Consider the following 57,671-nt stretch of genomic DNA (forward strand, 5'->3'; position numbering starts at 1 on the left):
CCTGACTAATTCGTAGCACTAGTCAAAGGATTACGTAAAAATAGAGACCGTCAATTTCCCTCGGTAATTAAGCGAATGACAAAGTCGCTTGGTAGTTACGATACGACAGAATCGCTTGGTGATCACAGGATTCTTGGGGTAAGGCTAACTCAGAATTGCCCCATTGTCAGTTAGTGTAAAAACTCATACATATCCTGTTGATGTGTATTTGCATTACCTATAGTTATCTATAAGAAGCTGCCTAGAGTGCTTCATTACATTTATAGTTACTAACTTTCTTAATTTACTTTTATATCCTTTGCTTACGGAAGAACAATTAAAAAGAGGCTCTACATGTAGAGCCTCTTTTCATATCAGTAATATATTGATCGTTATACTCGCTTTGGCTGAAGATCTTTTTCTTCAACTTCTTTTATGTCGAAGCGTTGCTTCAACTCTTTCTCGATGCTTTCTAAACTACGATTTGCCGTTTCAGGAAGAATTTTTACCGCAAACCAAATCTGACCAAGAAGGATAATCGCGAACATGATGAACAATGCCGATGTTCCAAATGATTCTCTAAAAGCTGGTGTAAATGAGTTCAAGATAACACCTTGAATCCAGATTGCTGCCGTTGTTATTGAGACCGCACGGCCACGGACTGAAGTTGGTAAAATCTCAGCTGAAATCGTGAACTTCAGAGGACCTAAACCTAGTGCTGTGAAGGCAACAAAGAACGCCATTAATCCAACAATCAACATCGGTGGAGTATCCGGTCTGTCGAAGAATATCGCTAGGCCGATAAGACAAACGAAACAACCAAGCGCAGAAGTTATCAGCATTTTTCTGCGGCCTACTTTATCAATGAATACCATTGAAAGTGAGGTGAAGATGACACTTACTAGACAAATCCAACCAAATCCGCCAAGTGCTGACCCCTGACTTCCCATAATTTCTTCTAGCATGACTGGACCGTAGTACATAACAACAGTCACACCAGACCATTCAGACCAGATTGCCAGTAGTACACCCGTCATCAAGCCAAAGCGCATTACAGGATTTTTGACTAATTGTTTGTACGATCCTGCTTTTTCAGAGCGAATTACCTGTCGACATTCAATGATAGCTTCTTCCGCTTCGCCTTTAGTTAGGAGCTTTTTAAGAATGTTAGCTGCTTCTCTCTCTCTCGATTTAGATATCAACCAACGAGGGGACTCTGGAAAAAATACGACCAAAGCAAGGAAGATGACTGCCGGCAGAAACTCAACAGAGAACATGCCACGCCAGTTTTCAGTAATAAAGAAGTGATCAAGGTAATGACCTGTGACAACGGCAGATTGGCTGTAATTAACAATGAGTGTGTTGGTAACAACCGAACACGTTAAACCGATAACGATGGCAACTTGAAATAGGTTGCTTAGTTTTCCTCTATGTCTTGCTGGAGAAACTTCTGCAATGTACATCGGGCAAACTACAGTTGCGATACCAATACCAAAGCCACCGATGATACGAGCCCAGATCAGTAAGTTGAATGAGTCTGCGTACATACAACCAAGCACCGATACGATAGCTAATAAAGCACCTAGCATCAGAGGTTTTTTACGCCCAGCATAGTCCGCAATAGGGCCAGCAATTATACTACCAAATAGGCAGCCAACGAGCGCTGAAGATACATACCAGCCCTGTTGTAAGGACGATAACTCGAACTGTTGTGTGATTTGTGTAATCGTACCGCCAATAACTATAGTGTCCATTCCAAATAGGAATCCACCAATCGTTGCCGCGGCGCAAATGAATGTCAAAAAGAACATTTTCTTATTACTTTCACTAAGAATCATTTGATCTCTCCATGAGAATTGTAGGGTACATGGGACGCTGTTCTAGTGCGTCTGGATTACGTAGTCTGCGTTTGATTCGTATTGTTTTATTTTTAACGCATTGACTAGATCCACGCGCTCGGTTTTATCGAGCGCCTCTTGTTTCGACTTTCCACCAGCCAGATGTCTTGATATTAATCGCTCTCTGAGTACTTCTTCACTTGCTGTGAGAAAGATCTTCAAGTCAATTAAATCACTGACTGGTCGCCAGTCTTCGTCGGTTGAGTAGATGTAATTGCCTTCGAGTAAAATAATTTGAGTGTCTGGCTCAATTAAAAAACCTTCAACAATTGGATCGTGTAACTCACGACAGTATTTCGGCCAGAAGAATGCGTCAGTGTTTGGCGTCACCGCTTTGGAAAGCAAATGTGCCAATGAGGTTACATCAAATGTTTCGATGCTACCTTTGACTGACGTCAGTCCTTTCTCTTTCAGTACCGAGTTGGGGTAGTGAAAGCCGTCCATTGGACACAGTTGGGCTTTAAACCCTAACTGTGACAGTCCAGATAGTAGGGATTCAGACAACGTTGATTTACCCGTCGCTGGTGCACCAGAGATACCGATGACAAGAATCTGTTTCCCAGACTCTTGGTAGGTGTTGGCGACCAGTTGAGGAACGCTTGCAATGTCATCACCCGTTAGCGAATATGTTTTAGCCATGATCTGGTTCCTAATTCGGTACATGATAATGCCGCTATGTGACTGGCTTTCTTTAGAGAGTCACGGAAATCTTGACTCTCTGAGTAGTAGTGACAAAAAGCTCCATGGAAAATATCCCCGGCACCTAGCGTATCGATAGCGTCAACTTTAGGTGCAGGGATTACCCCGCTACCTGACTCATCACTATAAAAAACACCTTTGTCGCCCAGCGTCATTGCCCACTTTTTGATCCCGTATTGGTCGCAAAGTGCCTGCATTTTATCTTTGTCACCATTGGTGAATTCCTCTGAAACAATAGGAATAGTACAGAGAGATAAAAACTGTTCGCTGTGCGATTTCCAAGTACCAGCGTCTAACACAATATCCCCAGTAAACTCAGCCAAAGCTTGCACGTTTGCGCTAACAAACGGATGCTCATATTGATCAAGTAATACGAGCTTTGCATTATCTAGCCACTTAGGGTCTAAACTCATCACCTTTTCGCAATCAGGCTGACTGGCGTTAACGATGAGCCTAGATGCAGTTTGCTTTGCAGAGATAATGTTCGATAGTGGTAGCTGGTATTCATCGTCTAAACTTAAATCCACAACCGAAATTTCGTGTTCATTAAGCTCTGCTGTCACTATCGATTTATAGAGGTGCTCTTTACCTAAACATGTCCAAAGGTGTACATCAGAGCCTAATGAGTTGCATGCAATGGCAGCATTGAGTGCAGACCCACCACCACCAATAAAATCAGCAATCGCATTCACCTTTTGATCAGGATCAGGCATCACTTCAACAAAGCTCATCAAATCAATCGTGCTTCTGCCTATAAATACACAATTTCCCATACGTAGAACTCCTTTGAATTACAGCTCACCGCTGGCGTAGCGTGCAGCCATATCATCCATAGAAATTGGTGTAATCTTGTCACCGTGACCAGCACAACCAAATCGTTCAAATCGGTTTAAACAAAGTGTCGTTAGTTCATCCATTCCTGCTAATAGGAACTTACGAGGATCAAACTCTTGCGGATTTTTCATCGCTAATTCTCGGAAGCGACCAGACATCGCCATACGGCAATCAGTATCGATATTTACCTTGCGAACACCATGTTTGATACCGCGCTCAATTTCTTCGATTGGCACACCATATGTTTGAGGCATTTCACCGCCATTCTCATTGATCATATCTTGAAGGTATTGAGGAACCGATGAAGCACCATGCATAACTAGGTGAGTCGTTGGGAGCTTCGAGTGAATTTCTTCGATTACGTTCATCGCTAAGATATCGCCATCAGGTTTGCGAGTGAACTTGTAAGCACCATGGCTTGTGCCACAAGCGATCGCTAATGCGTCAACCTTTGTTCTTTTAACAAAATCAACGGCTTGATCTGGGTCTGTTAGCAGCTGGCTCTTTTCAAGGATACCAACAGCACCAACGCCATCTTCAGCTTCAGCTTCACCGGTTTCTAAAGAGCCAATACAACCTAACTCACCTTCAACTGAAGCACCAACCCAGTGCGCTGATTGAGCGATACGAGAAGTAATATCTACATTGTAGTCGTAGCTGCTTGGTGTTGATGCATCACGCTCCAATGAGCCATCCATCATGACCGATGTAAAGCCGTGGCGAATTGCTGACAGACATGTTTCTTCGCTATTGCCATGATCTTGATGAAGAACGATTGGTGTTTTCGGGAACATTTCAGCAAGTGCACAAACCATCTTGTAAAGCATCACATCACCTGCGTAGCTTTTACGAGCATTGATACTCGCCTGTAGGATGACACCTGAATTACATTTTGCTGCAGCGCGAACAATGGCAAGTCCTTGCTCCATGTTGCTGATGTTGAAAGCTGGAACTGCATAACCATTTTCTGCTGCGTGATCCAGTAGTTGTCTTAGTGTAACGATAGCCATTTTCTTCTCCAATTGAGGTTTAATTGTTTCTTGCAATTAAATCTATTTCATTTAATTGCAGCTGGCAATTAAATGAAATGTAGAATGTGAAAAGGATCGTGTTTTTGTTTTGAGGATCGTTATTTGAGTTGGATAAAAAGGACTTTTTTTCATGGAATACTTTTTGAGGAACAAAAAAGCCCAGCAATAAGCTGGGCTAAAAAGAAGAAGGGGGAAGCTGAATCAGTTATTCGGCAACACTTTTCATACCGAATGTTTTTAGTGTCTCAATTCTAGCATTGCCGTTCTTAGCGTATACATAGAGACCTGCACTGTCTTCATCAGAGAAGATGTTATTGGTCATCACAGTACGACCTCCATCGGTAAAGACTTCCACAGAAATACTGTCCATAAAGATACGGATGTTTGCTCGATCTTTACTCGCACACTCTAGTGGGCATGTTCTACGTAAGGCTGAACGACTGCCCGATTGAGTACGATCAAAGGCCAGTTCGCCTTTCTTTAAATCCAACTCAATCAGTGTTTTCTGCTCACCTTTACTGCGAATTTCAAATACAATGCTATCACAGTCGCTTGCGGCTAGATCGATGTCAGCAATGATTTCACAGTGAACATTATCACCTGCTTCAAATGCGAATTTTTCACCATCGTTTAACTTGAGTTCAGTATGCCTTTTTGGTGAATGACGCAATTTTTCAACTTCTTGTACAGGTGTGAATTTCAGTTTTCCGTCATGACATAAAGATACTTCACGAGCCAGAGAGATGCTCCCATACCAACCAAGTTCACTGGTGTCGTAAGTTCCATCACACCATGGCATGAACGGCCATGAACCAATCCATGCTTGGATTAGAGTACGCCCATTTTCATCATCGAATACTTGTGGTGCATAGTAGTCAAAGCCCCAATCTAATGAGCCCATTGTTGACCAATGGAATTTGCCTGTTTGGTAATCAAGGTCACCAACAAGGTAGACCACCTGACGTTGCTGCATACCCATAGGTGAATACATGAGTACGTGCTTGTCACCCAATTTGAAAATATTTGGACACTCAAGCATTGTGCCTAATTCACCCATACTCTCTACACAGTACCCTACGAATTCCCAATCGGTTAAGTTTTCCGAGCGGTGTAGACATACTTTACCGAAACCGTTGGTCTCGTAGTTTGATGGGTTAATTAGATCGCTCACGCCATCTGTAACACCCGTCACCATGTACCATGACCCATCGTGTTTCCAAACCTTTGGATCGCGGAAGTCATGCAGGTTAATTCCCTCTGGCGGATCAGATAAGATTGGATTACCGTCGTACTTGTCAAAGTTAATGCCATCAGTCGATGTTGCCATGCATTGAACTTGGCGAGCTTGAGCACACCCAGTGTAGAAAAGTGTCATCACACCATCATTGTTCACAGCACTACCAGTAAAAATACCTCCGCCATCCCAGCCGTCATATTCTTCACTTGGTGCTAAAGCTTCTGGCAGTGTTTCCCAGTGAATGAGATCTTCGCTGACTGCGTGTCCCCAGTGCATGGTTCCCCACTTGCCAGTGAAAGGATGGTGTTGATAGAAAAGGTGATATTTACCCTGATATTGAATCAATCCATGCGGGTCATTAATCCAGCCTACCGGTGCTTGGTAATGGTAATGCTCACGCCAATGGTGCTGCTTAACCGTATCTTTATGCTCAGCGATGTATTCTTCAACTTGATCAATAATTGCCTGATGCTTCTTCTTATCGAATACCACAAGGACCTCCAATGTTATCGAAATATATTTAATTGCAACCTGCAATCAAATATATTTCATTTAATTGCAGCTAACAAATATAGTATGATGAACTTGAGATTGCGCTCACATAAGTAAAGTAGGCTCAATTTCTAACTATATGATTTTATTGAATCTTAACTTTTTCTATATATTGTGTAGATCCATTGGAACGTTATTGCAGATCAAATTGGTCGGGAGAACTATGAATAAGCCTATGAGAAGCGGACTGGGCGTTTCGTTAGATGATGTACAAAATCATAATAAGCGCGTCATTCTCAATGCACTTCACAATAGTGGTAGTTGCTCCAGAAAAGAGATCAGCCAATTGGTTGGACTTGACCAAGCGACGGTGACGAGAGCGATAAAACCTTTAATAGAACAAGGGCTTATTGTTGAAACGGGTGTGCGAAAAGCGGCACGTGGTCGAAGCTCTATCTATCTGGGGTTCAATACCCAACATCTACGAATTGTGTCCGTTCGAATACAGCGTACTAACTTCTCAATTGATACCTACGATCTCAATGGTGTTTCGCTAACCAACGTAGTCAAACCCATTAATACTGATAATAGCCCAGAAGAGCTGATCGAGTATTTGACTAAGCAAGTGAGTGATGTTTTAAAAGAGCAGGAATGTGATATTTTGGGGGTTGCAGTGGCGATGCCTGGTCCATTCTTAGAGCAAGATAATAAAATAATGCTGATGACTGACGCTAAAAATTGGCAAGATATTGATTTCATTTCCCACATGCGAAAACAATTTCCAGACTATCCAATTTATGCTGGCCATGATGCAAAACTGGCAGCACTCGCGGTTTGGCGCCAGCTACAAAGCACTTATGAAGCAAGCGTTTTACTGTATGTCTCTCTTGGGCAGGGTGTAGGTTCGGGCTTAGTGATTGAAGGGCAGGTTTATCACGGCAGTTTAGGTACTGCCGGGGAGATTGGCCACACATCGATCAATTTTCAAGGGCCGCAATGTAAGTGTGGCAATCTAGGTTGCCTTGAGCTGTATACCTCGACGACGGCTTTAGTGGAACACTACAAGCAAGAGGCGTCATTAGTATCCGCGGACTTTGAAATGGTAGTTAATGCATTTCATGACAGAGAATCTACTGCGATAAACGCAGTTGATTACTTAGCTAAGTGCTTGGCATATGGCTTAGTGAATAACATTAACCAATTAAACCCTGATTTAGTGGTGATTGGTGATGAAATGACGCAATTAGGGGCTGATTTCTTAAGTCGTGTAAAGGAATACACATTTCGTTTATTACTTCCGGATCTAGCAAGCAATATCGAACTGGTTCTTGATGAGAGTGATGAAGATTTGGTTCATAAAGGTAACTATCACAACGTGATGTCAAATGAGCTACTTCTGCCTTTGGCACACTTAGGAATAAAGGCGTCTAAGAGCTGTTAATATGCAGTTATATATTAAGACTTTGCCATACGTTACATAATTCATTAGTTACTAAATTAGCAATGGCGCTAACTCACTTTTGTCCAGAAACGTTTTTAAAATTGATCAAACTCTATTGTCCTCCGACAATAATAGCTAGATATAGAGCGAGCATAGGGTCAGATAGAGTTTAAAAGTAGGTAGTGGTTAGGGGGGAATTGGTGATCTTAATTACACATCCCTGTGTAACGTATTCTGAATGTCAGCTGGCTTTAAAGCGCTTCATAAATTGACTAAAGCGAGGAATCAGGTTTTGCACAGTCGGCGCATCGGGAATCTCATTTACAAAAATCATAAAGCGCTGTGCTTTACTTTTATCTCCTTGAGCAGTCCCTGCTAGTATTGCTTGAGCTAAAATTACATGCTCAGCGGTAACGTCCTTATTCGAAAATTCGTGAATCAACATAGAAAATCCTAATAAGTATAAATACGAATGTAATAATACAATATGTTGATATTTATATCGATAGCTTATGGCATTCATCAATGTCAGATTTGTGTAAAAGCAAGACAATGATGTGCACCATCAATACTGGACAGTGAGCTTAGTGACTTTCCATACTTATGCTAATTCGTGATTTGCTAATACTTGGTTCTCCGATACTCATTTCTGTCCAAATCCCATTTAGACACCCAAACAAAAAAGGGATTGGTATCTCTACCAATCCCTTTCAGAATTTATTTATAAAATAACGGCTCTTACTCTCTACAAGCTTTCAATTGCCTTTTGAACCGCTGGGCCAATCTGACGCTTGCGAGAAGTGACACCTTCTAGGGTCAGCATATCGCTTGTTGGTTCAGCGTTGAAAGCCGATTTAATGACTTGATAGTCGCTTTCATCCACCCACAGTAGATTCGCTTCTTTGTTCTTCGTGTCTGTGATTGAGAAGAACAGATGATCTAAGCCGTTCTCTTCTTTATAAGACTTCATCGCTGCCAAAAGCTCATATTTACGGTCAATCAGTTGTTGAGCGGTTAGTGTTTCAGCAACGCCGATGCTCACTTGTTTGCCACCGTACTTAAAGTTCTTGTAGTCCAGTGTCAGGATGGTTTCAGATGAAAGGTGGCTAAGGTCTGATTTAGCAATCAACATCTGTTGACCGAAGTCTTCGATGTCTGAAATGCCTGCAACCTTTGCCAGTTTCTCTGCGTATTCACGATCGTGTTCAGTGGTGGTTGATGATTGGAACACCACGGTATCAGAAAGAATCGCGCCTAAGCCGACACAAGCAAGGTGCTTAGGTAAAGTCACATCAAGCTTTTCAGCGTTGTCAGCCAGAATAGTTGCAGCCGACCCCCAGCCTCGAATATCCATCTCAACAATTTGTGGCGTATTAATCGGTGAGCCACCAATCGCATGGTGATCGACCACAGCAACAATAGATGCTTGGTCGATGGTTGGCGCTAGTTGAGTCACTTGGTTGAAGTCCACCAGCCCTACTCTATATGGAGAGTAATCTGTCTCTACTCGTGGCGATTCTGCATTACAGTAGTTCAAGATAAACGTCGATTCAGGGTTGATAGGCTCAGGCACTGTCGCCGTACCACCATAAATATGAGCCGCGAGCATCGCAGACATTACCGTGTCGCTGTCTGGGCTAAGGTGCCCCGTCCATACGAGATCTTCACTGTTTTCGTTGGCAGATTGCTGCAAGCTGAAAGCAAAACTTGCTGAACTGAAAGACATAATTACGGCAGCAACGACAGGTGTTAGCTTCACGGGTATTTCCTTTTCTGGATTCGTTTTAGAACCCAATAAGCTAGCTATTAAAAATTTCAAAACCATGTCAGCGATGTTTCAGATTTACTTCAGTAAGTAACGAAATGTAATTTGGATCTCGTTAGGTTTGCCCAAAAAAACAAAAAAGGATCGGTATCTCTACCAATCCTTTGAGTTTCACAAACCAATACAGGTTTAGAGACAATTAGTGTTTGTACCTAAAGGTATTGCTGTCATCAACAATCTCGATTTTGACAGGTACGGTGCCTTGCTTAACATTGCCGATTCTTGCAAACGCCTTGTGCGAAAGATCGATAACGCGGCCTTTTACATAAGGGCCTCGATCGTTAATTTTCACATCGACAGACTTATTATTGTTTGTATTGGTCACTCTCACGATAGTGCCGAATGGCAAGGTTTTATGAGCCGCAGTATTCGCATTCATATTATACGTCTCACCACTTGCTGTTAGCCTTCCATGGAATTTATCGCCATACCAAGAAGCTTTACCAACAAGAGCATGTGACTTGGCGTAATCCTTTGTTTTTGACCCGCCGACAGCCGACGTTGAGGTGCATCCGGCTAGTATCATAAGAATAAGAGCGGTAAAGATAATATGTAATTTTTTCATGTAATTTGGTTGCGCTAATCTCTGCATGTTTCTCTGTTTTCGTTATTGTTGGTTCAGCCGTATGTTTCTGAGTATAGTCGCTACTCAGTCAAGGCTGCCATTCGGTATGATTTACCAATGTTTTCATGAACGATGATTTCTTCCGTCATATTCCTGAAAGGTTTTATCGTCAAAACGTCAACTTTAACAACGCCTTAAATTTTGTTACTTATTGACCACACAGTGCAGATAACCCCAACTCAAACAGCAATCGAAGACAAGATCATTTGTGTCCCACTTCGAATGAAGTGCCGTCCTCCTCTCCCCCAAAAAATGCAAAAAAGGATTGGTATCTCTACCAATCCTTTTTAGAAGCTGTTTCAGCTTTCTAATTTGTTGCAGATAGCACAACGCCATCCAAACCTATTACTATTAATCTACTAATCTATTAATCTATTAATCTATTAATCTACTGTTAATGCATCTTGTTGTTGACGGTTATTAGCGAGCCACTTAGATAGGTTTTACTCGGTTGAGTCAGCTCAATCATTAACTCTGCCAAATCGGCTGGATCTACCCATGTAGAGTGGTCAGCCTCAGGAAGTGCTTGTCGATTCACTTCAGTATCAACAATGGTCGGCAATACCGCATTCACTTGAACATTGGATGAAGATCCCTCTGCCGCTAGGCTCTCTACCAACGCGTTTAATGCCATTTTAGACGCCATGTAAGGGCCAAATCCTGCGGGTATATTCCGCGCGGTATCACGGGCAGAAACAAACATCAGTGAACCACCTCCCTGCGACTCCATTAATTTGAATATTTCTCTTCCGAAGACAAACGCCGTCATAAAGTTCGCATTCCACAAGTCAGACATTTTACTCACTTCCACGTCAGTCCAATAGCTCCAGGTATAGATGCCAGAACAATGAAAGTGAGCATCTATATGGCCTAAGATTTCAGATGCCTTGGCAGCAAGTTCTTGGCTTTGCTTTTCATCAGTAAGATCTCCCAGTAACACGGTTAGATGACCCGAGTATTTTTCTTCTAGGATTTTTGCTCTTGCTTCATCGCCGATGCGCCCACAGGCCACGACTCGGGTTCCGCTCGTAATGAGCTTTTCAATCAGGTGTTGGGCTGTTACCGAAAAGCAGGCTGCAATAGTGGCTGTTCTAATTGTATTCATGGTTATTGCTCGTTGTTAGTGATGATGTGGGGAATCATAGAGACAACAACCAGAGGTTTGAATCTGCCGAAAGGCAATTCAGTTTTGCTTTAAAAGCAATTAATCTATAATTAAAGAACAGCAAAGACATCAATATCACTTTCACTTCGGGCATGAACTGGACTCATCAGAAAGCTCCGCTTTGGAAGAATCGAAACCATCGTTTAATGAGTAATGCACATGAGCCTTTTCAATCGTCTTGCCTATTTCAACTGCGTGGTTGAACAGGGCAGTATCTCCAAAGCCAGTCGGATATTTGATATTCAGCCTTCTTCTATTTCAAGGCAGCTCTCTGCACTGGAAGAAGAACTCAATGTACGGCTGTTAGAGCGTTCGACGCGCAACGTGGGAGTCACTGAAGCAGGTCAATTGTTCTATCAATATTCCAAGCGCATTACAGGCGAATTTGATGAAGCGAAACGAGCCGTCAGCGCATTGCACCACTCGCCAAGAGGAAGCCTCAAGATAAGCACGACCGTCGCGTTTGGGGAGAGCAAAATCTTGCCCCTTCTTCCTATCTTTCGGGCTGCTTTTCCTGAGGTAAACGTTGAAATTGAAATAACAGAAAGAGTGGTCGATTTAATCGAGGAAAATGTGGATATCGCTATCCGCAGTGGCCGATTGCCTGATTCTAATTTGATCGCTAAGAAGCTCGTCCAAAACAACTTTGCGCTTTGCGCCAGCCCTGACTATTTAAGACGAAACAAGGTTCCTCAACACGTTGAAGATTTGGCAAAACACGACTGCTTGGTTTATGGCTATAAGGGTTGGCACGATTGGTTTGTATTGGATAGTAAACCGCAAAAAATTGGTATCTCTTATTACATGGAAGTCGATTCTGTGAACGGGCAAAAGCAATTGATACTGAACGGTGGTGGTATTGCTCTGCTCCCACAATGGGCGATTGAACAAGAACTTAATACAGGGAAATTGGTGCAATTACTTCCCGAGTTTACTTTTAGCCCGTGTAACTATGAAACCAGCACATACGCGATTTATCAAAATCGCCAGCTAGTGCCAAGCAAGGTTCGAGTATTTTTGGATTTTCTTGCGGAGCATTTCGGACAAGCTGTTTAGCTCGTGTATTTCGGCCATCAATTCAAGTGGTAAGTAGCTCTAATGTGAACACACAAGATACTGCTATTTAAAGACTAAACTACGAATTTAACGACTTAACCACGCTCCAAGCGTCGCTAAGTCGTTATTAGTTATTAGTTATTAGTGTGAATGGTATCGATTGGACGTTAATTCAGAGCTTTAATGAGCGTGATTTCACGTTTGATCTGTTTACCTTCTTGCTCTGTAGCTTGCGCCAGTTTGTTTTCACGTGTGGTTATGGCTGCTTGTTTGGCTTCGTCGGTTTCGAACATCAGGCCTTGTACATTGATAGAAGCAATATTAGTGTAACGACCATCAGCGCTTGTTGGGATTGATATGGTTTCTTCATTAATCAATGACTTTACGATATCGCGTTGTTCGCTGTAACAACTATCTAAACCAGAAAGAGTCCAACGTTGCTGAGGCTTGCCTTCATATTGGCCATTCCTTTCTTCTGTTAGGTATTTGATGGTCATGTTACGGATTGTACCCGCTTCCTCTCCATACGCTTCTTCTGTATCAAATAACACAGGGAATGATTCGCCTTCTAGAACGCCACCTTTTTTAGTGAGGTGGCCCATTCGATAGCTATTCATCCCAATTCGAATTTCTGTTTTATCGGTAACAGGAGTACCGTCAGCAAATTCAAGTTTGGTGATACGTTCACCTGCAGGCTGAGTTAGGTCAATTGTGTAAGTGACGCCCGCAAAGAAATCATTAGTCGAGTATTTAGATGCTCTACGAATTGGATTAAAGCTGTAGGTGACATCACCGGGTTGTACGGAATTGAAGTAACCAGCAGACCATTCCATGTAGGTTTTGAGCTCTTTGCCTGTCATGTCGTAGACAGTGATTTCGCCACCTGCATATTGGTAGTTGTAAGCGATGTCTTTCGCTTTGATTGGGCCAACATCCAGCTCTGCATTGTCATTATCAATTTGGAGTGCGATAACATTGGCTTTGGGTGCATAGAAAAAGCTCGCTTCTTGGTACAACGCACTAATACCGGTATCTTGAATGTGAACTTGAGGTATGCCGCGGATTTCATTTTCAGGGACTAAATCAACGCCAGTTAGCTCAGCAACAGGTCGATTCGCCATTTCTCGGAGTTGTTTGTGATATGGCTGATACAGTGCGTCCATATCCTCATCAGAATCTACGCCTTTAATCTTGTAGGTGAAGCTGTCTTTATTGACGAGAGTAAACTTGCCATCGCGCTCTTCAAATTGAAGATCGATACGAGATAGAGCTCGGCCATATTTGTCAGGTTCCGTAATAATAACACCATTCACAACGGCCTTATCGATACGAGTGTGCATGTGACCAGCAACGATAGCATCAAGCTCTGGGTTTGCATTGGCAATGTCGGTAACACCTGTATTGGCAATGTCATTCTCGTTTTCAATACCCATATGGGCAACCAATACGATGGCATCTACCTTGTCATCAATTTCTTTAATTATTTTCTTCACTTCCAATGTTGGATTAGTGAAAGTGACGCCCTCTAAACGGTTGGTACCTTGTGCAAAGACTTCTGTCATTGGGGTATCCATACCTATCACACCGATCTTAACTCCACCGCGTTCTAGAATGGTGTAACCGGGTAAGAATGGGTTCCCACTTTTGTGCTTGATGTTACCGCCTAAAGACTGACCTTTAAATTGAGTAACGGCTCTGTTGAGCGTTTTGAGACCAAAATCGAACTCATGGTTACCTAAAACCCACACATCATATTTCATGTGGTTAAAGCCAAGCATCATTGGATCAACAGGCTCATCTTTGAATGTTTCTACGAAGTTACCTTGGATGGTATCGCCAGCGTCTACGAGGATAATATTCGATTGCTCTTTGCGGATATCCCCCACTTTAGTCGCTATTTGGCTTAAGCTGCCACGAGTGTTGAGTTTATCTGACGCGTAATCCCACGCCATAAAATGGCCGTGGATATCTGAAGTTCCAAGTATAGTGACATCATGAATGTCGCCATCAGCAGCAAAGAGTGGAGAAGTGAGGGAGAGTAGGATTGCGCTTGATAATATATGTCTTTTCATCGGTATGTTCACATAGGGTTTAAGGTATGACGCCACCATATATAATTGACGCGTCCTCATGGGTGACTAATGTCATACTTTTAATGATACAAGGTTTTGATGTTTCAAATAAATGTGATTAATAACAACCTTAAAACAGCTTAAGTGACTATGTGATTCACACCAACAAGTGAATAATCAGAGCCACATATCAAGTCATGTGGCTCTGATTAAGCTTCTCAACATCAGCTCTATTAAATCAGTTACGCTTTACTGGTTTGTACCGAGTTCGTCATCGGCTTGGTTTTGTTTTCTGGAACCAGAGACATCAGCCCCGTAATCACAAGTGCGGCAATACCCGACATCGTCACTGGCGAGCCAAATATGCTTTGCACTAACTTAGGTGCTTCTTTCAATAAATCCGGTACTAGCATTACCCCAAGCCCTAAACCTAGTGAGATAGCAATCGTCATGATTCTGCGGCGATCTAGCTTTTCACTAGCGATAATCTTAATGCCCGCCGCTGCAACCGTACCAAACATCACCAGTGTCGCTCCGCCTAATACTGGCTTTGGAATCGTCATTAGTACCGCACCTAAGATGGGGAATAACCCCAATAGAAAAAGAATCGCAGCGATAAAATAACCGATGTAGCGACTCGCTATCCCCGTAAAATGAATCACACCATTGTTCTGGCTGAAAGTCGTGTTCGGAAAAGTGTTGAATACCGCGGCGATCAACGAGTTCACGCCGTCACCTAGTACTCCAGCCTTGAGTCGATTGATGTATTTTGGCCCCTTAACTGGCTGCCCTGAGAACATGCTGTTAGCGGTAAGGTCGCCCGTCGTTTCAATAACGGTAATCAGGTAAATAAAAGCAATAGGCAGAAACGCTTGCCAATCAAAAGCAAAGCCATATTTAAATGGGATTGGAATACTCAATAGCGGTTGAGACGCAAAAGAAATCATTGACGCTTTGCCCATCAAAATGGCAACGCCCCACCCGACAACCAACCCGACTAAAATTGATGAAAGCCTAACCATGGTGTTATTGCTAAGATTAAGCGCCACTATGGTTCCGAGAACAATCGCACCTAACATCAAGTTACTCGCAGAGCCAAAGTCTTCGGCGCCAACACCACCAGCAATATCAGTGACACCGACTTTAATCAAAGAGACACCAATCGTCGTGATAACGATTCCGGTTACAACAGGAGTGATAACCACTTTGAGTTTTTCGATAAAGCGCGATAGCAGGATTTCGACAAACGCACCAAAGAAACAAACACCAAAGATGGTTGCAAGCATTTCATCTGGGCCACCTCCGTTCGCTTTTACTAGAAAGCCCGCCCCAAGAACAGATCCTAAGAATGCAAAGCTGGTCCCTTGTACACAAATCATTCCAGCGCCAACAGGCCCTATTTTTTTAGCTTGTATGAACGTACCTACGCCAGACACCATCAGTGCCATGCTGATCAAATAAGGGATGTGCTCCCCCAACCCTAAGACACCGCCAATAATGAGCGTGGGTGTGATAATGCCAACAAAGCTTGCTAAAACATGTTGCAGCGCTGCGTAACTGGCTGCTTTGGCTGATGGTCGGTCATCCAATCCGTAAATCAATTCACTGTTATGTTCCATGTGACTTCCTTAATGTATTTTTTATTGTATACAATTTACATAAAGGTAACTTAGCAACATGTGTGCCAATGCTTTATACCTTAATTATCAACCGGTTAAATTCTATATTCACAATGTGTTGCACTATCGCTTAACATCATCGGTTTGTATTGGTGCAAGAGTTGAACAAACAAACCGATCATTTCCTCTTGGTTCGCTCGTGAGATTTAAATGAAAAGAGAGTCGGTATTCTATTACTCCCCTTTTCCACTATCGAAACAGATTGAAGCTGTAAATTAACGAGAGTTTAAGAGGAGGGTTTTAGTTTAGGCAAACGTGGATTTGTCACATTATGAGTTTCAACTTAGCGTTGCTCGACGCACAAAAGCAATATTTGACCTACATTTGATCATGTCATTAATGATCAAGATGGCGTTGCTTTTATTAACACGCCCCATCAAGTCGATCCCAAATAAATCGAACACTCCACGAGCTAAGATGATCCAAATATGAAATCAACTATTTACCTACTCAGTTGTCTGTTTGCAACCAATGTACTCGCACAATCAAATATTAAATTTGACGCACCAGAAGTGAATGAAAATACCGTGCAATTTGCCATTATTGGTGACTTAACCGGCGGAGAGCGTACTGGCGTATATTCTGATGCAGTTAATGCACTCACACTGATGCAGCCAGATTTTATTCTTTCCGTAGGAGATTTAATTGAGGGTGGTACGGAAAAGGTAGTGACCATGAACTCAGAATGGAAAGTGTTTGCTGATATAACCAAGCGTAGTGAGATTCCGTTCTACCCTGTGGTGGGCAACCATGACATCTCCAACACAAAGATGCGTGACTGGTGGGAGTCAACCATCGGCCCCCGTTACTATCATTTCCGTCACCGAGATCTATTATTTTTAATGCTTGATTCCGAAGACTTTACCGCCAAGCGTTTCAATGAAATCAAAACGTTGCGTAATGAGGCGGTTGAGCTCTATAAAACAGAAGGGAAAGAAGCCTTCGCAGCCACCGAATACGCACGACTAAAAGAACGTAAGTATGGCCAAATAAGTGATGAGCAACTCGAATACTTCTTAGACGCACTTGAAGAGAACAAAGATGTGAAATGGGTATTTGTTCTAATGCACAAGCCATTATGGAGTGATACATCATCAGGTTTCGTGAGGTTAGAGCATGCACTGCAAGATTTCTCATACACCGTAATGAACGGTCACGAACATACCTATTATTATGAAGAGAAAAAAGGTCGGGATTACATTCAACTAGCGACAACAGGAGGCGCATTGACACCTTCTAGTCGAGGATTTCATATGGACCATATCATGTGGATATCCATTGACGATAAAGAACCAAAAATTATTAATCTAAAGCTAGAGGGATTAATGGATAAATATGGTAAGCCGATTTTAACCACTATAGCGGATGAATGAGCTTGAGGGGTTCAGTGAGTTCAGTGTGCTTAGCCACTAAAATCGAGGTTTGGCAACATTCTAGCGAATCCCCTAAATGCTAATTGAGTAAAGCCGCGAACATTCTTCTGTCCAACGTCAATTCAGACATACCCTAAACAAAAAAGGATTGGTATCTCTACCAATCCTTTTTAAGATATTTTTGTTCGGCTTAACGTGGGTTTGCCCCTTTCCTATCACATCAACTGTGGTGACTAATAACAAACCAGTATAAATACCACATAGACAACAAGGGTATTACGTTGTTATCTTATAGTACGGTATATTTCCATACTTAGAATAACCATATAATTCTACTTACTAATAAAGAACTACAAAGCCGTTAACAATCTAATTTAGGCTTTCATGTTAAACCGTTAATACAGGTGTTGTAGTATGAAAAAAATTGGGTGGATGGGCGAATTTATTGACCCTGTAATGGAACTCACCTTCCGAAAAAGTGAATGGAATGGGTTCCGTAAAAGAATGATATTTGCCAGTTTAGTAGGAGGAACGGCCTATTTTTTAGCTATAATTGGCGATTTTCTAACGATTACCTCTGAACCGATGTTTAGAAACCTATTGATTATGCGATCATCGGTGCTGTTAATCGCTTTAGCGGTATCTTTATTAGGAATTTTACATAAGAAGCATACGAGAGCATTAAATATAGGAGTTTGTGTACTTCTATTTTCCGTTCTATTTGGCGAATCAGGTGAATTGGCGATCAAAGGTGAAATAATGGATTATGTTGGCATCCCGGCCATGCCAGTCCTTATTTTATTGTTCTACCTGAGCTTTCCACCGCGCTTTATATGGATCTTGGCGGTTTGTTTAATAGGTTGCGCGACTTTCTCGATAACTAGCATTTTGCTTGGCCATGCGTCTCCCGAGTATATATATACCACCTTGCTATATTTTATTGTTGTCAATGTTTTTGGTGCGTATGTGTACCTTCAGTTCTCTATCATGCGTCGACGTGAATACAGCTCCCTTGAAGAACTAAAAAGAAACGCAGAAATTGATGGACTGACTCAGATATACAATCGCCGCAAAGTACTCGCACTCGGTGATGACGACATCGATAATGCGAATAATTGTGGTCACGAGTACTCGATAATTATGATTGATGTAGATAACTTCAAAAGTGTGAATGATACCTACGGTCATGCTGTTGGTGATGAGGTATTACTGGATGTTGCAAGACGTTGTCGTAACGCTTTGCGGGATGACGATATCTTAGGACGATTTGGCGGAGAAGAGTTTGTCGTTTTTTTACCGAAGACAAATTTAAATGATGCCTTTATTATTGGCGAACGTCTGCGTTCCGAAATTTCAGACACCCCTTTTAAAACAACGAAGACTTCATTGCTTATTACAATAAGCCTTGGAGTCGCAGCGTTAACGAAAGCGAAAGAAACACCAAGGAAACTATTAGAAATGGCTGACCAAGCTTTGTATACAGCAAAGGAAACGGGGAAAAACAAAATAGTGAATAACCGTCCTTTAGTTAGGCCATATTGCTAACAACAAAAGGAGTGGCTGTAATACATAAAACTTGGCTCTTTAGAAGAAATAAGGGCGGTTATTTATCCCTATTTCAATCAAAGTAACACTGAGGCTGCGTTATCATTGTTCGCAGTAGATGACAGAATATGATTCTCAAATATTTAAACTAATCCATATATTTCTGAATGGGCAATTGCTCTGACTCACTGCTGTCCAACTTCAAGTTACCTCCCCAAAGCGACCAAAAGAGAATTGATATCTCTACCAATCCTCTTCAGGGGTGTTTCGGTTTCTACCTTATGACAGGCAGGTAACGCTATTACTCGTAATCAGTCGCGTACGTATCTTCGTATGTGTGCGAGTAAAATTCGAATAGGTTGCCAAACGGGTCTTCTAGGTAAACCATTTGTGCTTGTTTTAGTTCGTCTTCTGGGTGGTAACGCATGATGTCCATACGAACCTTTCCGCCATACTCTTCAACGCGCTTAATAGCTGAATGAAACTGCTCTTTTGGAAGTTGCAAACAGAAATGGAAAATGCCTAAGCGAGAGAAATCAACGTCGTGACGCTCTTGGCGCTCTTTCATTTCGAACAGCTCAACACCGATGCCATCAGATGTTACTAAGTGTGCAATGTTGAAGCCTTTGAAGCCTTCGCCAAATACTGCAATACACATACGGCCGATTGCTGATTCGCGCTCTTCCATCACTTTGGTGTTGTTCATTACGATTCTTAGACCTAAAGCTTTCGTGTAAAACTCAACTGCTTTGTCCATATCGCCAACCATGATGCCTACGTGATTCATTTTCATAACTTGCTCCAAATTCGTTTTTAGCTTTGTGCCTTAAGCGCTTTTAGCTTTGTGCTTTAAGATCGCTAGCTTCGGTCTTTCGTTTCGATGGAGAGAGTATAGGGAGACACGTTAATTAAATGAAATTATCATAATTTATATTAATGATAATTTTTAGTTATTTACAATTTTTGTTATCTAAAGGGTTTAGGGCAGGACATAAGCTTACAAGCAAACACCAAGGTTAACTGAATTCGATATTAATAATCCCAGTTCACTCTATTAAAAAAACCAGCCCACCCTCTTAAAAAACCACCCTTAATGGTTATACGATATATTGATGAAAATTAACTCAAATCAAAGATAGGTAAGTTAGTTCATTAATCGTCAGACATACTCTTACATGCAATCTATAGTGCCATTCTGCAATTAAACGGTGGCTATATGACTTTTATCGAATCTTTTACCTTAATGCTTGCATTGATTTATAGCATTTGTGTTCTCTACACTAGCGGTAAAAAGCTCGGTAGCATGATAACTTCCTGCATTATCATTATTGCTGTATTGAGCGCAGCCTACTGGCCTCTACTCATTGCTCTGTCATTAGCGATGATTGTTATCTCTTCCGTTTTTTACTTTAAACCGACCATCATTACGGCTTCATCTAAGACAAATGTTTTGCGTCAAGTCAGCCAACACGCGATGGCACTTTCATTTTTTTTAGTGGCGATCCAATACACCCTTCACACATGGCTTCTTGTTCATCAAATATCTCCAAGCTTCATGCGACCGGATGTTACAGATGCTTTCTTGCCTATTGCTGCAGCCATTCAACTTAAAGCGATCTTCTCTATTGGATTTTGGGATCAAACCCATCCTGCAGGTGCCGTTATGCTCGTGACTGTATTAGTGACTGGTATTGCTTGCAAACGTGCATTTTGTGGTTGGATTTGTCCGTTAGGTCTCGCTGGGGAGTATCTGTATAAATTACGCTTAAAGTTCGTGAAGAAAGCGTATTTACCACCGGTTTGGCTCGACTGGCCATTACGTATGATGAAGTACTTATTGTTAGCTTTCTTTACCTTTATTTCAGTCGGAATGCCTGTCGCGAGCCTGACTTATTACCTTAATGGCAATTATCATAAAATCGCTGATGTAAAAACCGCTTGGGTATTCGTTGAACCAGGAATGATCACTCTTGGTGTTTTAGCAGTCATTCTATTAATGTCGGCATGGCGACAACGTGCTTTTTGTCGTTACTTTTGTCCTTATGGCGCACTACTCGGGATAACAAGCCTATTCAGCCCATTTAAAATTCGTCGAGACACTAAACATTGTTTAAATGAAAAAGATAATCTGAATTGCAGCAAATGCACTCGTGCATGTCCTTCTAATATTATTATTCACACCACTAAACAAATTCGAACGGATGAATGCCAAGCTTGTTTACGTTGTGTTGCAGCTTGTCCAAATAAACAAGCTCTTGGACTAAAAACGCGTAATGGTTGGCAACTGTCATCTAAGCACCTCCTCGTTTTAGTGCTAATAATTATGTTCGGCATCCCTTTATTGTCTTTTGCATTGGGTTATTGGCACAGTCAAACAAGCAATGAGATCCGCATACAATTAATTCAAATGATGGATTACCTCAGCTATTGATCTTAGCTCTTTGAATCTCATAATGTGTCCAAATCCAAGTTACCTTCCCCCAAGCAAAAAAAGGATTGGTATCTCTACCAATCCTCTTCAGGGGGTGTTTCAGTATTTCTACCTGATGACAGGTAGGTAACGCTATTACTCGTAATCAGTCGCGTACGTATCTTCATATGTGTGCGAGTAGAATTCGAATAGGTTACCAAACGGGTCTTCTAGGTAAACCATTTGTGCTTGTTTTAGTTCGTCTTCTGGGTGGTAACGCATGATGTCCATACGAACCTTTCCGCCATACTCTTCAACGCGCTTAATAGCTGAATGAAACTGCTCTTTTGGAAGTTGCAAACAGAAATGGAAAATGCCTAAGCGAGAGAAATCAACGTCGTGACGCTCTTGGCGCTCTTTCATTTCGAACAGCTCAACACCGATGCCATCAGATGTTACTAAGTGTGCAATGTTGAAGCCTTTGAAGCCTTCGCCAAATACTGCAATACACATACGGCCGATTGCTGATTCGCGCTCTTCCATCACTTTAGTGTTGTTCATTACGATTCTTAGACCTAAAGCTTTCGTGTAAAACTCAACTGCTTTGTCCATATCGCCAACCATTAGGCCTACGTGATTCATTTTCATAACTTGCTCCAAATTCGTTTTTAATTCTGTGTGCTTCGAAGACTGGCTTCGATGTTTCGTTTCGATGAAGAGAGTATAGGGAGAGACAGTGATTAACTGAAATTATCATAAATTATATTAATGATAATATTTCGTTATTTACCAATTAGCATGAAACCTCCTCTCACTTAAAGAAGCCATGCCTACATAGATGTTTACGTGAATAGAGGTAAGCCTAAATAGATAACAACCTAAAGAGCATAGCTACCCAAATAGAGCCCTGCCCACTTTGATAGCTTTTGGTGATAAGTTCTGTTGATAATTCTTGTTGATAGCTTTTATCGATAGTCTTGTTCTTTCAAAGATAGGATTTACCTATTGAATCTATAGAAATGTCCGATTTCACTAATTTCCGGTGCGAATGCAATATATCTCCATCGACGCGGGATAGCGTTAAACACTACAAATTAGAAAGAGAGTCGAATCATGATCAACACAGAAATCAAACCATTCAACGCAACAGCATTCAAAAGCGGCGAGTTCGTAGAAATCACTGAGCAAGACGTTAAAGGCAAGTGGGCTGTATTCTTCTTCTACCCAGCAGACTTCACGTTTGTATGTCCAACTGAGCTAGTTGACCTACAAGACAAATACGCAGAGCTTCAATCTCGCGGCGTAGAAGTTTTCTCAGTATCAACTGACACTCACTTCTCTCACAAAGCATGGCACGATACTTCTGACAAAATCGGCACTATCGAATATTTCATGGTAGGCGACCAAACAGGCAACATCACAAACAACTTCAACGTTATGCGTGAGGGTCAAGGCCTTGCAGACCGTGCTACTTTCCTAATCGACCCTGAAGGCGTTATCCAAGCAATGGAAATCACGGCTGAAGGTATTGGCCGTGACGCTGAAGACTTACTACGCAAGGTTAAAGCAGCACAATACGTCGCCGCTCACCCAGGTGAAGTTTGCCCAGCTAAATGGAAAGAAGGCGAAGAGACTCTAGCGCCATCTCTAGATCTAGTAGGCAAGATTTAATCAAAGCCGAGTTCAAACAAGAACTGCTAAGAAAGAACAAGTAAAACAGAACAGTTAAACGGTTCTACAGGCGCGCTTCGGCCTCCCTCCTAAAGGGCAGTTGCGCGCCACCCTTTCAAACCATCAACACCACAATATTTGCCGACTTGCGCCCCCTTTTTATTTTTCCTTTTTCAGCAAGAAGGTATTGGTCAATACCAAGACACAGAATTTAAGAGCAGGCACGATTATGTTAGATCAAGCAATGAAGCAGCAGCTAAAAGCATACTTAGAAAACCTAAAAACCAATGTTCAGTTAGTGCTGAGCCTTGATAGCAGCGATACCGCGAACAAACTTCAAGATCTGGCGAACGATATCGCCTCTCTCACCGGCAAAATTGAAGTAATTCGAGATGATAACGCAAGCACTCGCCGCCCTATCATGCAGGTAGTGAACCAAGAGAAAGGCACTGCGATCGGTTTCGCGGGTTTGCCAATGGGTCACGAGTTCACGTCACTGGTACTCGCACTGCTCCATAGTGGTGGTCACCCTATTAAGCTTGAAGCTGACGTAATTGAGCAAATTAAAGAATTAGATCAAGAACTTAATGTAGAAATCTTTATCTCACTCTCATGCCAAAACTGTCCAGAAGTAGTTCAGGCGTTCAACATGATGTCGGCGATTAACCCTCTAGTTAAGACAACCATGATCGACGGCGCCGCATTCCAAGACGAAGTGAAGTCTCGCGACATTATGGCGGTACCGAGCGTATTCATTAACGGTGAGCTATTTGGTCAAGGCCGTATGTCACTGGCTGAAATCCTCAACAAAGTCGATTCAGGCGCAGCAGAAAAGAAAGCGGCAAACCTAAACGAACAAGCACCGTTTGATGTATTGGTTGTAGGCGGTGGCCCTGCAGGTTCTTCAGCGGCAATTTATGCGGCACGTAAAGGCATTCGCACAGGTGTGGTTGCTGATCGATTCGGCGGTCAGGTAATGGATACCATGGCGATTGAAAACTTTATCTCAGTAAAAGCAACCACCGGCCCTAAGCTAGTAGCTAGCCTAGAGGAACACGTAAAAGAGTACGGTGTAGAAGTAATGACTGAGCAGCGCGCGGCTAACATCATCGCTGCAGAAGACACAAAAGACGGCTACATCCACGTTGAACTAGAGAGCGGCGCAACATTACGATCTCGCACGGTAATCACCAGTACCGGTGCACGCTGGCGTGAAATGAACGTTCCGGGTGAGCAAGAGTACCGCAATAAAGGTGTCGCTTACTGCCCACACTGTGACGGCCCACTGTTCAAAGGTAAGAAAACAGCGGTTATCGGTGGCGGTAACTCCGGTATCGAAGCGGCGATTGATTTAGCGGGTATCGTTGAACACGTAACCGTACTTGAATTTGCAGACACACTACGTGCAGACCAAGTGCTGATCGACAAAGCGAATGCAACACCAAACATCGAAATCATCAAGATGGCGCAAACAACGCGAGTGATTGGTGATGGCAACCGCGTAACGGCTTTGGAATATAAAGATCGTAACACCGATGAGCTGAAGCAAGTCGACATTGCCGGCATCTTTGTTCAAATCGGCCTGATGCCAAACAGCGAATGGTTGAAGGGTTCGAAAGTTGAGCTTTCACCACGCGGTGAAATTGAAATTAACGCTCATGGCGCAACGTCAATGAAAGGTGTGTTTGCGGCGGGTGACGTAACAACAGTACCTTACAAACAGATCATCATTGCGATGGGTGAAGGTGCTAAAGCAAGTTTAGGTGCATTTGACCACCTAATCCGTAACTCAGCTCCGGTTAAAGAAGCTGAAACCGCTTAATCTTTTAAGCAAACATTCCTTAAAACGTTCTTGTTAACTTGCGAGTTATTAGTAACTTACTAATTATTGTTAACCACTTAGTCGATTTTTAGACACCACTCCTATGGATTTAGGAGTGGTTTTTTTATTTGTAGAGAGGCTTTATGCTGGTTGATAAAGCATAAAGGCAACCACCATCGCTAAGCTTCCGCCCAAGCAACGGTTCACAAACATCATCTGTTTTGGTGATTGCAGTAACTTTTTAAGCATGGTGCCGCAATACGCCCACACCAACATGCACGGCACACCGGTAATAACCATACCCGCGATAATGGTCACGACTTGAATCAGGTAGTCTGCGTTTGGAGTGATGAACTGTGAGAATACAGTTAATGACGCAATCCAACCTTTAGGGTTTAACACCTGCACCAATACGCCAGACATAAAGCCCGAGCGATTATCAGTGGTGCTTTCTTCGATTTGCATGTTAGCAATCGACCACGCCATAAACAGCAAATAAGCCGCGCCCGCGTATTTCAAAATATTGTACAGCTCTGGATAAAGGGTAAATAGGCTCACCAAACCGACACTGGAACCCGCCAGTACGATGATGATGCCAACAGCGTTCCCAGAGATAAAAGGTAAAGTCGCAGCAAACCCATAACGACTTGAAATCCCAAGTAATGCGATATTGCCTGCCCCAGGTGTAATTGCGATAGATATTGAAAACAGCAAGAACGCCAGCATTAACTGAGAGCTCATTTCCTCTCACTCCTAATAAGTAAAGTATTTATACGGAGAGAGTTTACAGATTCGACTAGGAATTAAATTGCTATATAGGCTAATATTAATCCAAATTTGAGCAAGACTTTTCTAAAAAAGCCATGAAACAGAAAGAATCCACCAAAGAAGTGTTAGATGACACTGATATCGCCATCTTAGAACATATCCAACAAGACGGACGCATGAGCAACAGTAAGCTTGCTGAAAAGGTTAACCTCAGCGAAACCCCATGTTGGCGTCGTTGGAAACGCATGGAAGAGACCGGCTATATCGATGGTTATGCCGCCAAACTCAACCGCAAGAAGTTAGGTTTGCACGTAGCAGGCTTTACCTTAGTTACGTTGGGCAACCATGAAGTTGAAAATACCGAACCGTTCGAAGAATTTGTTGCTGTAACCGATTGGATTCCGATGTGCCACTGCATTGCAGGCGGTGCCGACTACATGGTGCAAGTGTTGGCTAAAGATTTGGAAGAGTACTTTGAGCGTATTAGCTCAATCAGGCGAGTCAAAGGCGTGAGCGCGCTTCAATCCAACATCTCGGTTAAGGAACTGAAGAACAGCTATCTGCTTCCTCTTGGAGACTAGTTCACTTCGCCATACGGCCCTTTTCTTTAAGCGGAAAACAAAAGCCCAGCTATCTAAGGTATCTAAAATCTAGATGCGCCGGGCTTTGTTATTTTGAAACGGATATCGTTTATTTACGCTTTCTATTCACAAGGGTGAGCTAAATGAATCAGAGCCAGGCCACCGAGTGAGGTTTCACGATATTTCTTGTTCATGTCCTTACCCGTTTGATACATAGTCGCGATCACTTTATCTAATGAAATCAGACTTTTGCTATTACGCTTAAGTGCCATTCGTGAAGCATTAATCGCTTTCATGGAACCCATCGCATTTCGTTCAATACATGGCACTTGTACTAAGCCACCAATTGGGTCACATGTCATACCCAATGAGTGTTCCATCGCAATTTCGGCTGCAATGCAGATCTGCTCATTGCTGCCACCACGTAACGCTGTTAAACCCGCTGCCGCCATAGAAGACGACACGCCCACTTCACCTTGGCACCCTACTTCCGCACCAGAAATAGAAGCATTGGTTTTGTATAAAATACCAATCGCACCCGATACTGCCAAAAAGTCTTTCAGTTGCTTAGTGTCGAGTTCTTTAATGAAGCGATGGTAATACATCAACACCGCAGGGATAACGCCCGCTGCACCATTAGTGGGTGATGTCACCACTTGGCCGCCCGCTGCATTTTCCTCACTCACCGCAAAAGCAAACAAGTTAATCCAGTCCATGATTTCCATTGGGTCGTTTTCAACGGCCGCATTTGCTTCCAGCTTTTTCAGCAGGTTCGGCGCACGACGTGTCACGTTCAAACCGCCATCAAGAATGCCTTCTGTTTCAAAGCCGCGTTCCATACAACGAGTCATCACTCGCCAGATTTGATCGGCCTTTTCTGAGATAACATCAGCGCCTTGGAAAGCCGCTTCATTTTTCAGAATCATGCCACCCAAGCTCATGCCGCTGTCTTCTGCTTTTTTCAGCATTTCATCGGCATTCTTAAAAGGATAAGGGACTTCTACGGCTTGGGTTTGAGTGCCATTTTCCAGTTCATCCGCTGTAGCAATAAAACCACCACCAATCGAGTAATAGGTTTCATCTACAATCACATTTCCACTTTGGTCGAACGCGGTAATCATCATGCCATTTTCATGTAAAGGCAGATTATCTTCGTGAAATAGCATGTCTGTTTGGTAATTAAAGCCAATGGTGTGATGGCCACTCAGCTGCATTTCACCACTGTCGATAGCAAGGCGCATCGCTTCATTCGCGCTAGTGATTTTAATCGTATCAGGCTTATTGCCAAGCAAACCCAAGATGGTTGCTCTGTCGGTATGGTGCCCTATTCCGGTTAACGATAACGAACCATAAAGATCGACCTGAACACGAACCACTTCCGTGATTTTATCCGCGACTAATTGAGTGAAATGGAAACCCGCAATCATTGGGCCGTTAGTGTGTGAGCTTGATGGCCCAACACCAATTTTATAGATATCAAAAATGGACAGCATACATCTACCTGTTAAAAATTAGCCAGTTGAGAAAATTTACTCATTAAGAAAGAGCGGCATAAAGCCAATCAGGAATAACAGTACAAGCTGCAATCGTAACGACAGCGAACACTAGCAAGCCGTAATGGCTTGCCGTAGGTTTTGCAAACAAGTGTTTTTGATTGGCGATAAATTCGTTTTGTTGTTCAGTTACTTGCCCATAGAAATGGCTAACGACAACACCTAGCACTAAGAAAACCACAGTGCCGATTAAGGCGAACCAAGGCCAAGATATGCCATAGTATTTTGCAATGAACACCACAATCACACTGCCAATACTGCCCGCAATTACGCCGCTCTCGTTAGCTCGTTTAAAGAACAAACCCAGGATGAAAGAGCCAAGACGAATGCCGACAAAAATGGAAGTCAGGCTAGCGATAGTCTTGAGCACAGATTCATTTGAAACGGCCAATAAAGCGGGCACAACAACCGAAGCCGCCGCGACAAGGCTCATTTTTCTTGCCACCGATTCATAGTGTGCATCAGAGGCTTTCTTACGGAAAAAGCGCTTATAGAAATCGAACGTTGCCACTGTCGCCATCGAGTTGTAAGTCGAATCCAAGGTCGACATCGCTGCTGCAGACAGTGCGGATATCACCAAACCAACAATGATGGGATTGGTATGGTTAAACACAAAATCGAGAATCACTTCATTGCTGTTTTCAAAGCTTTGGTCTTGATAAAAGACACTCAGAAGAACGCCCATTACAGAGAAAAACAAGTAGATAAAGAAGGCGCCGTAACCACATAGCAGCATCGATTTCTGTGCCGTCTCAACGTTTTTTGTTGCCAATGTTCTTTGAATAATCAATTGGTTAGTGCCGTACACACTCAGGTGTAAGAAACTCACGGCAACCACACCCGCCCACAATGTAGTATCAACTCCCAAGTCGAAATCGAGATTGATGATGTTTAGATGTTCAGGAGACAGCACCTCGCCCGCATCAATCTTCATCAGCAATAGGGCAAAGATCGCAATGCTGCCAATGATCAGTACCGCCGACTGCAGCATGTCTGTCCATATGACGGTCGAAATACCGCCCGCATAAGTATACAAAGCCGTAAATAAGCTGATGTAGATGATCGCCTCGGAGATACTCACCGGCAGCACTTGAACCAAGATCAGTGCAACTGCATACAAAATTACCCCAGCCGAAATACACTGAACCACAATAAACACGATTGAGTTGATCGTGCGAGCAACAACGCCAAAGCGGTGCTCTAGGTATTCATAAATCGAAGTCAGGCCGAGTTTGTAAAACACCGGGACAAAGAAAACCACAGCGAAAAAGATCACTATTGGGTAATTCAAATGGACGCTCATTGCTTCCATGCCTGAGCTATAAACCCAACCCGGCATGCCCACGAACGTCATCGCGCTGATGTAGGTTGCAAGAATCGACACACCTGCCGTAAACCAACCAAATTGTTTTCCGCCCGTTGAAAAATCACCACCAACGCTATAACGCTTATTTACTAAGTAACTGATAAATAAAGTAGTTAGTACATATAAAGCAATAACCACAAAACTTGAGTACGTAACCATTTTTAGATTCCGTTTATTATATTTCGCAATTCATTCGCCGCCAATAGTACTCAAAAATCGATATTTTCCCTCAAAAACCCACAGTAAGTGTGAGTATTGTCACTAAGTTAGATGATTAAACACTCTAAATGCTCAAAAAGTCCCAAAACAACGATCTAATGAGATCAAGATCACTAAAACGCACAAAATGGGTACGCGCTCATTTTAAAATTGACTTTGATCACGGATCTAATAACCACAAAAATTCTATTATCTCTCCCGAAATGAAGATGGTGTGGTGATATTCAATAACCGCCACACAATAATCGAAACTAAAAACACCCTATAAAAAATAAAGGTTTATCGGTCATGACTACTAAAAAACACATGAGCGAAGTTCCTATGATTCAAAGGGTAGCTGCTTATCTTGCAATTCTAGTTGGCTATTTTTTCTATTGTTATAACTTTGTAATTATTGACTACGTACGCCCATACATCGTTGATGCGTATGATGGTATTAACTTAGCGGATACCGCTCAGTTCTATACATGGCAGTCGGTTGGCGCACTTATTGGTGCCTTAAGCTGTGCATGGGTGGCATCAAACTTTGGTAAGAAATCGACTCTTATTGTCATCACTGCACTGAACGGTGGCGCAACCATCATAAATATGATGTTTACTGACTACGCGATGTGGGCAGCAATGCGTTTCATCATCGGTATTTCTTTAGGTGGTTACTTCACAGTAGCTGTGAGCTTGATGATCGGCCTATTCACGCCTTCAGTTCGCGGTAAGTTGACAGCATTCGCCTCTTCTATGTTCTCTGTGGCTCTAATGGCAATGGGCGCGTATGCAGCATTCATCTCTAGTGTTGATGCGCCTTGGCAGAGCCTAATGTGGGTAGGTGGTATTCCTCCTCTCGTTGCTGCTGCATTAATGATCTTCATCCTACCTAGCGACAAGAAAGTGATCGCCTACGGTGAAGAAGAGCAAGCCGCTGCTGAAGCATCGAATAAACCAGCGAAGAAAGGTTCTTGGGGTGAAATGCTAAGCGCACCATACCGCAAGCTAACGATTACTTGTCTATTACTGGCTGGTCTTAATTTCTACGGTTACCAATTCTTCTCTGGTTTTGTGACAACGTACCTAAAAGACGTGCGTCAATTCGACGGTGCGACTATCGGCATCATCTTCTCTATCTCTGCATTCGGTTCGCTATTCGGTGCTTGGGTATGGGGTGCAATCGCTGACAAATACGGTCGTAAAGTGAACGCGTTTGGTTTCATCCTTGCGGGTGTAATGGCTTCAGTATTCTTCGTGGCACCAAGCGACGTGATGATCGGCAGCCTAAACATGCTGGCTATCCTAGGCCTTATCTACAACTTCGGTTTGTCTGCTTCTGCGGTATGGGGTGGTTACTTCTCTGAATTGTTCCCAGCTCACTTACGTAGCTTCGGTGCAGCGCTGTTCCACGGTGGTCGTATCATCGGCATGTGGGCCCCAATGGTGTTGGTATTCATCCAAGAGCGTTCAGACCTAGCAACAGCAATGTGGGGTTCACCAATCGTATGGATTCTGGCTGGTCTACTGTGGCTATCTCTACCAGAAACATTGAAAGGCGGCATTTTCGACAAGAGCAAAAAAGCGGAAACAGCAAAAGCTTAATCCCCTTTAGTTGAAACCTCTAAAAGTTGAAAACCTCTAAAGACACGAAATAAACATCAATCCAGCTGAGAAGTCAGCCGGTAACAAAATCCAAATCGAGTCCTGTTCCGAATGTTGGCTCGACAACAAAAAAGAGAATTTACTATGTCTAAATATCAAGAAGCTAAACGCATTGTTCGCGATTACTTTGACGCTATCGAAAACGCTACTCACGAGAACGTGGCTGAAGTTTTAAAAGCACACACTTCTGAAGATTACTTGTGGCGTGGTGTTTACCCATTCCGTGAGCAAGAAGGCGCACAAGCAGCGGCTGACGTATTCTGGGCACCAATGATGAAATCAATGACACGCATGCAGCGTCGTCAAGATATCTTCATCGGCGGTAACAACGAAGTTAACCCAGATGAAATTTGGGTAATGAGCATGGGTCACTTCATGGGTCTATTCGACGCTGAATACCTAGGCATGCGCCCTACTGGCAAGATCATGAACGTTCGCTATGCAGAATTTAACTGTGTTGTTGACGGCAAAATCACAAAAACTGGCCTGTTCCTAGATCTACTAGGCATGATGGACCAAGCGGGCTGCTACCCACTTCCACCATCAACAGGTAAGCACTTCGTTTACCCTGGCCCACGTAATCATGATGGCCTGTTGTTTGAAGATGCGGCTCCAGAAGAAGGCGTTGCGACACTGGCTCTAGTGAACAAGATGGTAGATGACCTTTCTGCACTTAACGACAGTGGCGCAATGGGTTGCCCACCAGAAGTGCTAGCGAAGAGCTGGTCAAAAGACATGATTTGGTACGGCCCTTGTGGTATCGGCGCGTCTTACACGATTCCTCGTTACCAACAACAGCACCAACTTCCTTTCCGTAACAACCTGAAAGACAAGAAATTCAACGGCCACGTTTGTCGTTTCGCTGAAGGTAACTTCTCTTGTTTCTTCGGTTGGCCAAACCTATCAAACACCCCTACAGGTGGCTTCCTAGGTATGACTGGCGGCGAAGTACGCGCAAACATGCAAGTGGTTGACGTTTACTACCGTGACGGTGACAAGCTGTCTGAGAACTGGGTTCTTATTGACCTTCCTTACTGGCTACAGCAGCAAGGTCTAGACGTGTTCGAACGCACTTCATCTATCATGAACCCAACGCTGTAATCCTAATACTTTAATACAGGTGCTTTAATAAAAACGCCTTAAGCCTAGCGATAAAAGCCAAAAGATAGAAACCAAACAATAGCAACCCAAGCCGACATCTAATTTGGGTTGCTATGACTTGCTAGGCGTTCCTTCTCGCGCCTAGTAAGTGCTCCACCAACTAATCAATTGCTTCACCAATCAATAATTGCTCCACCAATAATTGATCCAATTAGTGCCTCATGGATGGGGTACACCCTGCCAAACCATTACTAATATAACGAGCTTGAAAGCACGGCGGCTTTCTACGGCTCGAATAAAGAGAATAACAATGAAAAAGTCGATTCTTTCAGCAGTGATCCTGACGGCGCTTACGTCGGGTTCTGCTTTTGCTGCACATACTTTTACCAATGACGCAGGCGATAGCCTCACTCTAGATGGCCGTTTTGACGTTCGTTACCAAGATAAAGGTGGCGATCATAATGGCGAATGGAACAGCGGTAGTTCTCGTTTCGGCCTTAAAGGTCAAATGGGGTTAGACAACGACTGGACTGGCTTTGGCCATGCCGAATGGGGTTACAACTCAGGTGCTAACGGCGACAATATTTACGACCGACTTCTATACGCAGGTGTAGAGCACGACAAATACGGCAAGATCGCTGCGGGTACTAAACAGTGGTCTACCTTCTACGATGTAGCTTGGTTTACCGATATGGGTCGTGTGTTTGGTTCACGTGGTTCTGGTTACTACAACCTTTCTGACTGGGGTATTGCTTCTGGTACAGGCCGCGCGGAAAACTCGATCACTTACCGCAACAACATCAACGATAACTGGAAATACGGCTTCACTTATCAGACAACTCGTGAAGATGTTGGCCTTGCTGACGGTTTAACCGCAACACTGAAAAACGGTATGGGCGCTTCAACGCTTTACACCATCACTGACGGCCTAACCATTGGTTTAGCTTACCATCAGAATGAATTTGACGATGTCGATGCTGGCGTTCAAAACATCAAAGATGGCGATACACAACGTATTGGTTTATTGGGTGTGAACTACACCAATAATGGCCTATTCGTTGGTTTCACCTACAGCCAAGGTTCAAATTGGGAAACCACCAGCAAAGCCGAATTTTACGACCACCGTGGTGCTGAATTCTTCACTTACTACCACTTTGAAAACGGTCTGCGTCCAACCTTTAACGTTAACTACTTAACGGACACAGACGACAACGCTAATGGCTACGATCGTCAGTTGATTATCCCTGGTCTTGAATACCACTTTAAGAAGAACAAGTTCTTAGTATGGACTGAATACCAATTCGATAATGGTAACGACAAGTCCGTAGGTAACCATTACGAAAACAGCGATGACCAATTCGCTGCGGGTATTCGTTACTACTTCTAACGCCCAGTTAATCGAGTCACAAATTCGCTAAACAAAGCTCTGCTCTTAATGCAGAGCTTTTTTTGGGTCATACCCAGAATAATATCCAACATTCTCTATTAACCCTTATTTTTCATCCCATCATGGCATATTGTACTTTTGAATACGTACCTAATTATGGTACTCTGTGCACTGTCAATTTAGTTCAAAAGTATCTTCTATGAGCTCTCCAAAACACTCCACGGCGTCAAAGCCAACCGTCACCTCTAAAGATGTCGCTAAGCTTGCTGGCGTTTCTCAATCAACTGTATCTCGCGTATTTGTACCGGGCAGTTCAGTGTCTGAAAAGACCAAGCAGAAAGTGTTCGATGCAGCAAAATCGTTGAATTATCGTCCCAATGCCTTTGCCCGCAGTCTGACGACAAATGAATCCAAATTGATTGGCTTAGTTTTCCCAGATGCCGACTACCCTATTCACATGAAAACACTGCAGCTTATCTCTACTGAGCTACAAAAACAGGGGTACTCTGCGGTATTGATTCCTTGGCAAGTTGATGGAAACGATAACCACTCTATTCCTAACATCTTCCAGTACCGTGTTGATGGCGTGATTGCCGCTTCTGCGACCTTTAATAAGTCGCTTTATGAAGAGTGTGAAGAGTTCGACATCCCTATCGTTCAGTTCGCGCGTGTTGTTGAAGGGACTAAGAGTAGCCATGTGGTGAGCGACAACTACGCTGCAGGTCAATTTGCTGCTCAGCACTTTCATAAACTTGGTATCAAGTCAGCCACTTACCTCACAGGTAACGTCCCGACATTTACCAATGGCGAGCGCCAAGTGGGTTTCTGCACAGAATTTGAAGACTTAACTGGCAAACAGGCTCGCGTGATTGAAGCTGACTACGATTACCTTGATTCACTCGAGATCATCAGAGCCATGTTCAAAGAAGCTTCTCATCCTGAAGCCATATTTTGTGCGACGGACAATCTCGCTATGGCAGTGATGGACGTGGCTCGTTTAGAGTTCGAGCTCCGTATCCCAGAAGATCTGCAAGTGATTGGGTTTGATGACATCCCACAAACTCAGTGGCTGAACTACCAATTGACCACTTTCAAGCAGGATTTCCGACGCCTTGCACGTGAGTCCGTGAAGATTGTCGTTAGCCAGATTCAAGAGCAAGACACCAGCTTAGTGAAATTAATGGTGCCGGTTCAATTTGTAGAACGTAACACTACGTTGAAAGCAAAATAGCGTTTTCTTCAGCTTTTTTGCATGATTAAAACAAGCTTTTAAACAACCAAAATACAAAAATCCCGTTGGCGACGATTAGAGTCTCCAACGGGATTTTGTATTTCTACTCAGCCTTTTCTGCCCCAACTACTTGAGACAAGTGCGTATTAGTTACCCACACCACCTGTTTTCTCAGCTGGTAAATCTGGTGTCACTGGGGGCCACTCTTGGAAGGTTGCTAGATGTTGTTGGACAGCAGCTTGTGCAGGACCAAATGCCCACATTTTTTGCCCCATCCACTTCAAGTACATGCCCGACTCTTCTGCCGCTCGCTCATACGGGTCACGACGCAAGTTAAAGAGTAACGGTGCGTTTAGCTCCTCTTTCGGACCACTCCAGCCATGATTTTGGACCACAAAGTGCGCCTTCCAATCGCCAATACGAACCGCTTGTAGCTTGTCTCGTTCGTAGTAGTAGATCTCTTTACGATTAGACTCGCCTTTCTCTGTTAGCATGTCCACTTGGTTGTAACCATCAAGGTGCGCTTTAAAGCCATCGTGACCTTTCAGCATTTTCTCTTTTAGATCCGTTGGACCACCAGCCGCAGCGACCAGAGTGGGTAACCAGTCCATACCATCAAAGATGCCGTTGCCTACAGTACCTGCAGGAATTTTACCTGGCCAGCTCACAAGTGCAGGAGCGCGAACGCCACCTTCCCAAGTTGTGCCTTTTTCGCCATGGAATGGTGTCATACCACCATCTGGCCACGTCATGATCTCAGGACCGTTATCCGCAGTGAAAATGATGATGGTGTTATCGGCAATACCGAGTTCTTCCATTTTCGCCATCATCTCACCAACATGGTCATCAAGATCTTTCATGACCACTTCTTGAAGTCCCCAACCGTTTTGGCCAAGCATAGCTTCGTATTCAGGTGACAGGTGCGTCCAAACGTGACCACGTGATGGACAGTACCAAGTAAAGAATGGCTTATCCGCTTCAACCGCCCTTTCGATGAAGTTGATCGCGTGTTTATTAACTTCATCGTCGAGTGTACGCATACGCTCAATCGACAATGCACCATCATCTTCGATCGTTTGACCGCCTTTGCCATCTGATCTTGCGTAAATGACATTACGAGGTGCAAAGGCATCCAAAGATCCATCTTTTGGCCAATCTGGATCTTCCGTGTATTCCATTGCATTCAAGTGATACAACCAACCCCAATACTCATCAAAACCGTGCATTGTCGGCAAGAATTCATCTCTATCACCAAGGTGGTTTTTACCAAACTGCCCCGTGACATAACCCATGGTTTTAAGAACCTCAGGAAGCGTTGGCGTGTCGGCACTTAAACCAACTGGGCCACCCGGTAACCCAACTGAGTGCATGCCTGTTCGAACAGGAAGTTGCCCAGTTAAGAATGCGGAACGCCCCGCCGTACAAGAGGGTTGTGCGTAATAATCAGTCAGTAGCATGCCCTTTTCAGCAATACTATCGATGTTCGGTGTTTCGCTGCTCATCACACCATTGTGATAAGCACTCAGGTTTGAGATCCCAATATCATCGGTGAAAATGACGAAGATATTAGGTTGTTCTTGTGCTGACCATGCTGATAGCGAAAAGCTACTCAACACACTCAGAGTAACAAGGTGAAAAATCCTTTTCATAGAATGTCCTTATACTGTTTCAGATTGTTCTTTATGAATCATTTTTATTCCTACCAAACCAAAGCCAAGCTCCAATAGTAGATAGACGACAAGTAGCCAGTGAGGCATGCCATCTATCACCAAGCTAATGACTCGGCCGGCAGCCAAACCCAACATGAAGACCACCAAACTGTAAAGTGCTGGCAATCGATATTTCTTTAATAACGCTCCTGCTATCCAAAACAAAGCCAATGCTAAGTACAACCCCATCACTGCACGAAAGATATGTGTGACATTGATAGGGCTAGCATCGATTCCGAAAAGGTAATCCAGAGAAATAGCTGGTGCATACCCGTAAGACAATGCAATAGGCGTTAATCCCAAAACCGCGACGAACAAAAAAATACTCTGTAACTTCATATCCTCACTCTTTAAATTTGGCTCTTTTTAAAAAACATAGTCTACAATCAGAAATATACAAGTTGCATATATGAAAAATGGATAATGAATACATACATTTATAGTATGTTTTCTTCAAACCGGATAAGGATATCAATATGGCTAAATGGCATTACCTACTCGCATCAGCATTGGTCGCTAGCTCAACCGTAAATGCGCAACAGGCCGACTCACAAACAGACACTAAAAAATGGCAACACAGCATTGAAATTTACGCACTGGCGCTGAATATTCGTGGCGATACCACCATTGGTAATTTGTCCAGTGATGTTGATGTTGACCCAGCGTTCATCGTGGATCATTTGGATATGGGAGCGATGCTTCGACTAGAGGGGGTCTATAACAATCAATGGGGTTATTACGTTGACTACAGCTACATGAAACTGAGCGGAAAGTCAGATTCAATCATCGGCAACACAGGTATTCTTAATGGCAAGCTTGAGATCAGACAAGGCGTTTTAGAAGCAAAAGGCTTTAAACGCTATCAATACGACATTGGTACCATTGATTATATGGTTGGATTACGTTGGTGGGATAACGATATTGATTCCAAACTCTACACAAACAGCGGGACAACCCTGAATTCAAGATCTTTAGAAGAAGATTGGATTGATTATCTGATAGGCGTTCGCTGGACCAAAGAACTCAGTAAAGATTGGACAGTGCACACCAGCCTAGATATCGGCCTTGGTGCTGACACCGATTTTACTAGCTCGATATTAACCGGCGCTCGCTATCAAATTAACGACTGGTCGGATTTAAATCTGGCGTATAAATCCACTTGGGTTGATTACGAAAACAAAGGTACCTTTGAATACGATACCGCTTCACAAGGCTTCCTTGTTGGGTGGGCTGCTCACTTTTAAAACACTTATCACACACTGATAGAACACTATTGAAGTCGCATTTGATTTAAAGAATTTAATTTAGATTAAAGTGTGTATTCCAACGGTACTAAGCTCTAGCGATGGATCAATTGCTAGAGCTTAAAATCAATGCAATAAAAACGAGTAAATCAAACCAAAAAATCATTAATAATCAACCACTAAACATCATCATCAAAACATTCAACACATCTAAAAAAATCTAATATTTAGACTCTAATAACAAAACCGCCCTCTTTACCTTTTTAATCTTTCACATCTTATTTGAACAGTGTTTTTTATTTTAAAAATGTCGCTAGAATCCTCTCCCGAAATTTACGAACCTTAGAGAATAAAATGAGAAAATTAGTCTTAGCGGCGCTTACGATTGCATCAGTTACGGGCATTACGTCAACTTCAGCGATTGCAGCAAATGAAATGTATGTTTTGGGCGGTGTTGGTATGGATAGTGGTGATGTCGGTGGTCAGTTCACACTGGGCAGCCAGATCGCACAAAGTAACTGGTATGTAGAATCAACATTGTTTATTACCAGCGTCGATGACAAAGACAGTTACGTTGATTACAGCAACAACGAGACAGTACAACGAAAGCAAGAGTTCGACACCTTAACGCTCTCATTGACGCCTGTGTACAAACACAGTTTCAGTGAAAATTTTGCTATTTTGGGCAAGTTTGGTGCTTTCTATTCACACTCAGATACAAAGTTGGTGTATAGCTCTAGCAAAGGAAATGAAGTTCATAAAGGTTCTCATGGTAATTTTGGCTTAACTTACGGTATCGGCGCAGAGTACAAGTCATCAAAACCATTGTTTGGCAACTCCAAGCTGTTGACTCGTGTAGGGTTTGATGGATATGAGATCGGCAGTGAAAGCAGTTGGTATACCAAGGACTCAGTTTGGGGTGTACAAGCCGGATTTACCTTTTAAGCCAACATATTCATTACCCTGAATAAAAACCATTTAGGGCAATGAATTAAAAGCCATCATTTTAAAAATAAGATAAACCTCGTGTTGTTATGCGAAGCTTATCTTATTTTTCAACACACTCTTTTTTCATGATCGTTAGACCAGCATCCAGCGTTTCTGCCCAAGCTCGTTCTACGTTCTCATCATAATGAGGATCGTACTTTTTAACCGTATTGAGCAGCGAATTAAACCATTCGTTTAATTCAATTTCTGAAATGTCCAACCCCAAATCTTTGTGCCTTTTCCCCAGTTTCTTGACCGAGTTCCGCACACTTGGCAGACCAGAGGAATTATAAATAAGAATGATCGAGGCCTTAAGCATCTTAGTTTGCTGCTCTAACCCTATCTTTTCAAAACGTTCTGAAAACCTTGGGTTATGCTCGCAGAAGTCTGCCAGAAAGCTTTCCAAGAATTCTTGATCAATCCGGCAACGCTCAAAGCTTTCATAAAACAGTTCATTCGGTTTCATCTAGCAAGTCCTTTGCAATAGTCAGCCAGTCTTTAAAATAACGTGTTAGTTCAGAGCATCATAAACTAACCCTGAACAATCAATATGACTTAATTATACGCCACTGTGGCATAAAGTTAACTATGACATAAAGTGAGTTGCACAAATCTTGTTTCCATCAGGGTCTCGCAAGTAAGCCATGTACAAGCGACGCTCGTCAGAACCTCTCGCTCCGGGGCCACCTTCAATGCTAGTACCACCATTTTCGACGCCGATGCGATGCCATTCATCCACCATTTCTGGTGAACTCGCCAAGAATCCTACCGTCATACCATTGCCATAAGTCGCTGGCTGACCATCAATCGGTTTGGTTAAACCTAGTACACCCGTTTTGCTCACGTAAACACAACGCCCTTTAGGATCGATTGAGCCTTCGTTGTAACCAAGCATCTTCATAATTGGATCATAGAACGACTTCGCACGTTCAATATCTTCGGTTCCGAGAAAAACATGGCTGAACATAACTCACCTCTTTTTATTGAAAGAAAGAACCACCCAAACTAGACCTTAAATTCGCTTTTGTCTAGGCATGCTATTCTGTCATAACTGCTGCTTAACCCATTGAGTAAACACTTGAAACTTAGTCCGTTGCTCCATCCCTTTCGGACATACAAGATCGTAACCTTTACCCGACTCAATACTCATAAAAGGAGCAACCAACCCACCCTGTTCAATTTGAGTTGTCGCAAACTCGAGTCTTCCTAGTGCTACACCCATCGATAACCTTGCCGCGTCCATCGCTATACGGTTGTCACTGTAGTAATCACACTTTAGAGTACAATCAACCTCACTTTGAGCCGCTTCCAACCAACGCTGCCAAGCCGTCACGTCTCCACTATGAATAAACTGCACACTATCCAATTGTTGCAAGCCCTTCTCAAGATTGAACCTCTTCGCATATTCAGGACTGCATACAGGCATTCTAATTCCTGAAAATAGTCGCTCACTATAATGATTCGGATAGTGACCCTCGCTGTAGAAAATTGCCACGTCATAAGGTTCAAACTGAAAGTCAGATTGGTTCTGTTTGGTTTGTAATTTGATGCTTAGATTCGGATACAAGCGTCTGAATTCTGGCAAGCGTGGCATTAACCACGAGGAAGCAAAATAAGGCGATGTCGCGATGTACAACTCCCCACTTAGCTCTCCAGTTTGAATGTCCATCAGTTCAGAGAAAATAGATTCGAATGAGACACTCAGCATCGAGAGAACGCGTTGTCCTTCTGGGGTCAATTCTAGCTTTCTCGTTTTACGCACAAATAGATTAAATTTAAGCTGCTGCTCAAGTTTCTTGATGCGATGACTGACTCCACCTTGAGTCAGAAATAGTTCATCGGCGGCAAGGGTGAAGCTTAAATGTTTAGCCGCCACACTGAAGGTGTGCAGCAACGACAATGTTTGTTGGCGATTTTCAAACAGCCCCATAGATTAACCTCACTAATTCATAAATCATCAATACTGGTTTGTAGACGTACTTACTCATCATATAGATTAAACCATGTAATCTACATAATAATGGTGAGTCAAATGAAGCAAGCACAAAAACTCAAAGTTGCGGTCATTGGTGGTGGATCAAGTTACACCCCTGAGCTGATCGAAGGCTTACTAAAACGCTATCACGAATTACCTATTTCTGACCTTTGGCTTGTCGATATCGAAGAAGGTATGGAAAAAGCTCAAGTGATTGCAGATTTGACGCAGCGAATGATTAGAAAAGCGAACTGTGACATCACAGTGCACCTCACGACAGACCGAAAAGCAGCGCTTGTGGACGCGAATTTTGTCTGTTCTCAATTTAGGGCTGGTCGAATAGAAGCAAGGCTACGTGATGAAAGAATTGCATTAAAGTATCGCATGATAGGGCAAGAAACTAACGGATTGGGTGGTTTCTCTAATGCTTGTCGAACCATACCAATTGCATTAAAGATCGCCAAAGAGATGGAAGCACTTTGCCCCAATGCGTGGCTGCTCAACTTTACCAATCCATCAGGTATGGTTACCGAGGCCTTGATTAAGCACTCAACCATCAAGACGGTCGGCTTGTGCAATATCCCCGTGAACATGGAGCGCGGAGCAGCAAAAATGCTTGGCGCTGTACGCGAAGACATCACCATGCAAATCGCAGGTTTGAATCACCTAGTGTGGGCCCGAAAAGTACTTCATAACGGCGAAGACAAGCTCCAAGAAGTGATAGACCAACTCCTCGGAGGCAATGACCAAATGATGCCTAAAAACATCCCACCCTTTGAATGGGATGCCGAGTTGATTCGCTCATTGAACCTGGTGCCGTGCGCTTACCTACGTTACTACTACCAATCACGAGATATTCTAGACAAAGAATTTGCGGCGTCTGAAAAGAGCGAAAATCGCGCCGACTTGGTTGCAAAAGTTGAACAACAATTGCTCGAAATCTACAGAGACCCGATGCTGGATACCAAACCGAAATTATTAGAAGAACGAGGTGGTGCCCATTATTCTGAAGCAGCTTGTGAACTAATGAGCAGTATTCACAACAACAAGCGTTCTATCATGCACGTTAACACTCGCAATAATGGGGCGATTCAAGGGCTTCCTGATGACTGCGCGGTAGAAGTCAGCTCAGTTATTACTAACAGCGCGATCCTTCCATTGAATGTCGAACCTTTTGATAGCGATACGTTACGCCTAATCCAACAAATGAAAGAGTTTGAAACCTTAACAGTGAAGGCCGCGATGACGGGGGATATTGCATTAGCTAAACGCGCTTTGATCCTTAATCCTATTGTTGATAGCGGCTCACACATTGATGAGGCGTTATTAGAAACAATTCGAGAGAACCTAGACTTCATGCCTGCGTTTGCTCATCGATCAACACAAAGTGAGCAGTAACCTTATGTACATTAACTCAGTCGAAATTAGATTAATTCAAGTTGTTCACAATCCATTTTAGTCACCAGAGGTCACGATGAAACTAATACTGAACGCCGATGATTTCGGCCTCACTGAAACGGTAAATCATGGCATTGTTGAGTGCTTCAAAGCAGGCGTAGTAAAGTCAACCACCATCATGATGAACCAACCTGGAACCCAACACGCCATTGAGCTTTATCACCAAGGTTTGGTTCCGGAAGTAGGCTTGCACTTTACGGTCACCGCAGGCAAACCACTGACGCCACCAGAGCAGGTTCCGAGCTTAGTCGACGAACACGGCCACTTCTTTTGCAACGTCACCCTATTCGATAAATCAGATGTGAATGAAGATGAGGTGATGCTCGAGCTCAACGCGCAATATCAAGCGGCTATCAATGCAGGTTTAAAGATCAACCATATCGATAGCCATCATTTTGGGGGCGTATTTAAACCTCTCAAAGCGGCGTTTACTCGATCAGCTAATACGATTGGCCTGCCTGTAAGACGCATCGACAACATTGTGAACGGGCAAGATTCTCTCTTAGTACCGACACCTAGCGCTTTTGACATGCGCTTTTTTGATGACGGGGTCTCTCTTAGCAACTTGCAAGATATTCTGTTGAGCTACCAAACTGCCACGCCTAACGCTGCTGTCGAGTTGATGTGCCACCCATCACTTAGTGTTGATGAAGAGCTAAAATTACTATCAAGCTACAGTGATAAACGCGTCGAAGAGTATCAGCTTCTCACTAGCCCAGAGCTAAAACAGTGGCTAGCTGACCATCAGATTGAGTGCATTGGATTCGACGATCTCAAATAGGGAACCTTAAGTCAGGGCTACTCAACGATCCGTTGTGCGCCCTGCCCTTGATCATGCAAAATATCTTCAGGGTTCAACAAGTGGCATTTCTGCATACTCAAACATCCGCAACCGATACAGCCGGTTAGGTTTTCTTGTAGCGATTTAATCTGCGCCATTTTGCTGTCGAGTTGTCCTTGCCACTTCTTCGCAACTCGCTCCCAATCTCGCTTAGTCGCGGTATGGTTCATAGGTAAGGTAGATAACTCTTCGGTAATCTCTTCCAGCGTGAAACCTATCGACTGCGCCACTTGTATCAATGCTATTCGTCTCAACATCGCCGACTGATAACGGCGTTGATTTCCGTTAGTACGAATCGAAGCAATCAACCCTTTGGTTTCATAAAAGCGCAATGCCGAAGGAGCCACACCGCTGCGCTCCGATAACTGCCCTATCGTCAAATATACGATGTTTCTCATTGTTACCCTGTCCATGGTGATCACAAATAAATGAAGTTCACTTTAACTTCATCATAACCACAGCTTACCGTCTTCACCAATTAAGAATTGGCAGAACTTTGAATGCGAACATCAACTATTTGAGCTGTCATTATTTTGAATGGTAACGATCTGATTTTAATAAAGTGATTGGCAATAAAGTGAGGTGATAATTAACTAGGGTCATAAAAAATGGCTACCCGAAAGATAGCCATAATACAGATTCGAATTTAAAACGAATTAGTCAAACAACTCAATAACTAGCTTATTGTCTTTAATCACCAGATTGGGTTCAGATGACTTAATCAACGACTCTTGCACTTTATTGTTGTCCAGTTTGTATACCGGAGACTGAGACAATGCAAAGCCGATCATCGATACGGCGGGTTTGAGTAATTTCGCTATTTCAGGAGAAAGCTGCTTTCCCTTCTCCTCAAAGCGCTCTAGTCGCAGTGACTTTAAATACACCTCGCCACTTTCTTTGTCGTATTCAGGGACTGCGCTGAATTCGATGTCCAAATCCAACCCCATATTAGGCATGTTGAACACCTGAACTTTTGCATTGGTATTCGCCAGTACAGAAACACGCTCGGCATCAGCTCGACCAATTTTTACCGCTAAGTCATCGACAGCAACTTGCGCATACATAACGTTTTGTACACCCACTTCCTGCTCTAACATCACCGAATCTTGAAGGTAGTTCGTCATTTCTTGCTCAGTCACGCTGTAGCTAACACAACCACTTAGCGTCAGGGCAGTCATAGCTATAATGAAACGGTTCATTAACTTTGTTGTCATTGGAGATAGGCTCTTAATTTGTAAATGCATGGAACGGATGTTACCTCTAGATGATACTGTAAAATAGTTCTCATAATGACAGTGTCGGATAACTGGGCAGAATGATCCACCTAATTGGTGATGTCGTATAGATTGGTATTGACGAAAAGGGTAAGGAAAACAATGACTGCATTAACGATATTTTACGATGGGACATGTCCATTGTGCGCAAAAGAGATGGCGGCACTTGCCAAGCATGATACCGAGAATAAGATTCAAACCATCGATATCTACAGTGAAGCGTTTTCAAACTACCCGCAGATAGATGCTGACGCAGCCAATACCATTTTGCATGCTTTAGACGAGAACGGAAAACTGTTGTTGGGTTTAGACGTGACCTACCAAGCGTGGCGCTTAGTAGGAAAAGGTTGGCTATATGCTCCATTGCGCTGGGCGATATTCAAGCCAGTGGCAGATTGGTGTTATTTACGATTTGCCAAGAACCGATATAAAGTCTCGTTCTGGTTAACCGGAAAGTCGCGCTGCAATGGAAGCAGCTGCACTAAATAGCTGTACTAAATTGCATTGGAATTAAGATATACCGCTGGCGACTTTGTAATAAACAATGCCAAATAATGCTGCGAATACCAATACAGTGACGGCCACTTTCAACCAAATAAACTTCATGTTTTGTCCTTTAAATTCTGTTTACTGTTTCGCGAGACAAGTTAGCACAACAAAACATTCGATTGTGTAATGATTGATAGAACTTTGTAGTGAACCTTGATTCCCAGAGAGAACCTTTATGTCGGCAAAAGAGAGAAACCTTCCTACACATCGTATTTCAAGATTCAGCAAGTTTGCCTCACTGGCAACAAGAGTCGCGGGCAATGTGATAACGGAAGGTACCAAGCAACTCGCACAAGGCAACAGGCCCAAAGCAAAAGACTTATTACTCACCCCGCAGAACATTGCACGCCTGACTGATCAACTCGCCCACCTGCGCGGTGCTGCCATGAAGCTTGGGCAGATGTTATCAATGGACGCGGGCGATGTCCTCGAACCGGAACTCGCCGACATTCTTTCTCGCCTGCGCTCAGACGCCGACCCACTACCAACAAAGCAGCTCAACCAAGTGTTAGAAAGCTCACTCGGCATCAACTGGAAAGCCGAATTCCTTTCCTTCAACTTTAAACCTATCGCCAGTGCGTCCATCGGGCAAGTTCACCAAGCCTACAGTGATGCGGGAGACAAACTTGCCATCAAAGTCCAATATCCAGGCATTCGAAAAAGCATCGACAGTGATGTGGACAACGTAGGTACATTGCTTAACATCGTTGGTTTAATACCCAAGTCTGTCGATTACAAAAGCTTATTAGAAGAAGCAAAGAAACAGCTCCATGATGAAGCAGATTATGCTCGCGAAGCTGACTACGCGACTCGTTACTATCATGCACTGAAAGAACACGCTCACTTCGTTGTACCTAAGATTCACCCTCAAATGTCTTCAGAGTCAGTGCTCGCGATGGACTTCATTGAAGGCGTCTCGATAGAGAAAATAGAAGGTTACGATCAAAGTACTCGTAATTTTGTCATGCGCAGCTTGCTCGGACTCATGTTCAGAGAATTGTTCGACTTTAAGATGGTGCAGACCGACCCCAACTTCGCCAACTACCTTTACGTTGAAAACACGCGCCAGATTGGGCTGTTAGATTTTGGAGCAACCCGTGAATACAGCGACCGCTTCAGTGATGGCTATCGCTTGGCTTTTACCTCTGTGATTAATCACGATGAACAAGGCCTCAACAAAGCGCTAGAGCAGATTGGGTTCTTTAGCGAGACGATTCTCCCCGATCAGCGCCAAGCCATTCTCAACTTAGTGACAATGGCGTGTGAACCTATGTTGGTCGACGAAGAGTACGATTTTAAAGCCAGTGGACTCGCTCAAAAGCTACGCGAAGCCGGAACTATACTCAGCATGGAACAAGAGTATTGGCACACGCCACCAGCAGACGCCCTATTCTTACACCGTAAAATCGGTGGCATGTATCTGTTAGCCGCTCGCCTTGACGCAAGGGTGAACATAAGTCGTTTGGTCGCTCCGTATCTCATCAGCGATGACACTTGATTTGTTCATAAATAGTGACGATTAGTGATTAGTGATTAGCAGAGTGATCATTTCCTGCTGCGCAAGAGTACTAACAGTTACGCCAACTAAAATGAGCCAAACCTATGAAACCTTCACTGCTTTGCTCCACCGCCCTGATTACAAGCCTAACGAGCTCTATCGCTTTTGCAGCAAGTTGCCCTGAGATACTCAACGGCAAGCAACGTTTGTTAAATTCGAACGAAGAGATAGAGCTGTGTGAAGAGTTTCAAGGCAAAACCCTTTTGGTCGTGAACACAGCCAGCCAATGTGGCTTCACACCACAATTTAAACAGCTAGAGCAACTGCATCAAACCTATAAAGATCAAGGCTTCACGGTTGTCGGATTTCCAAGCAATGATTTCCGCCAAGACAAAGGAAGCGAAGAGAAATCAGCTAAAGTCTGTTATCTCGACTACGGTGTTACCTTCCCTATGATGGCGAGAGCCACATTATCTGGCAGTAGCGCCAATCCTGTGTTTGCAGAAATACAGCAGCAAGCAGGTGTCACACCCAAGTGGAACTTCTACAAATTCTTGATCAATAAAGAAGGTAAAGTGGTAGCAACCTTCCCTAGCTCGACATCACCAGTAAGTGCGACACTCAAAAATGCAATTGAGCAGCAGTTATGAGATCTGAATACATGGCGACAACTCAAACCCGCAACACCATGGCCAAGCTAGGTTACATGGGGCTAATCCCGTTTCTATTTGGCCTATTACTGTCTCTGACCGAAAGCCAATTCCTAGGCCTCAGCGGCGAGACACTCTTCATCACCTACAGTGTGGTTATCTTGAGTTTTTTGTCGGGTATCTTGTGGGGCAATGGGATAGAGAACTTCGAAAGCCAATCGAGCAACAAGGCGCTGATTCTAAGCAACGTGATTGTGCTAGCCGCGTGGGTAGCTGTGCTACTTGGGGAACAAAAAGAGTTCCTCACTACTCTGATTCTTATCATTGGCTACATTGCGGTTTGGCGAGCGGAAAGGTCAATGAGAGAAGAGAACCAAAGCGAAGGCCCCGACGGCTATTTTGATATGAGAACCCGATTAACCTCTAGCGTGGTGTTGATGCACGGTATCGTGATGTTGACCTAGGTCTGTGAACCTTTAATTAAGGTGTGCGCCTTTGAATAAACAACGTTAGCAAGAAACTAGACGATGAGCTGCATCACAAACCTTGGCTCATCATCGCCAAAATAGTTCGACTCTTCTTTGATAGTGACAAAACCCATAGACACATAAAGCGCACAAGCCGACGCATTATTTGGATCAACGGTAAGCAACACCTTGGATTCTTTAGGCAGCGTTGTGATCGCCTGATCCATCAACGAACGTCCCACTCCCATACCTCGAAATTGACCATCAACGGCCAGTGACAAAATCCAATATTCTTGTGGCTTGTCTGTTGGTGTCATCAACACATAACCCGCAACTTGCGAATCCTGTTTCGCCACCAGCAAGCCCTTCCCCCAGCAATCAAAGGCCTGACGGAAGAAAAACTGCGGATAGGCGTGGTCGCCAAACAAAGCACGTTCAAGCTGGTAGATATCAGCCAGTTCTTGTTTTTCCGCACAGACAATATTCATAGATAGACCTTTATAGATTAACTACAACCGCCCTTCAGCTACAATCTGCCTTCAACTGAAGCCAGCCAAGTTGGCAATTGCTCTCTAAACCAATTGATGTATTTCGAAGCTTCAGGGTTGTTACGCGTGACTAATATATTCGTGACTTCGACTACGATCCAGCTTTTCGCGATGATCAATTGCTTTATTAAATCTTCACGAGGAATCAAGGTGTTATGGCAAAGGTACTGATCAACAATGCGCTCATAATCAGACAAGGAACCCATTCGCGAAACGAGTGGTGCCAAATCTATCGCGGGGCTACCAAAACCAAAACGCTCCCAATCAAATAGGACCAACTGTCCATTATCTCTTCTCCCCCAATTGCCCTCGTTCGCATCACCAGAAACCAAAGTTTGATGCTTAAAAAGATCGCTACTCAATTGCTGAATGCACAGCAAACCGTCTTGGGTTACTTGAGGTAATTTCAGAGATGCTAAAGCAGTACTCGTATCACTCGCTGTCCAACAATGCTCTTTGACTTTAAAACTAGGCACATATTGAGATTGATGAATACAAGAGAGTTGCTGATACACATCAGCCGTGGCTTGAAGTTCGGGTAAGTTCAAAGAACGAGGAATGTATTCGATAAATAGGTTATCGCCTTCAACAGCCAGTAACTCAGGGCTATGCACACCAAATAGTTGTTTTGCAGCACATTGGTAAAAGGAAATCTCTACGCCACCAGCACCTTGCTTTCGAATACAAGGTTCACCATTACACTCTCCCAATGAAACTCGAGCAGACCCCATTTTAGATAGATCTTTGGTGCTCATTGAGTGTCCTCGCATAATAAAGTGAAACAAATAACGTATAGGGCTAGCTATCTAAAAACAGACTTATTTAAAAAGTGCAGACTCAATTAATGACCATTGCTGTTCAAAAGGTTCAAATTCCTTATGAGGAATGAATTTTTGAGCGGCTAAGTTCTGTTTCACGTACACCTCTTCTAAAGCCCATATGTGGTGGTCAGCAAAAATACCCCATGCACGAGCACCATCGATAAAACTATCTCGTGTAAGCTCGTTAATAGATAAGTACCCGTTAATGAATTCGACCGACTTCTTAACCTCCATATCAAACATATACATGCAAGCACGAGCAATTTCATAGGCTGGTGGCATATATTGAATCAAGTCCCAATCAATAATTCCACTCACCCTTGAGCGTTCGTCAAAGAAGAGATTAAAGTGGTGGTAATCCCCATGAATGAGTGCTCTTTCTGTCTTAGTCTCGTAAGAGTGAATGCTTTGACCGCTAGATAAAAAGTGACGTTGCTGTTTAGCTCTTTGCAATGCCCAGTCGTTCTCGGTGCCTTGCTCACTTTTCGATTCAATAAGGTAAATGATCTTATCAAGACGCTGTAACCATACCTCTCGATTCCATGACAGTTGGACAACTGGAAACGCCTCATTTGAAAACTTAGTTCGAGGACAATGACTCAACTGTTGATGGAGCTTCGCGAGGGTAATACCAGCTTCATATGCGTGATTGGTCGTCAAAGCATGTTTATCGATCAACGAGCCGTGAGCCTCCGGAAATAACGCATAGTATTCAGATCCAAACTTAACAAAGCTTTTACCATCAGAGGTAAGACATGGCTTAACGATACTTAAGATTTTCTGAGATAAGAATAGCAACAATTCATGCTCATTCTTTATACGGTTAACATCGCTAGTCCGGTACTTTCGTAAAAATAAAGCGGGTGTAGACCCAACCTTATAGACAGAATTAGTTGCACCGAAAGTAACCTCCGCTAATGAAACATCAGTTTCGTATTTTAGCCAATGAGAAAGAACGTCTGTTCGTATCATATTGCTATAGTCTTTTTTACCTTTTGAAATCTTCATTAGCTACTGTCGGCTGATCAGTAGATTCGCACCAGATAGAGCAAGAAACACCGAGCAGGCTTTATTGAAGCGCTTGGCCATTTGAGGTTTTGAAAACCAATTTCGTAGATATAAGCCAAAAGCGGCATAGATAGAAATCGCGAGCATTTCTAATACTAAGAATGTGCTTCCGAGGATGAAGAATTGCGTGTTTACATTAGCGGTGACATCGACAAATTGAGGAAGGAATGCAGTAAAAATGAGTATCGCTTTTGGATTGCCCGCCGCGAGCGCGAACTCTTGCTTAACAAGACCAAACCAATCCTTATTTCGTTCAATATCCGCGACTGGGCTAGTTTGTGAGCGCCATAAGTTAAACGCAATCCACAATAAATACATGGCGCCAAACAGCTTGATGAGAAAGAACAAGGTTTCAGAAGTATAAAGCACAACGGCTAAGCCCGATGCAGCTAACGCGATCATGCCAGAAAAGGCAGCAATTCTTCCTAACCCAGCAACTAAAGCAGCTTGAAATCCATAACAGCGAGCGTTGTTCATCGACAATAGATTATTTGGGCCCGGCGTCATGTTGAGCGCAAAACAGGCAGGGATAAACAGCAGTAACTTCCATATTTCCATTGGGTGCTTCCTAGTTACAATATGCCAAGGTTATTGAATCGTTTAACGCAATATTACCTTTTATAACAGCATTTGAAATCTTTTATAGTAACACTTGAAAGCTGTGCCAATACTCTGCCACCCCCTTGAATTAGTTTTCGAAGAATTGCTCGTATTCTGGAGTCGACAGGTTTTCCGCAACCCCAATCTCGCCGACGATATAAATCGCACTCGCGAGAGTTTCTAACGTTTGATTCGGCTCGCGTTCAGGTACGTCGCCAACAACCGGAACAGATTTAGGTTCAGAGACAGAATTACAAACAACACTTTCACATACGATGTTTTGTTGTTCCAACGAGATGGCTTCTGGTACATCAAAGCCTCCTGCTGATAAATCAGAGTTAGAAAGGTCTAAAGCACCGTAAGAGAAGGTCGAAAACAGAGCTGAAAGTACAATCCACTTATTCATAATTCTTTCCATAGTTAATATTCATCAAACTTATAAATACTATCTAATCATAAACATTATGAACAGTGTTTTATTTAAAATTTCTAAGACTTTTGATTCACTGACTTAGAAACATTCGAGTTCTGAATAGGAGGTAATATCAACTTACCTGTGAATGTTTGTTTGACGTGAACCTATCAAGTACCGCCTGAGGGATCATGATGACCGAGTATTTAATAAAGGCCACAAGCGTCATCACTGCCACAAAGCTTCCTAAAATAAAGTCATGAACATCAACGAGCACCAATCCGAGCAATCGATCACAAGCGACCGCAACTACCGCAATACTGAGCGCTACAATCCACTTACTGTGCTGATAGGGTAACGGCTCCATTGTTTGACTAACGAAATATAAAAGTAGTAATCGCAATATGTAAGTGCCACAGAGAACAACAATAACACCCCACACGCCATAAATGGGCGTTACGGTGACATAACCAATAGCGGCTAAGATCGCGCATCCGCCTTGAATCCACATTTGTGATTGACTTGAGTTTCCACTGAAACAGCCAAGATTCAAATAGTCACCTGCGTTCTTGATAACACTAATGGCAAGTAATGCGACAACAATCGTACCCGCATATTGATAGCTACTAGGCAAAATTAGAGCGATAAAACCTGGAACAGTTAGAATCATCAAAGCACCCAATACGATGGCAAAATTAACGCCGACTAAGGCTTTATCAGCACAATGTTTACTGCCGCCTGTTTGTTGAAGAATGGCGACACGGTTTGGGAACCACCAAAGTGCATAGGGTTGTAATAACAATCCAAGAATCAACGCAAATTTACCACTGACTGCATAAATCGCCAGCTCTTCGACTCCAACGAAACTTGCCATGACCCAACGATCTAAACCCGTGATCATGTACATTGATGCCCCCCCGACCAAAGCGGGTAACCCAAACTTCAAGATCTTAGTGGAGTATTTAAAACAACCAAATGTTCCCATCTCTTGCCATTGATAGCGGACTAAACAGATCATTAGCAGCACACTAGAGACTGCAGCCGAAATCAACACACCATCAATACCATATCCGGCCTCAAGCAACGCAAAAGTCATGAAGGCTTGAACACCCGCTTTCAATACATTAAGCAGGCAGAATCGCTTCGCCATCGCGTTCATTCGCATTAGGGTAAGAGGAATAGAGATTGCCCCATCAAGCATCGTAGGAATAAGCAGTAGTAAAATTTGGTAGGGTTGAAATTCGACGGGCAACATTAAGAGTAACAACGGCATACTGAGCGCAATTAATAGCCCTCCTAGTACACACACCAAAACACTTAACGTAAAACAGTTCGAGATGAGTTCCCGTTTTTCATCGCCATCAGCCACGCCCACATAACGGTACATTGCCTCAACGATACCAAAGCTAAACAATATCGTTCCAATATCGGCTAACAAAACAATCGCTTCTAGAGAACCGTATTCTGCTAGCGTCATTTTGTGAGTAATGTAAGGAATCATCACTAGTGATATTCCTTTCATCATCACAATACCAATGGCGTAATAGGCTGACTGTTTTAAAGACCCCATAGCAATCACCTGTTCCTTACCATGCGGGTGTTAGGAAACTCTTACAGTCACCGATTAGGTGTCGTAACGTTCGCTTTTGAGGGGCCATAACCAAAGATCGAAAGCTATAAGCAACCGCCTGTTTGTTGTGGTGTAGACTTCGATAATAGTCAGCGTAGCCTTCTAGTATTCTCGCCTTTGCGATTTTAAAGCTAGAAGAAGGCAGGTTCCAACGTTCACTGCCATTTTGGTAACGCTGAAGAATAGTCTCTATAGACTGCAAATTCCTCAATTTGAAGCTTTCAGTTTGAGTGACAGAACTCGACCTCATTAAATAACCAACCTGCACTGAATTCAGCACACCAATCTGATGATTCTCACTGAGTCGAAGCCACAACTCCCAATCTTCCCCATACTTTATATCAGCATTAAAACTGTCTGTTTGAGAGAACACATCAGCTCTAACCATCACTGTCGATGTACCAATCACGTTGTTTTCAATAATGAACTCTAGTGGCTTTTCAATATTGAAGAACAACTCATCTTTCTCTTGGAACTGTGACCAATAGCTAAAGCAGTCAATAATCACTTGGTAGTCTTCAGTGAGATGTTCGTAATTGGTAAAACTCATCGCCAACTCAGGGTTTCGTTGATGGAACTCGATCTGTCGCTCGATTTTCTCTGGATACCAGAAATCGTCGGCATCTAAAAAAGCGATGAATTCACCGGTCGCCTTTTCGATCCCTAGGTTTCTGGCTTGAGGTGCACCTACACCCAGAGTCGCTATTTTAACTATACGTTCGTCGTGTATGGATGCGAGATAAGTTGATGTTCCATCATTGCTGTTATCGTCAATAATGATTAATTCGATATCTTGATGAGTCTGTTTGAGTACGCTGCCGATTGCCTTCGGAAGATAGTCCAAACAATTATAAGTAGGAATAACAATACTAACTTTAGCCATAGTGACGCTCTCGAATTTATACGTTGTACAGCTACTTCTGCATATCCTGTGCCGAGCATTCCTCACTATTAAACTGGCTTTATATCAGCAGCCTACGTGCTTGTTCGCAAAATGACGACCAAGCGCTGCCTGCAGAAATACTCAAATCTCCAATTTGAATGCCATTTTGAGAAAACCATTAAGAAGCGCCGAAAAAATACTCTTTCATCTTGGTTCGTATCTTGCTTAATCCATTTTAGTGGCCAGTAAAAGGAGCAAAAAATGAAAAAAGTAGCATTTATAGCGCCTACCTACCCTGTACTGAGCGAGACATTCATTCAGACAGAAGTCGACTCCGTGAAAGCGTGTGGGCATCAGGTATGCGTAATGGCATTCGAAGTAGAAGAAAGTGAAAAAGCTTTCGACTATGACATCGTGAAAATTGGCAAGGATGTTCGGGCGGGCAAGATAACTAGCATCAACTGGGTGGGTGTTGTCAAAGCGCTTTCGTTTGTATCTAAGCAGACTAGCATGCCGAAGAAGTCACTTTTCGCTTATGGATTTAAGTTGGCTTTACAACTCGCAGAAAAAGACGTTAACCATGTCCATGCTCACTTCTGCCAACACACCACTGCCCACGCTATTGTCGCCGCTAAGCTTCTCAACATCACTTGCTCGTTTGTCGCCCATGGCCATGATGTTTACGAATTCGCTTACGATATTGAACATAAGATTACATCGAGCGATTTTGTGGTCGCGGTCTGTAAAGACATGCTCACCGACTTTAATCACATGGCAAAAGGTAATATTAAGCTCCTGCATTGCGGTGTAAATACCAAGCAATTTCAACTACACCCAAAGACCGAAACCAAGCAGCTTCGCTTTGTTTTCCTTGGAAGATTAGTTGAACAAAAAGGTATCCACTTTCTCATTGATGCCTTAGCACCCATAGCTGAGCCTCTCGACATTCATCTCGATATCGTCGGTACTGGAGATCTAGAGTCCCAGTTAAAAGCGCAAGTCGAACAACAAGGGCTAACTCGAAATGTCAGCTTTCTTGGTTCAAAGCCTCATGGGTGGGTAAAAGAGCACTTACCGAGCTACGATTGTTTAGTCGCTCCTTTCTGCTTTTCAGAAACAGGTTGTGTCGATACTGGACCGTTAGTACTAAAAGAAGCCATGGCAGTCGGGACTCCCGTGATTACAACCAACATAATGGGCTGTAAGGAAATTGTCACATCTGACACCGGATTTTTAGTGAATGAAAAAAACGTCGAAGAGTTAAGAGAAAGCATAGAGCGTTTTGCGCAATTAAGTAGCGAGGACAAAACAGAAATGGGGATGATGGCAAGAACCCGAGTAGAGAAGCGATTTAACTCTCTTAAACAAGCTCAACAACTGTCTCATTGGATAGAAAACCCAGTTTAAGACTATCTAAAAACACGCAGATAGATGTGAAATGAATTAGAAACTAAAAATTAGAAGAGAAAGACACAAACCATAGCGTTACATTGATGCGCACTGTAACGCTTAATATGGTATGAGTTTGGATAAAACTCGCCCTACGCTGGGCTAGACTTGCTTCCGTGATTAAAAAACAGCTCGCCGAGCTTTCTTAACCCGCTCGCAACGCTAATATCTCAGTAAGATCGTCTGTCTCTGTATATCGATTCAGATCTTGTTCTTTAGAAGCAATCGCAACGATAGACATTCGATCTGCAAGTTCATTACCTTCAATACCAACGTGACCGTTAACATGGTGGATAGTGATTTGAGAAGCGAGCTCTTGGTACATCGCATAAGCTGGCTTGATGATATCGAGGTTTTTGATTTCACCACCCGACTTCGTCCAACCTTTTTTCTCCCAACCCGTTGCCCACTTAGTAATACAGTCAATCGAGTATTTTGAATCACTATAAATTGCAACAGACAAGCCGGCTTGCAGTTTCTCTTTTGCAATTATAAATGCTTGCTTCAAACCTTGTAGCTCTGCGGTATTGTTAGTACCCATTGGTTGGTAAAGACCATACCACAACTCAGTTAAATCGTTGTTCAGGTACACCGCTAAACCTGTACCGGCTTCACCTGGGTTTGGCTCACAACCGCCATCAGTAAAGATCTTGATATCAAAAGGCATATCAGTGATTTGTTGTTGAGAGAGAGGCGGAACCTTCGCTTTAGTCGCCTTACCCGCAGAGCTTGGCTTTGTAGCCGAAGAACCTGACGCAGACGACGTTTTACCACCGAAAGCAGATTCAGCCTCGCCTAATGTTGGAAACGATTTGTATCGCGCGCCAGCAAAACCATCAACTTGCGATTTACACTCATTCCAAGTGGTAAAAATACCCGGTGTACGACCTTTCCAAACCACATAATATTTCTTAGCCAAACTAACTCCTTACCAGAACCTTAAAACACAAACAGTGAATCGGTACATTAGATGCCACCATGTCATACGTTGCAAGGTCAATCAGTCAAAAACAGGTCTAAAAAAGCTTCGCTCATAACTCACGATGCAATCAACTTCATCTGCAAATTCAAACGCTTTAATACACTCAGCATCGCTCAGCGATTTAATCCGATACTCTTCATAGGCAGCCAAGCTTTCAAAGGTAAACAGCGCCAAAGCAATATTGCTCGCCCCTTCCGACGGCAAGAAATAACCATTGTGTTGGCCACCAAATTTAGCGACCAAAGGAATCCACATTTTAGCGTAGGTTTCGAACTCCTTTGTTTTCTTAGGATCAATCACATATCGAACATAACAAGTAATCATATCTATACAGCCCTTAAATCATGGGAGAAACATAAAACCTAAGTAGAAGCTCAAGAGAAAAGGTAATCAACTGCGACTAAGTTATAGAACAAAAACACGGCCATACTGACTCCAATCGTTAACAGCACATTGCCTGTTTTCCAAATCAACAGACCTGTGACCAGCGCGCCTATCAAGTATGGGTTTTCAAGGCTTGGCCAAAATGTCTGCTCTGGTGCAAATACAATCGGCCCCCAAATTGCGGTAAGCACAGCTGGGCTTGAATAGCGTAACAGGCGACGCGTGGTTTGATTTAATCGAAGCGGGATTGCTGGCTCTAGAAACAGGTACCGACTAAAGAAAACAATCGCAGTCATGAGTAATATCGTTAACCAAATCATCTCTATTTCTCCTCCACAATTGTCTTGTTGCCGTTGTTTCGCTCTTGGAACGATTCGCTGATAAAGCCCGCTAACATACCGGCAATCGCTGCAATCATTAGCCCGCCCTCAATATTGTTAACCGACATGGCAACCGAAGTGACCAATGAAACCACCACACACACTACGACGGGTAGAGTTCGGATTAATGGGAACACCAAGGCGATAAAGGTTGCTGCGACCGCGAAATCGAGCCCAATTTCATTGAGTGAAGGAATTTGGCTTCCCGCGACAATGCCAACGAAGCTCGCGATATTCCAAACGAGGTAAAAACCACCACCTACACCCGCAGCGTACCAACGATTAAATTCTTTCTGAGACTGCCCACTACAAATCGCGAACAGCTCATCGGTGAGCCAAAATCCAAGTAATAGGCGCCAACGCGCAGGAAGATGGCTGATTTTGTCACGCATCGATACGCTGTACAGAAAGTGCCTTGAGGTGATGAACAGTGTGGTCAACAACATGGTGCCTAAACCAATACCCGCTTTGAACATACCCGCAGCGACAAGTTGTGCAGAGCCAGCAAAGAGAATAGCCGACATCGCTTGTGCTTGAAGCTGATTCAGTCCAGCATCTATCGCATACGAGCCCGCTAATATGCCCCACGGTATGACGGCAATACTTAACGGCATCGCTGCCATAACGCCTTTCCATAACTGCGTACGTTTATCCATTGTGTTGTTATCCATTTTTTCTAGTTCTCGTTACATTGGTTTTCCACTGTAAAAGAGCACTCACTTATTCGATTGTACAAATTTGCTTTATCGCCAAAGCACAAAGTTAAAAGCGATCAAATCAACGCATCTTAATGTACTGACCTGGGGTGTAACCGTTGGCTTTCTTAAAATGTCGATGAAAATGGCTTTGATCGTGAAAGCCACACTCTTGAGCAGTGTCCGAGATCGAATGCCCTTGCTTTAGCAACTTACGCGAAAGCCTGAGTCGGGATTGAATTTGATATGCATGTGGCGGAAGACCAAATTCTTTTTGAAAAGAGCGCACCAAGTGAAATGGGCTTAAAGCCGCAAGCTTCGACAATTCTTCCAATGACACATCCGCTTGTGGAAAATCGTCTAAAAACTCTTTCACTAGAATAAGTTGCCGTTGAGTTTTTCCATCTAATTGAGGTTTAAGGCTCGATTTACCATGTCGGCTAATCAGTTTAACCAACATCCC

The 57,671-nt window shown here is 43.2% G+C and carries 56 protein-coding genes (1 of these 56 running past the window's edge); 21 read left to right on the forward strand and 35 right to left on the reverse strand.

Annotated elements, in window-relative coordinates:
• Window positions 1-371: 371 nt before the first annotated feature.
• From AACW75_RS20110 to AACW75_RS20130, 5 genes are all read right to left on the reverse strand, one after another.
• A complete protein-coding gene (locus AACW75_RS20110) occupies window positions 372-1,817 on the reverse strand; it encodes a sugar porter family MFS transporter (protein ID WP_017091814.1) in 1,446 nt (481 codons plus the stop codon).
• Between the two features lie 42 nt (window positions 1,818-1,859).
• Entirely contained in the window at window positions 1,860-2,516 is a 657-nt protein-coding gene (locus AACW75_RS20115) for a hypothetical protein (RefSeq protein ID WP_076648504.1), read from the reverse strand.
• Window positions 2,495-3,349, reverse strand: coding sequence for a PfkB family carbohydrate kinase (locus AACW75_RS20120; RefSeq protein WP_017091816.1), 855 nt, complete (start codon window positions 3,347-3,349; stop codon window positions 2,495-2,497). The genes AACW75_RS20115 and AACW75_RS20120 overlap by 22 nt, the downstream gene beginning before the upstream one ends.
• An 18-nt stretch (window positions 3,350-3,367) precedes the next feature.
• A complete protein-coding gene (gene fba / locus AACW75_RS20125; protein ID WP_004732628.1) occupies window positions 3,368-4,420 on the reverse strand; it encodes a class II fructose-bisphosphate aldolase in 1,053 nt (350 codons plus the stop codon).
• A gap of 226 nt (window positions 4,421-4,646) precedes the next feature.
• The gene (locus AACW75_RS20130; RefSeq protein ID WP_004732627.1) at window positions 4,647-6,170 is read right to left on the reverse strand and encodes a glycoside hydrolase family 32 protein; all 1,524 of its coding nucleotides are present in this window, start codon (window positions 6,168-6,170) and stop codon (window positions 4,647-4,649) included.
• Between the two features lie 223 nt (window positions 6,171-6,393).
• Between AACW75_RS20130 and AACW75_RS20135 the strand changes: the two genes are divergently transcribed.
• Window positions 6,394-7,611 carry an ROK family transcriptional regulator gene (locus AACW75_RS20135; protein WP_145568540.1) on the forward strand — a complete coding sequence of 406 codons (1,218 nt, stop codon included), beginning with the start codon at window positions 6,394-6,396 and terminating at the stop codon, window positions 7,609-7,611.
• Between the two features lie 241 nt (window positions 7,612-7,852).
• Here AACW75_RS20135 and AACW75_RS20140 read toward each other — a convergent pair whose 3' ends face one another.
• The 4 genes from AACW75_RS20140 to AACW75_RS20155 all read right to left on the reverse strand — a co-directional run bounded on the left by AACW75_RS20140 (window position 7,853) and on the right by AACW75_RS20155 (window position 11,166).
• A complete protein-coding gene (locus tag AACW75_RS20140) occupies window positions 7,853-8,056 on the reverse strand; it encodes a hypothetical protein (RefSeq protein WP_004736343.1) in 204 nt (67 codons plus the stop codon).
• 300 nt (window positions 8,057-8,356) lie between these two features.
• The gene (locus tag AACW75_RS20145; protein ID WP_145570423.1) at window positions 8,357-9,370 is read right to left on the reverse strand and encodes a manganese-dependent inorganic pyrophosphatase; all 1,014 of its coding nucleotides are present in this window, start codon (window positions 9,368-9,370) and stop codon (window positions 8,357-8,359) included.
• Between the two features lie 205 nt (window positions 9,371-9,575).
• Window positions 9,576-10,028, reverse strand: a complete 453-nt coding sequence (locus AACW75_RS20150; RefSeq protein ID WP_135456684.1) for a septal ring lytic transglycosylase RlpA family protein — start codon at window positions 10,026-10,028, stop codon at window positions 9,576-9,578.
• A gap of 427 nt (window positions 10,029-10,455) precedes the next feature.
• Window positions 10,456-11,166 carry an SDR family oxidoreductase gene (locus tag AACW75_RS20155; RefSeq protein ID WP_135456686.1) on the reverse strand — a complete coding sequence of 237 codons (711 nt, stop codon included), beginning with the start codon at window positions 11,164-11,166 and terminating at the stop codon, window positions 10,456-10,458.
• Window positions 11,167-11,385: 219 nt separating this feature from the next.
• Between AACW75_RS20155 and AACW75_RS20160 the strand changes: the two genes are divergently transcribed.
• The gene (locus tag AACW75_RS20160; protein WP_145570421.1) at window positions 11,386-12,282 is read left to right on the forward strand and encodes a LysR family transcriptional regulator; all 897 of its coding nucleotides are present in this window, start codon (window positions 11,386-11,388) and stop codon (window positions 12,280-12,282) included.
• Between the two features lie 167 nt (window positions 12,283-12,449).
• Here AACW75_RS20160 and AACW75_RS20165 read toward each other — a convergent pair whose 3' ends face one another.
• Both AACW75_RS20165 and AACW75_RS20170 read right to left on the reverse strand, forming a co-directional pair.
• On the reverse strand, window positions 12,450-14,354 hold the full coding sequence (locus AACW75_RS20165; RefSeq protein WP_145570419.1) for a bifunctional metallophosphatase/5'-nucleotidase: 1,905 nt from the start codon (window positions 14,352-14,354) through the stop codon (window positions 12,450-12,452).
• Window positions 14,355-14,596: 242 nt separating this feature from the next.
• Complete coding sequence (locus tag AACW75_RS20170) at window positions 14,597-15,973, reverse strand: nucleobase:cation symporter-2 family protein (protein ID WP_145570417.1); 1,377 nt, start codon at window positions 15,971-15,973, stop codon at window positions 14,597-14,599.
• 488 nt (window positions 15,974-16,461) lie between these two features.
• Here AACW75_RS20170 and AACW75_RS20175 point away from each other — a divergent pair, with 488 nt between their 5' ends.
• Together AACW75_RS20175 and AACW75_RS20180 are read left to right on the forward strand one after the other, a co-directional pair.
• Window positions 16,462-17,406 carry a metallophosphoesterase family protein gene (locus tag AACW75_RS20175; RefSeq protein ID WP_145570415.1) on the forward strand — a complete coding sequence of 315 codons (945 nt, stop codon included), beginning with the start codon at window positions 16,462-16,464 and terminating at the stop codon, window positions 17,404-17,406.
• Between the two features lie 414 nt (window positions 17,407-17,820).
• The gene (locus AACW75_RS20180) at window positions 17,821-18,951 is read left to right on the forward strand and encodes a GGDEF domain-containing protein (protein WP_135456696.1); all 1,131 of its coding nucleotides are present in this window, start codon (window positions 17,821-17,823) and stop codon (window positions 18,949-18,951) included.
• Window positions 18,952-19,252: 301 nt separating this feature from the next.
• Here the strand turns inward: AACW75_RS20180 and AACW75_RS20185 are convergent, their stop codons facing one another.
• Window positions 19,253-19,744 carry a VOC family protein gene (locus AACW75_RS20185; protein WP_237297504.1) on the reverse strand — a complete coding sequence of 164 codons (492 nt, stop codon included), beginning with the start codon at window positions 19,742-19,744 and terminating at the stop codon, window positions 19,253-19,255.
• Window positions 19,745-20,167: 423 nt separating this feature from the next.
• On the opposite strand from AACW75_RS20185, the gene AACW75_RS20190 reads away from it, so the two are divergent.
• On the forward strand, window positions 20,168-21,382 hold the full coding sequence (locus AACW75_RS20190; protein ID WP_135456700.1) for a 4Fe-4S binding protein: 1,215 nt from the start codon (window positions 20,168-20,170) through the stop codon (window positions 21,380-21,382).
• Window positions 21,383-21,517: 135 nt separating this feature from the next.
• Here the strand turns inward: AACW75_RS20190 and AACW75_RS20195 are convergent, their stop codons facing one another.
• Window positions 21,518-22,009, reverse strand: coding sequence for a VOC family protein (locus AACW75_RS20195; protein WP_029224848.1), 492 nt, complete (start codon window positions 22,007-22,009; stop codon window positions 21,518-21,520).
• 465 nt (window positions 22,010-22,474) lie between these two features.
• On the opposite strand from AACW75_RS20195, the gene ahpC reads away from it, so the two are divergent.
• Both ahpC and ahpF read left to right on the forward strand, forming a co-directional pair.
• Complete coding sequence (ahpC, locus tag AACW75_RS20200; RefSeq protein ID WP_017073520.1) at window positions 22,475-23,032, forward strand: alkyl hydroperoxide reductase subunit C; 558 nt, start codon at window positions 22,475-22,477, stop codon at window positions 23,030-23,032.
• 229 nt (window positions 23,033-23,261) lie between these two features.
• The gene (ahpF, locus tag AACW75_RS20205) at window positions 23,262-24,854 is read left to right on the forward strand and encodes an alkyl hydroperoxide reductase subunit F (protein ID WP_135458938.1); all 1,593 of its coding nucleotides are present in this window, start codon (window positions 23,262-23,264) and stop codon (window positions 24,852-24,854) included.
• Window positions 24,855-24,995: 141 nt separating this feature from the next.
• Here ahpF and AACW75_RS20210 read toward each other — a convergent pair whose 3' ends face one another.
• A complete protein-coding gene (locus AACW75_RS20210; RefSeq protein ID WP_017073522.1) occupies window positions 24,996-25,595 on the reverse strand; it encodes a LysE family translocator in 600 nt (199 codons plus the stop codon).
• A 122-nt stretch (window positions 25,596-25,717) separates the two neighbouring features.
• On the opposite strand from AACW75_RS20210, the gene AACW75_RS20215 reads away from it, so the two are divergent.
• Window positions 25,718-26,203, forward strand: a complete 486-nt coding sequence (locus tag AACW75_RS20215; protein ID WP_054546735.1) for an Lrp/AsnC family transcriptional regulator — start codon at window positions 25,718-25,720, stop codon at window positions 26,201-26,203.
• Between the two features lie 122 nt (window positions 26,204-26,325).
• Here the strand turns inward: AACW75_RS20215 and AACW75_RS20220 are convergent, their stop codons facing one another.
• Window positions 26,326-27,696, reverse strand: a complete 1,371-nt coding sequence (locus AACW75_RS20220) for an L-serine ammonia-lyase (RefSeq protein WP_135458940.1) — start codon at window positions 27,694-27,696, stop codon at window positions 26,326-26,328.
• A 43-nt stretch (window positions 27,697-27,739) separates the two neighbouring features.
• On the reverse strand, window positions 27,740-29,281 hold the full coding sequence (locus tag AACW75_RS20225) for a sodium:solute symporter family transporter (RefSeq protein WP_145570412.1): 1,542 nt from the start codon (window positions 29,279-29,281) through the stop codon (window positions 27,740-27,742).
• 348 nt (window positions 29,282-29,629) lie between these two features.
• On the opposite strand from AACW75_RS20225, the gene AACW75_RS20230 reads away from it, so the two are divergent.
• The 4 genes from AACW75_RS20230 (at window position 29,630) to AACW75_RS20245 (ending at window position 34,704) form a co-directional block, all read left to right on the forward strand.
• Window positions 29,630-30,925: an MFS transporter gene (locus AACW75_RS20230; RefSeq protein WP_017073526.1), complete on the forward strand. Its 1,296-nt coding sequence runs from the start codon at window positions 29,630-29,632 to the stop codon at window positions 30,923-30,925.
• 144 nt (window positions 30,926-31,069) lie between these two features.
• Complete coding sequence (locus AACW75_RS20235; RefSeq protein ID WP_004736372.1) at window positions 31,070-32,086, forward strand: nuclear transport factor 2 family protein; 1,017 nt, start codon at window positions 31,070-31,072, stop codon at window positions 32,084-32,086.
• A gap of 310 nt (window positions 32,087-32,396) precedes the next feature.
• On the forward strand, window positions 32,397-33,473 hold the full coding sequence (locus tag AACW75_RS20240) for a porin (RefSeq protein ID WP_135458942.1): 1,077 nt from the start codon (window positions 32,397-32,399) through the stop codon (window positions 33,471-33,473).
• Window positions 33,474-33,672: 199 nt separating this feature from the next.
• Window positions 33,673-34,704, forward strand: coding sequence for a LacI family DNA-binding transcriptional regulator (locus tag AACW75_RS20245; RefSeq protein ID WP_135458944.1), 1,032 nt, complete (start codon window positions 33,673-33,675; stop codon window positions 34,702-34,704).
• A gap of 146 nt (window positions 34,705-34,850) precedes the next feature.
• Here AACW75_RS20245 and AACW75_RS20250 read toward each other — a convergent pair whose 3' ends face one another.
• Together AACW75_RS20250 and AACW75_RS20255 are read right to left on the reverse strand one after the other, a co-directional pair.
• Window positions 34,851-36,353, reverse strand: a complete 1,503-nt coding sequence (locus AACW75_RS20250; RefSeq protein ID WP_017078883.1) for an arylsulfatase — start codon at window positions 36,351-36,353, stop codon at window positions 34,851-34,853.
• Between the two features lie 9 nt (window positions 36,354-36,362).
• Window positions 36,363-36,752, reverse strand: coding sequence for a DUF4345 domain-containing protein (locus AACW75_RS20255; RefSeq protein WP_017087160.1), 390 nt, complete (start codon window positions 36,750-36,752; stop codon window positions 36,363-36,365).
• 137 nt (window positions 36,753-36,889) lie between these two features.
• On the opposite strand from AACW75_RS20255, the gene AACW75_RS20260 reads away from it, so the two are divergent.
• The gene (locus tag AACW75_RS20260) at window positions 36,890-37,657 is read left to right on the forward strand and encodes a hypothetical protein (protein WP_145570409.1); all 768 of its coding nucleotides are present in this window, start codon (window positions 36,890-36,892) and stop codon (window positions 37,655-37,657) included.
• 354 nt (window positions 37,658-38,011) lie between these two features.
• A complete protein-coding gene (locus AACW75_RS20265) occupies window positions 38,012-38,602 on the forward strand; it encodes a hypothetical protein (RefSeq protein WP_145570407.1) in 591 nt (196 codons plus the stop codon).
• Window positions 38,603-38,705: 103 nt separating this feature from the next.
• On the opposite strand, the gene AACW75_RS20270 is transcribed toward AACW75_RS20265, so the two are convergent.
• From AACW75_RS20270 to AACW75_RS20280, 3 genes are all read right to left on the reverse strand, one after another.
• On the reverse strand, window positions 38,706-39,110 hold the full coding sequence (locus AACW75_RS20270; RefSeq protein ID WP_010439685.1) for a globin: 405 nt from the start codon (window positions 39,108-39,110) through the stop codon (window positions 38,706-38,708).
• A 120-nt stretch (window positions 39,111-39,230) separates the two neighbouring features.
• Window positions 39,231-39,611, reverse strand: coding sequence for a VOC family protein (locus tag AACW75_RS20275; protein ID WP_135458948.1), 381 nt, complete (start codon window positions 39,609-39,611; stop codon window positions 39,231-39,233).
• Between the two features lie 78 nt (window positions 39,612-39,689).
• A complete protein-coding gene (locus AACW75_RS20280) occupies window positions 39,690-40,574 on the reverse strand; it encodes a LysR substrate-binding domain-containing protein (protein WP_135458950.1) in 885 nt (294 codons plus the stop codon).
• Between the two features lie 102 nt (window positions 40,575-40,676).
• Here AACW75_RS20280 and AACW75_RS20285 point away from each other — a divergent pair, with 102 nt between their 5' ends.
• Entirely contained in the window at window positions 40,677-42,017 is a 1,341-nt protein-coding gene (locus AACW75_RS20285; protein ID WP_135458952.1) for a 6-phospho-beta-glucosidase, read from the forward strand.
• A gap of 76 nt (window positions 42,018-42,093) precedes the next feature.
• Complete coding sequence (locus AACW75_RS20290) at window positions 42,094-42,858, forward strand: carbohydrate deacetylase (protein WP_145570405.1); 765 nt, start codon at window positions 42,094-42,096, stop codon at window positions 42,856-42,858.
• A 17-nt stretch (window positions 42,859-42,875) separates the two neighbouring features.
• Here AACW75_RS20290 and soxR read toward each other — a convergent pair whose 3' ends face one another.
• Window positions 42,876-43,316, reverse strand: coding sequence for a redox-sensitive transcriptional activator SoxR (gene soxR / locus AACW75_RS20295; protein WP_017073537.1), 441 nt, complete (start codon window positions 43,314-43,316; stop codon window positions 42,876-42,878).
• Between the two features lie 258 nt (window positions 43,317-43,574).
• A complete protein-coding gene (locus AACW75_RS20300; protein WP_135458956.1) occupies window positions 43,575-44,132 on the reverse strand; it encodes a DUF1439 domain-containing protein in 558 nt (185 codons plus the stop codon).
• Between the two features lie 162 nt (window positions 44,133-44,294).
• On the opposite strand from AACW75_RS20300, the gene AACW75_RS20305 reads away from it, so the two are divergent.
• The 4 genes from AACW75_RS20305 to AACW75_RS20320 all read left to right on the forward strand — a co-directional run bounded on the left by AACW75_RS20305 (window position 44,295) and on the right by AACW75_RS20320 (window position 47,353).
• A complete protein-coding gene (locus tag AACW75_RS20305) occupies window positions 44,295-44,681 on the forward strand; it encodes a thiol-disulfide oxidoreductase DCC family protein (RefSeq protein WP_135458958.1) in 387 nt (128 codons plus the stop codon).
• 235 nt (window positions 44,682-44,916) lie between these two features.
• Window positions 44,917-46,239, forward strand: coding sequence for an ABC1 kinase family protein (locus tag AACW75_RS20310; protein ID WP_135458960.1), 1,323 nt, complete (start codon window positions 44,917-44,919; stop codon window positions 46,237-46,239).
• Between the two features lie 104 nt (window positions 46,240-46,343).
• The gene (locus tag AACW75_RS20315; protein WP_135458962.1) at window positions 46,344-46,889 is read left to right on the forward strand and encodes a glutathione peroxidase; all 546 of its coding nucleotides are present in this window, start codon (window positions 46,344-46,346) and stop codon (window positions 46,887-46,889) included.
• Window positions 46,886-47,353, forward strand: a complete 468-nt coding sequence (locus AACW75_RS20320) for a DUF3429 domain-containing protein (RefSeq protein ID WP_145570403.1) — start codon at window positions 46,886-46,888, stop codon at window positions 47,351-47,353. Before AACW75_RS20315 ends, AACW75_RS20320 begins: the two co-directional genes overlap by 4 nt.
• Before the next feature lie 56 nt (window positions 47,354-47,409).
• Here AACW75_RS20320 and AACW75_RS20325 read toward each other — a convergent pair whose 3' ends face one another.
• The 7 genes from AACW75_RS20325 to AACW75_RS20355 form a co-directional block, all read right to left on the reverse strand.
• Window positions 47,410-47,844, reverse strand: a complete 435-nt coding sequence (locus tag AACW75_RS20325; protein ID WP_135458966.1) for a GNAT family N-acetyltransferase — start codon at window positions 47,842-47,844, stop codon at window positions 47,410-47,412.
• Between the two features lie 38 nt (window positions 47,845-47,882).
• Window positions 47,883-48,659, reverse strand: a complete 777-nt coding sequence (locus tag AACW75_RS20330; RefSeq protein WP_135458968.1) for a phosphotransferase family protein — start codon at window positions 48,657-48,659, stop codon at window positions 47,883-47,885.
• Between the two features lie 63 nt (window positions 48,660-48,722).
• A complete protein-coding gene (locus AACW75_RS20335; RefSeq protein WP_145570401.1) occupies window positions 48,723-49,697 on the reverse strand; it encodes a phosphotransferase enzyme family protein in 975 nt (324 codons plus the stop codon).
• Window positions 49,698-49,736: 39 nt separating this feature from the next.
• Window positions 49,737-50,351 carry a LysE family translocator gene (locus tag AACW75_RS20340; protein ID WP_135458970.1) on the reverse strand — a complete coding sequence of 205 codons (615 nt, stop codon included), beginning with the start codon at window positions 50,349-50,351 and terminating at the stop codon, window positions 49,737-49,739.
• 130 nt (window positions 50,352-50,481) lie between these two features.
• Window positions 50,482-50,799: a hypothetical protein gene (locus AACW75_RS20345; RefSeq protein ID WP_135458972.1), complete on the reverse strand. Its 318-nt coding sequence runs from the start codon at window positions 50,797-50,799 to the stop codon at window positions 50,482-50,484.
• Between the two features lie 139 nt (window positions 50,800-50,938).
• Window positions 50,939-52,375: a lipopolysaccharide biosynthesis protein gene (locus AACW75_RS20350; RefSeq protein WP_145570399.1), complete on the reverse strand. Its 1,437-nt coding sequence runs from the start codon at window positions 52,373-52,375 to the stop codon at window positions 50,939-50,941.
• A 16-nt stretch (window positions 52,376-52,391) separates the two neighbouring features.
• Entirely contained in the window at window positions 52,392-53,318 is a 927-nt protein-coding gene (locus tag AACW75_RS20355; protein WP_016785722.1) for a glycosyltransferase family 2 protein, read from the reverse strand.
• A gap of 261 nt (window positions 53,319-53,579) precedes the next feature.
• Between AACW75_RS20355 and AACW75_RS20360 the strand changes: the two genes are divergently transcribed.
• Window positions 53,580-54,725, forward strand: coding sequence for a glycosyltransferase (locus AACW75_RS20360; RefSeq protein WP_016785723.1), 1,146 nt, complete (start codon window positions 53,580-53,582; stop codon window positions 54,723-54,725).
• A 187-nt stretch (window positions 54,726-54,912) separates the two neighbouring features.
• Here AACW75_RS20360 and AACW75_RS20365 read toward each other — a convergent pair whose 3' ends face one another.
• From AACW75_RS20365 to AACW75_RS20385, 5 genes are all read right to left on the reverse strand, one after another.
• A complete protein-coding gene (locus AACW75_RS20365) occupies window positions 54,913-55,686 on the reverse strand; it encodes a ribonuclease H family protein (protein WP_017073550.1) in 774 nt (257 codons plus the stop codon).
• 81 nt (window positions 55,687-55,767) lie between these two features.
• Window positions 55,768-56,073, reverse strand: a complete 306-nt coding sequence (locus AACW75_RS20370) for an NIPSNAP family protein (protein ID WP_029189615.1) — start codon at window positions 56,071-56,073, stop codon at window positions 55,768-55,770.
• A gap of 50 nt (window positions 56,074-56,123) precedes the next feature.
• On the reverse strand, window positions 56,124-56,453 hold the full coding sequence (locus AACW75_RS20375) for an AzlD domain-containing protein (RefSeq protein WP_108208910.1): 330 nt from the start codon (window positions 56,451-56,453) through the stop codon (window positions 56,124-56,126).
• Window positions 56,454-56,455: 2 nt separating this feature from the next.
• A complete protein-coding gene (locus AACW75_RS20380) occupies window positions 56,456-57,184 on the reverse strand; it encodes an AzlC family ABC transporter permease (protein WP_135458976.1) in 729 nt (242 codons plus the stop codon).
• 106 nt (window positions 57,185-57,290) lie between these two features.
• Window positions 57,291-57,671 carry the final stretch of an AraC family transcriptional regulator gene (locus AACW75_RS20385; protein ID WP_145570397.1) on the reverse strand. The gene runs 453 nt beyond the window's last position, so 381 of the gene's 834 nt are visible here — the last part of the coding sequence; its start codon lies beyond the right edge, outside the window; it ends in the stop codon at window positions 57,291-57,293.

This window comes from Vibrio sp. L3-7, from assembly GCF_963898195.1.
Lineage (GTDB): Bacteria > Pseudomonadota > Gammaproteobacteria > Enterobacterales > Vibrionaceae > Vibrio > Vibrio echinoideorum.

Excerpts from the sequence above, each read along its gene's own strand:
- AACW75_RS20220 (WP_135458940.1), bottom strand. The coding sequence starts at position 27,696 with ATGCTGTCCATTTTTGATATCTATAAAATTGGTGTTGGGCCATCAAGC.
- AACW75_RS20195 (WP_029224848.1), bottom strand. The coding sequence starts at position 22,009 with ATGAAAATGAATCACGTAGGCCTAATGGTTGGCGATATGGACAAAGCA.
- AACW75_RS20355 (WP_016785722.1), bottom strand. The coding sequence starts at position 53,318 with ATGGCTAAAGTTAGTATTGTTATTCCTACTTATAATTGTTTGGACTAT.
- AACW75_RS20370 (WP_029189615.1), bottom strand. The coding sequence starts at position 56,073 with ATGATTACTTGTTATGTTCGATATGTGATTGATCCTAAGAAAACAAAG.
- AACW75_RS20235 (WP_004736372.1), top strand. The coding sequence starts at position 31,070 with ATGTCTAAATATCAAGAAGCTAAACGCATTGTTCGCGATTACTTTGAC.
- AACW75_RS20340 (WP_135458970.1), bottom strand. The coding sequence starts at position 50,351 with ATGGAAATATGGAAGTTACTGCTGTTTATCCCTGCCTGTTTTGCGCTC.
- AACW75_RS20255 (WP_017087160.1), bottom strand. The coding sequence starts at position 36,752 with ATGAAGTTACAGAGTATTTTTTTGTTCGTCGCGGTTTTGGGATTAACG.
- AACW75_RS20270 (WP_010439685.1), bottom strand. The coding sequence starts at position 39,110 with ATGAAACCGAATGAACTGTTTTATGAAAGCTTTGAGCGTTGCCGGATT.
- AACW75_RS20250 (WP_017078883.1), bottom strand. The coding sequence starts at position 36,353 with ATGAAAAGGATTTTTCACCTTGTTACTCTGAGTGTGTTGAGTAGCTTT.
- AACW75_RS20380 (WP_135458976.1), bottom strand. The coding sequence starts at position 57,184 with ATGGATAACAACACAATGGATAAACGTACGCAGTTATGGAAAGGCGTT.
- AACW75_RS20280 (WP_135458950.1), bottom strand. The coding sequence starts at position 40,574 with ATGGGGCTGTTTGAAAATCGCCAACAAACATTGTCGTTGCTGCACACC.
- AACW75_RS20120 (WP_017091816.1), bottom strand. The coding sequence starts at position 3,349 with ATGGGAAATTGTGTATTTATAGGCAGAAGCACGATTGATTTGATGAGC.
- AACW75_RS20345 (WP_135458972.1), bottom strand. The coding sequence starts at position 50,799 with ATGAATAAGTGGATTGTACTTTCAGCTCTGTTTTCGACCTTCTCTTAC.
- AACW75_RS20335 (WP_145570401.1), bottom strand. The coding sequence starts at position 49,697 with ATGATACGAACAGACGTTCTTTCTCATTGGCTAAAATACGAAACTGAT.
- AACW75_RS20375 (WP_108208910.1), bottom strand. The coding sequence starts at position 56,453 with ATGATTTGGTTAACGATATTACTCATGACTGCGATTGTTTTCTTTAGT.
- AACW75_RS20140 (WP_004736343.1), bottom strand. The coding sequence starts at position 8,056 with ATGTTGATTCACGAATTTTCGAATAAGGACGTTACCGCTGAGCATGTA.
- AACW75_RS20210 (WP_017073522.1), bottom strand. The coding sequence starts at position 25,595 with ATGAGCTCTCAGTTAATGCTGGCGTTCTTGCTGTTTTCAATATCTATC.
- ahpF (WP_135458938.1), top strand. The coding sequence starts at position 23,262 with ATGTTAGATCAAGCAATGAAGCAGCAGCTAAAAGCATACTTAGAAAAC.
- AACW75_RS20325 (WP_135458966.1), bottom strand. The coding sequence starts at position 47,844 with ATGAATATTGTCTGTGCGGAAAAACAAGAACTGGCTGATATCTACCAG.
- AACW75_RS20175 (WP_145570415.1), top strand. The coding sequence starts at position 16,462 with ATGAAATCAACTATTTACCTACTCAGTTGTCTGTTTGCAACCAATGTA.
- AACW75_RS20215 (WP_054546735.1), top strand. The coding sequence starts at position 25,718 with ATGAAACAGAAAGAATCCACCAAAGAAGTGTTAGATGACACTGATATC.
- AACW75_RS20260 (WP_145570409.1), top strand. The coding sequence starts at position 36,890 with ATGGCTAAATGGCATTACCTACTCGCATCAGCATTGGTCGCTAGCTCA.
- AACW75_RS20320 (WP_145570403.1), top strand. The coding sequence starts at position 46,886 with ATGAGATCTGAATACATGGCGACAACTCAAACCCGCAACACCATGGCC.
- AACW75_RS20275 (WP_135458948.1), bottom strand. The coding sequence starts at position 39,611 with ATGTTCAGCCATGTTTTTCTCGGAACCGAAGATATTGAACGTGCGAAG.
- AACW75_RS20225 (WP_145570412.1), bottom strand. The coding sequence starts at position 29,281 with ATGGTTACGTACTCAAGTTTTGTGGTTATTGCTTTATATGTACTAACT.
- AACW75_RS20315 (WP_135458962.1), top strand. The coding sequence starts at position 46,344 with ATGAAACCTTCACTGCTTTGCTCCACCGCCCTGATTACAAGCCTAACG.
- AACW75_RS20160 (WP_145570421.1), top strand. The coding sequence starts at position 11,386 with ATGAGCCTTTTCAATCGTCTTGCCTATTTCAACTGCGTGGTTGAACAG.
- AACW75_RS20110 (WP_017091814.1), bottom strand. The coding sequence starts at position 1,817 with ATGATTCTTAGTGAAAGTAATAAGAAAATGTTCTTTTTGACATTCATT.
- AACW75_RS20115 (WP_076648504.1), bottom strand. The coding sequence starts at position 2,516 with ATGGCTAAAACATATTCGCTAACGGGTGATGACATTGCAAGCGTTCCT.
- AACW75_RS20165 (WP_145570419.1), bottom strand. The coding sequence starts at position 14,354 with ATGAAAAGACATATATTATCAAGCGCAATCCTACTCTCCCTCACTTCT.
- AACW75_RS20290 (WP_145570405.1), top strand. The coding sequence starts at position 42,094 with ATGAAACTAATACTGAACGCCGATGATTTCGGCCTCACTGAAACGGTA.
- AACW75_RS20135 (WP_145568540.1), top strand. The coding sequence starts at position 6,394 with ATGAATAAGCCTATGAGAAGCGGACTGGGCGTTTCGTTAGATGATGTA.
- AACW75_RS20150 (WP_135456684.1), bottom strand. The coding sequence starts at position 10,028 with ATGCAGAGATTAGCGCAACCAAATTACATGAAAAAATTACATATTATC.
- AACW75_RS20185 (WP_237297504.1), bottom strand. The coding sequence starts at position 19,744 with ATGAAAATGAATCACGTAGGCATCATGGTTGGCGATATGGACAAAGCA.
- AACW75_RS20180 (WP_135456696.1), top strand. The coding sequence starts at position 17,821 with ATGAAAAAAATTGGGTGGATGGGCGAATTTATTGACCCTGTAATGGAA.
- AACW75_RS20230 (WP_017073526.1), top strand. The coding sequence starts at position 29,630 with ATGACTACTAAAAAACACATGAGCGAAGTTCCTATGATTCAAAGGGTA.
- AACW75_RS20300 (WP_135458956.1), bottom strand. The coding sequence starts at position 44,132 with ATGACAACAAAGTTAATGAACCGTTTCATTATAGCTATGACTGCCCTG.
- AACW75_RS20245 (WP_135458944.1), top strand. The coding sequence starts at position 33,673 with ATGAGCTCTCCAAAACACTCCACGGCGTCAAAGCCAACCGTCACCTCT.
- AACW75_RS20305 (WP_135458958.1), top strand. The coding sequence starts at position 44,295 with ATGACTGCATTAACGATATTTTACGATGGGACATGTCCATTGTGCGCA.
- ahpC (WP_017073520.1), top strand. The coding sequence starts at position 22,475 with ATGATCAACACAGAAATCAAACCATTCAACGCAACAGCATTCAAAAGC.
- AACW75_RS20350 (WP_145570399.1), bottom strand. The coding sequence starts at position 52,375 with ATGGGGTCTTTAAAACAGTCAGCCTATTACGCCATTGGTATTGTGATG.
- AACW75_RS20155 (WP_135456686.1), bottom strand. The coding sequence starts at position 11,166 with ATGAATACAATTAGAACAGCCACTATTGCAGCCTGCTTTTCGGTAACA.
- AACW75_RS20170 (WP_145570417.1), bottom strand. The coding sequence starts at position 15,973 with ATGGAACATAACAGTGAATTGATTTACGGATTGGATGACCGACCATCA.
- AACW75_RS20285 (WP_135458952.1), top strand. The coding sequence starts at position 40,677 with ATGAAGCAAGCACAAAAACTCAAAGTTGCGGTCATTGGTGGTGGATCA.
- AACW75_RS20360 (WP_016785723.1), top strand. The coding sequence starts at position 53,580 with ATGAAAAAAGTAGCATTTATAGCGCCTACCTACCCTGTACTGAGCGAG.
- AACW75_RS20265 (WP_145570407.1), top strand. The coding sequence starts at position 38,012 with ATGAGAAAATTAGTCTTAGCGGCGCTTACGATTGCATCAGTTACGGGC.
- AACW75_RS20190 (WP_135456700.1), top strand. The coding sequence starts at position 20,168 with ATGACTTTTATCGAATCTTTTACCTTAATGCTTGCATTGATTTATAGC.
- AACW75_RS20240 (WP_135458942.1), top strand. The coding sequence starts at position 32,397 with ATGAAAAAGTCGATTCTTTCAGCAGTGATCCTGACGGCGCTTACGTCG.
- AACW75_RS20330 (WP_135458968.1), bottom strand. The coding sequence starts at position 48,659 with ATGAGCACCAAAGATCTATCTAAAATGGGGTCTGCTCGAGTTTCATTG.
- fba (WP_004732628.1), bottom strand. The coding sequence starts at position 4,420 with ATGGCTATCGTTACACTAAGACAACTACTGGATCACGCAGCAGAAAAT.
- soxR (WP_017073537.1), bottom strand. The coding sequence starts at position 43,316 with ATGAGAAACATCGTATATTTGACGATAGGGCAGTTATCGGAGCGCAGC.
- AACW75_RS20310 (WP_135458960.1), top strand. The coding sequence starts at position 44,917 with ATGTCGGCAAAAGAGAGAAACCTTCCTACACATCGTATTTCAAGATTC.